Raw genomic sequence first — 54241 nt, 5'->3', positions numbered from 1 at the left:
TAAAGATACGTTTTCTTGCAGATATAAACAAACTTTATAACTTCTAAATAACTATTAATCAGTTGTTTAAATAGTTTTTAATGGCTGACTATTTATTATATTTGAATCATCGAACCACTTCGTTAGGTTTGAGTGGAATTCCTTTTTTTTCTAAAAAAAAGAATGAGAACGGAAGGCATAAACGAAATTGAAGCGAAGCCTTAATTGAAGTTTACGAACGAAGTTCATGGCGCCCTAAAAAATCACTATATAAATTTAAAAAGACGCCTAAGAAATTTTATGTAGATCTTATTTGAATCATTTTTGCCACAGTTGCCGTCCAACCTTGATGTGATGCTCCCATGCCACGTCCATTGTCGCCATGAAAATATTCGTTGAACATGATGTAATTTTTGAAGTAAGGATCTTCGTTAAATTTTTTCACGCCACCATTGAAGGGTCTGTTTCCGTTTTTGTCTTCCAGGAAAATGCTCTCTAAACGCATACTTAAATTTTCTGCAACTTCATTTAATGAAAAATAATTGTTGCTTCCTGTTGGCAATTCTACCTTCAGACTTTCGCCATAATAGAAATAGAAGCGTTGCAAGCTTTCTACAATTAGAAAATTAATAGGGAACCAAATCGGTCCGCGCCAATTGCTGTTTCCGCCAAACATACTGCTATCACTCTCTCCAGGAACGTAATGCACCACATATTGGTTTTCATTGGTTGTAAAAACGAAGGGAGTTTTTTCGTAAACTTTGGACATTCCACGGATTCCAAAATCGCTTAGAAATTCTTTTTCATCCAACATTCTGTTCAAAACTTTGGTCAATCTTGTTCTACGAAGGATGCTCATCAAATGTTTTTTGCCTTCGCCTTCTTTGTCCCAATGTGAAACCAGATTGGCGAGTTCCTTTTTGTTTCGCAGAATCCATTCCATTCTTTCTTTAAATTTTGGGAGCTTTTCCAGCATTTCATGGTCGATTATTTCTACAGCAAAAAGAGGAATTAAACCTACAATACTGCGCAATCTTAGGGATACGCTTTTGCCATCGGATAGTTGCAATACATCGTAGAAAAAGCCGTCTTCTTCGTTCCAAAGGCTTTCTTGGTCGTCTCCCAAATTTTCCATAGCTTCTGCAATGTAGAGATAATGCTCGAAGAATTTGATTGCCATATCTTCGTAAACTACGTTGTATTGTGCCAATTCCATCGCAATTCTCATCATATTCAAAGCATACATCGCCATCCAACTAGTTCCATCTGCTTGTTCTAAATGTTCGCCTTCGCCAAATTCCATATTTCTATCGAATGCGCCTATATTATCTAGCCCAAGAAAACCACCACCGAAAATATTTTTCCCAGTTTTATCTTTTCTATTTACCCACCAAGTGAAATTTAAGAGTAATTTTTGGTATACTTTTTCCAGAAAGACAACGTCTGGTTTTCCATTATTTTTTTCATCAATTTTAAAAACTCGGAAACAGCTCCAAGCGTGAACTGGTGGATTCACATCGCTCAAATTCCATTCATAAGCAGGCATTTGTCCGTTTGGATGCATGTACCACTCTTTGGTTAGAAGTAAAAGCTGGTTTTTAGCGAAATCGCTGTCTATCAATGCGAAAGGAACACAATGAAAAGCGAGATCCCAAGTTGCATACCATGGATATTCCCATTTATCTGGCATAGAAATAACGTCTTTATTGTGCAAATGACTCCATTCTGTATTGCGAACATAATGGTCGAAATTTCTTGGTGCCTCATGATTGGGATCGCCCTTCAACCATTTATTTAGATTGTAGTGGTAGAATTGCTTATTCCAAAGAAGTCCAGCAAATGCTTGTCTTTGCACATTTCTTTCGTCTTTCGAAGATATATCTTTTTGAATTTCTTGGTAGAATTCTTCCGCTTCATTTTTCCGGGTTTCAAATAATTCATCAAAACCCCAAAAAGCATCATGTAAATCTTGATTTGCTAGTCTGAAATCAAAAGTTTTGGAAGACTTTGCTTCTATTGTATCTTTAATCAAAAACGAGGCTTTTGTCCCTTTTTTTTCAGGATTGATGGTGCTTTTTCCATGAATTATATAATCATTTATGCCATCTTTATAGTATTGATCTTCAATTTTAGGAGTTCCATATAATTTAGAATAATTGGTTTCATTCTCGCAAAATAAAGCTTCAGCGTTTTCTCTTCGAGAATACATTTTTTTGATACCAATTTCGTTGTGATAGATGTCTATTTCGGAATTTTTGATAGAAGAGAGCTTTCCTTTATAATCATTGTAACCCCATTTCCAGTTGTTTCTAAACCAAACGGTTGGTAAAATTGTAATAGGTGCGTTTTCTAAACTTCTATTTTCAATGGTAATTCTTACGAGAATATCATCAGAATCTGCTTTGCAATATTCAATAAAAATATCAAAATATTCATCTTTATCAAAAATTCCTGTATCTATTAATTCAAACTCCTGCTCACTTTTGTTTCTGCTGCCATTTTCATTAATTAAATCGTCATACGGAAAAGATTTTGTGGGATATTTGTACACCATTTTCATATAAGAATGCGTTGGTGTATTATCTAAATAATAAAATATTTCTTTGATGTCTTCACCATGATTTCCTTGATAATTGCTTAATCCAAAAAATCTTTCCTTTATTCTGACATCCTTTTCGTTCCAAAATCCGAGAGCAAAACACATGAGCTGTTTGCTGTCTGAAATACCTGCAATTCCCTCTTCTGCCCATCTATAGGTATAACTTTCTGCGCGATCATGGCTCGTGAATTCCCATGCGTTGCCGTCTGTGCTATAATCTTCTCGCACATTCCCCCATTGTCTGTTGCTTACATAAGGACCCCAAGTTTTCCAATTTTCCGCAAGCATTCTTTCACTTTCTGCAATTCTCATTTCCATTTAATTTAAAAGCGAAATTAAGGAAAAAAAATTTCCTGATTTACAAACAAGTTTTTGGATTCTTAAAATTTATAGTTTACCTTTGATTTTCAACTACGTTCATACACATATTGAAAATGTTATTAAGAAAGGTGGAGAGAATAGACTCTGTGAAACCTTGGCAACCTTCGCTTTTGCGAAAAGGTGCTACATTCTACTCGCCTTTGGCGAGTGAGATAACAAATACAAATATTTACCATTCTTGGTAGCATTTTCAATTATTTTATTATTAATAATTAATTGAAATGCAAAAACAACATCCTATATATTCCGAACTTCAAAAACGCATTCTCGTATTAGACGGTGCAATGGGAACCATGCTGCAACGCTATAATTTCACCGAAGAAAATTACCGTGGCGAAAGATTTAAAGACTATCAATATTCTGTAAAAGGAAACAATGATTTACTTTCTCTCACGCAACCAAAAGCAATTGCAGAAGTTCATGCAAAATATTTAGAAGCCGGTGCAGATATTATAGAAACCAATACTTTTTCTGGTACTACCATTGCAATGGCAGATTACCACATGGAAGATTTGGTGTACGAACTCAACTATGAATCTGCAAAAATTGCCCGACAAGTTTGTGATGAATTCACTGCAAAAAACCCAGAAAAACCAAGATTTGTAGCAGGTTCCATCGGTCCTACAAACAGAACTGCGAGTTTAAGTCCGGATGTGAATGATGCAGGATTTCGTGCCGTTACGTTCGATGAATTGAGAACTGCTTACAAACAACAAGCAGAAGCACTTTTAGATGGTGGTTCAGATTTACTTTTGGTAGAAACTATTTTCGATACTTTAAATGCTAAAGCTGCACTCTTCGCTATTGATGAAATTCAAGAAGAGAGAAATATAGAAATCCCAATTATGGTTTCCGGTACCATTACCGATGCTTCTGGACGCACATTGAGCGGACAAACAGCAGAAGCATTTTTGATTTCAGTTTCTCATCTCAATTTGTTGAGCGTAGGTTTCAATTGCGCTTTGGGAGCAGAACAACTAACGCCGTATTTAGAAACTTTGGCCAAAAATTCAGATTTTAATATTTCCGCCTATCCCAATGCTGGTTTGCCCAATGCGTTTGGTCAATACGATGAATCTCCAGAATTTATGGCAGAACAAATCCGCGAGTATGCAGAAAAAGGTTTAATTAATATTATTGGTGGATGCTGCGGAACAACGCCACCTCACATCAAAGCCATTGCAGATTTAGTGAAGGATTATGAACCGAGGAAAATTAAGGTATTAAAATAAAACTCATTCACATTTATTTTTAATTACGAGAGCCACGAAGTGGCTTAATCAAAAGCATTGTGTAAGCAAAGCGCCGCCCAATGAATTAAACGAGAAAGATAAATGGTGTCTGAAAGACCGCAATCAAAAGCATTGGTTAAGCAAAGCGCCGCCCAATCAAATATGACGAGAAAAATAAATAAGGTCTGAAAGACCGCAATGAAAAGCATTGGTTAAGCAAAGCGCCGCCCAATCAAATAAAACGAGAAAAATAAATAAGGTCTGAAAGACCGCAATCAAAAGCATTGGGTAAGCAAAGCGCCGCCCAATGAAAAAAGACGAGGATAAATGAGGTCTGAAAGACCGCAATCAAAAGCATTGGGTAAGCAAAGCGCCGCCCAATTGAATTAAACGAGAAAGATAAATGAGGTCTGAAAGACCGCAATCAAAAGCATTGGGTAAGCAAAGCGCCGCCCAATGATATAAAAAACGATGTAATTATAAATCATTTAAGAATGGGACAATCATTAAATAAGATATATGTTCATTTGGTTTTCAGTACAAAACATAGAAAACCAATGATTACAGATTCTATTAAAGAAGAATTATTTAGTTATTTAGGCGGTGTTTGCAAAAATTTAGAATGTAATCCTATTCAAGTTGGTGGATACAAAGACCATGTTCATATCTTATGTTTGTTATCAAAGAAAATCGCATTAATGAAATTATTGGAAGAGGTAAAGTCCCATTCCTCAAAATGGATAAAAACAAAAGGAAAAGAATTTGAAGATTTTTATTGGCAAAATGGTTATGGCGCATTTTCAGTAAATCCTACAGAAATAGAAATTGTAAAAAAATATATTATTAATCAAGAAGAACATCATAATAAGAAAGCATTTCAGGAAGAATTTTTGGCATTTGTAAAGAAATATAATGTTGAATATGATGAAAGGTATGTTTGGGATTAATTGTGTGAAACATCGGGCTTTGCCCAATGTTGATGATAACGCCACTTCGTGGCTTTGATTCGACGTGTTTATTTTTCATCAGGCTAAACCCAATGTTAGTGATAATGCCACTTTGTGGCTTTAAAACAGAATAAAAAGTAATGAAATATTTAAAATTATCAGGTCTCGAACCTTTAATTATAACCCCAGAATCCAATTTTATTAATGTTGGAGAAAGAACCAATGTTGCAGGTTCTAAAAAATTTCTTCGTTTAATTAAAGAAGGAAATTACAATGAAGCGCTCGATATTGCTCGAAATCAAGTTGATGGTGGAGCGCAAATTCTGGATGTTAATTTTGATGATGGTTTGCTCGATGGAAAATTTGCCATGGTAAAATTCCTGAATTTAATTGCTTCAGAACCGGATATTTCTCGAATTCCCATCATGATTGATTCTTCAAAATGGGAAATTCTAGAAGCTGGTTTGCAAGTGGTACAAGGAAAATGTGTGGTAAATTCTATCAGTTTAAAAGAAGGTGAAGCAGAATTTATCAATCACGCCAAAAAAATTAAAAGATACGGAGCCGCCGTAATTGTGATGGCTTTTGATGAAAACGGACAAGCCGATAATTACGAGAGAAGAATAGAAATTTCCAAAAGATCTTATGATATTTTAGTTAATAAAGTTGGTTTTCCTTCCGAAGATATTATTTTCGATTTAAATATTTTCCCAGTCGCAACAGGAATGGACGAACATCGCAGAAATGCTATAGATTTCATAGATGCTACGAAATGGGTGCGAGAAAATTTACCCAATGTTTCTGTGAGTGGTGGAGTTTCCAATGTTTCTTTCTCTTTTCGCGGGAACGATAATGTGCGAGAAGCGATGCATTCCGTGTTCCTCTATCACGCCATAAAAGCAGGAATGAATATGGGAATTGTAAACCCAACCATGCTGGAAGTCTATGATGAAATTCCGAAAGAATTGCTAGAATTGGTGGAAGATGTGATGCTCGACAAAAGAGAAGACGCTACAGAACGACTTTTAGATTATTCTGAGCGCGTAAAATCTACCAAAAAAGAATTTGTAGAAGAATTAGAATGGCGAAAAGATGCGTTGCAAGATAGAATCACGCATGCTTTGGTGAAAGGTTTAGACCGTTTTATCATTGAAGATGTAGAAGAAGCCAGAGCAAATTCAACCAGACCTTTGGATGTAATCGAAATTAATTTGATGACCGGAATGGGCGTTGTTGGAGATTTATTTGGTAGCGGAAAAATGTTTTTGCCGCAAGTCGTAAAATCGGCCAGAGTAATGAAAAAAGCAGTGGCCTATTTGCAACCTTTTATTGAGGCAGAAAAAGATGAAAAGCAAAAACCAAACGGAAAAATCTTAATGGCAACCGTAAAAGGTGATGTTCACGATATTGGCAAAAACATAGTGAGCGTAGTGTTGGGTTGTAATAATTATGAAATCATCGATTTGGGAGTGATGGTTCCGGCAGATAAAATAATTGCTGCTGCGATAGAACATCAAGTAGATGTAATCGGTTTAAGCGGATTAATCACCCCAAGTTTAGACGAAATGGTGCATGTTGCCGACGAATTGCAAAGAAAAAATCTGAATTTTCCTTTGTTAATTGGTGGTGCTACAACTTCAAAAGCGCATACCGCGGTGAAAATTTGCCCGAAATATAATAATACCGTGGTTCATGTGAACGATGCTTCTAGAGCAGTTGGTGTTGTGAGTAAATTGTTGGATAGAAATGCAGCACAATATGAAACTGAATTGCGAGAAGATTACGATGATTTTAGAATTAAATTTCTGGAGCGTCAAATTGAGAAAGTATACGTTCCCATTGAAGAAGCTAGGAAGCAAAAATTTAAAGTAGATTGGGAAAATGAAGAAATTTTCAAGCCTAATTTTTTAGGAATTAAAATTATAGAAAACCAAGATTTAAGGGAATTGTTGCCATTTATAGATTGGAGTCCATTTTTTAGAAGTTGGGAATTGCATGGTAAATTTCCCGATATTTTAATTGATGAGGTTGTTGGCGAACAGGCGAGTATTTTATTTAAAGAATCTAAAGTTTTACTAGAAAAAATTCTAGACGAAAAACTATTCACAGCGAAAGGTATTTTCGGAATTTTTCCTGCCAATTCTAATGGTGAAGATGATATTTTAGTTTCTGATGAAAGTGGAAATGAATTAGCGAAATTTAGAACTTTAAGACAACAATTAAAAAAATCTGCCGGAAAAGAATACCATGCTTTAAGTGATTTTATTGCACCAAAAACTTCGGGAACGCAAGATTACATCGGAGCATTTGCCGTAACTACAGGTTTTGGAACAGAAGAACTGGCGCAAGAATATTATGATGAAGGCGATGATTACAACGCTATTATTGTAAAAGCTTTGGCAGATCGTTTAGCAGAAGCATTTGCAGAATTTCTACATCATAAAGTTCGCACAGAATTTTGGGCTTATGATGAAAATGAAAACCTAGAAAACGAAGATTTAATTGCCGAAAAATACAAAGGAATTCGTCCTGCACCAGGTTATCCCGCTTGTCCGGATCATTTGGAAAAACAAACAATTTGGGACTTATTAAAAGTGAAAGAAAATATTGGTTTAGAACTCACAGAAAGTTTGGCAATGTTTCCAACTGCAGCAGTTTCTGGCTATTATTTTGGAAATTCGAAAGCCAAATATTTTGGGGTAGGAAAAATAAAAGAAGATCAATTGAAAGATTTTGCCGAAAGAAAAGGAGTAGAATTGGATTTTGCCAGAAAATGGTTGAGCCCGAATTTGGCGGATTAATTTAGAAATCCTTCAAGGTTTTTGAAACCTTGAAGGATTGAAATGTGAAATTAGAGAGCCACGAAGTGGCGACATCAAATAGCAAAGGGTAAAGCCCTTTGAAAAGAAATCAAATAGCAAAGGGTAAAGCCCTTTGAAAAGAAATCAAATAGCAAAGGGTGAAACCCATTGAAAAGAAATCAAATAGCATTGGGTGAAACCTATTGAAAAAAATAAAAATCCATTGCGAAGCCCTGAAAGGGCGAAATCAATTATCAATGATGAATTAATAAAATTGGAAACTTTTTAAACTGGCGAAAATTTTATTAAACAAACGAAATTGCAGCCCGACTTGAGTGGAAATCCTTTTTTGTGACTAGGAAACGAGGAGCGAAAAAGACCTGTCTACCGACAGGCAGGTTGGGAACGGAAGGCGGAAATGTCTGCCCAAAAAAATAAAAGATAGACATTCAACAAAGCCAAATGTCTGCAAAAATAAAATTATTAAATAATAAATGCGAGATTGCTTCATTCCTCGCAAAGACAAATATAAAATGAAAATCACAGACCACATAAAAAACGCCAACGGAAAAACCCTTTTTTCCCTAGAAGTGATACCGCCAGAAAAAGGGAGCGGAATAGAAGATCTCTACAAAAATATAGATCCTTTGATGGAATTTAAACCCCCATTTATAGACGTTACCACTTCTAGAGAAGAATATATTTACATCAACAAAGGCAACGGTTTGATGGAAAGAAAAATCACCAGAATGAGACCCGGAACTTTGGGTATTTGTTCCGCTATACAGCATAAATACAATGTAGATACTGTTCCACACGTTTTGTGTGGCGGCTTTTCCAAAGAAGAAACTGAATATCTGTTGGTAGATTGTCTCTATTTGGGCATAGATAATGTGATGGCTTTGCGTGGAGATGCCATGAAAGGCGAAAAATATTTTACACCTTCCGAAGGTGGACATGAAAATGCGCTCGGTTTGGTGCATCAAATGAATGATCTTGGTCGTGGAAAATATCTGCATGATGAAAATTTACCGTCAGATTTCAACAAATTTTGCATCGGCGTTGCCGGTTATCCAGAGAAACATTTGGAAGCGCCATCTATGAATTACGATCTCAAATGGCTGAAAGAAAAAGTAGATGCAGGAGCAGATTACGTAGTAACGCAAATGTTTTTTGATAACCAAAAGTTTTTCAAATTTGTAGAAATTGCACGAGAAGCAGGCATCACTGTTCCCATAATTCCCGGTATAAAGCCAATTGCAACCAAAAAACACCTCAAACTTTTGCCCCAAGTTTTCAATATAGATATGCCAGAAGATCTAATTTCTGCAATAGATGGCGCAAAAAATAATGCCGCCGTAAAGGAAATCGGTATAGAATGGGCCATTTCTCAATGCAAAGAATTGTTGGATTATGGCGTAGATGTTTTGCACTTCTATTCCATGGGAAAAAGTGATAATATTAAAAAAATTGCAAGCGAACTTTTTTAAATCGCCAATTTAATGTCATCCAATGTATTTTTAAAATTTTGTTATGGCGCACATTTCCGGCTTCCGTTCCCAATCTTTTTGTTCCGCTACGCTACACAAAAAGGATTTCCACTCAAGTCGGGGCGCAGATTTTTGCTTTGATATGAAGATTTTAACAATATAAGAATGAGCCAAACTTGTGAATTGATCTGTCAAATTCCGTAAAATCCCTGGGATAATTTCTGAAAGTTCAAAATTATTAAGAAATAATTCTCAACAAAAATCCTTATTTTTGCATAATACAAGCAAGAAAATGAACGATTTCATAGACAACGACGACGATATTTTCACGGGAAAAGAGCACACGCCAATTCGCGAAGATGCTTTCGTACTTTCCCCCGAAGAAAAAATAGAAAAAATCCAGCATCATTTTGGAGAAATCATGCACACTTTGGGTTTGGATATGACGGATGATTCTTTGAAAGATTCCCCAAAACGTGTCGCAAAAATGTTTGTAAACGAAATTTTTGGCGGACTTTTACCAGAAAATAAACCCGGTATTTCTACTTTTTCCAACAAATACAAATACCGACAAATGTTGGTAGAAAAAGACATCACCGTTTATTCTTTTTGCGAACATCATTTTTTGCCAATCATCGGGAGAGCTCATGTTGCCTATATCTCTAATGGTGAAGTTATTGGTCTTTCAAAAATTAATAGAATCGTAGATTATTACGCAAAACGTCCGCAAGTACAAGAAAGATTGACGATGCAAATTGTAGATGCGCTGAAAGAAGCTCTAGGAACCAAAGATGTTGCCTGCATTATTGATGCAAAACATCTCTGCGTAAATTGCCGCGGTATAAAAGATACTGCAAGTTCTACCATCACCGCAGAATTAAGCGGAATTTTCCGTACCAACCCAATTACAAGACAAGAGTTTCTGCATTATGTGGGAAATCATAGTAGAATTGATTAATTTGAAATTTAATGGATAGAAAAGATTTTTTAATTCTTTTTTGGAATAAATATTTGCAAATATTTTTACTTTTGGCGGTTTTTGGGTTAACAATTTTAAATTTTAAAAACATAATAGAAATTAGTAAGAATTTCGGACTTATTATATTTTTAGTAATTACATTATTTACAATTGCAGGTGTTTTTAAATTTATATTAGATGAAATAACACTTGCAATACCAATAAAAATTAGATCTTTTTTTAATTTGATTTTTAATTATCTTGAAAAAATAAGTTTTTTTTTACCTCTAGCATTAATCATATTTCTTATCTTAAATTGGCAAAATGAAACTATTGTAAATAATATTTTTTCAACTGCACTTATTTTGTTTTACATCAATAATTCCTATTTAAAAAAAATATTTCATAAAATTGAGAAAGTATAATAAATATTTTTAGATTAGATAGATTACTATAAAGCATCAACTACATACTAAAATAACCTTCTCAAAATTTCAGTCCTGACAAGATTAAATAAAAATTAAACAAATTATGCAACTAAAAATATACAACACCCTTACTTCCGAAAAAGAAATCTTCAAACCAATCCACGAAAATAAAGTGGGAATGTACGTTTGTGGACCAACCGTTTACAGCAATGTGCACCTCGGAAATGTACGGACATTCATGTCTTTTGATTTTATTTACAGAACGCTATTATATTTCGGTTTTGATGTAAGATACGTTCGAAATATCACCGACGCCGGACATTTAACAGATGATGGAGATGTAGATAACGATCGTTTTGTGAAGCAATCTCGCTTGGAGAAATTGGAACCAATGGAGATTGTGCAAAAATATACCATAGATTTTCACAAAGTTTTGGAGCATTTCAATCTTTTGCCACCTAATATAGAACCAACTGCAACTGGCCACATTTTGGAGCAAATTGAATTGACAGAAAAATTAATTAAAACCGGTTTTGCTTATGAAATAAACGGTTCTGTTTACTTTGATGTTTTAGCTTACAACGAGAAAGGATTAAACTATGGCGAACTTTCTCACCGAAATATCGAAGATCTTTTAGCAAATACCAGAACGCTCGACGGGCAATCTGAAAAGAAAAACCCACAAGATTTTGCACTTTGGAAAGCGGCCTCACCTGCACACATCATGCGTTGGAATTCACCTTGGGGAGAAGGTTTTCCTGGTTGGCATTTAGAATGTACAGCAATGAGTACCAAATATTTAGGAGAAAAGTTTGATATTCACGGAGGAGGAATGGATCTTAAATTTCCCCACCACGAATGCGAAATTGCCCAAGGAAAAGCGAGCAATGGATTTTCACCCGTTAATTATTGGATGCATACCAATATGTTGACAATGAATGGACAAAGAATGAGCAAATCTACCGGAAATTATATTCTTCCGGCAGAACTAATGTCTGGTGAAAACGAATTTTTTGAAAAAGCATTTCATCCAAGTATTGTGAGATTTAATTTTCTGCAGGCAAACTATAGAAGCGTTTTAGATATTTCTAACGAAGCCATGGTTGCAAGTGAAAAAGGCTATCAAAAACTGATGGAGGCGATTAAAATTTTAGAAAATAATGATATTTCAAAATCTGAAACGTCTAGTTTTGATGTGGAAAATTGGAAAATAAAATGTGCGGAAGCTTTGGCGGACGATTTCAATTCACCAATATTGATAGCACATTTATTTGAAATAGTTTCTTTTATTTTTAAATTAAAAGATGGCAAAGAAACCATTGGTAAAATAGATTTAGAAAATTTACATAAATATTTGAATACATTTATTTTTGATGTTCTCGGTTTGCAAAAAATTGAGGAAAGCAACAATCAGAAGTTAGATCAAACCTTGCAAGTTTTAATACAATTGAGAAATCAAGCTAGAAAATCTAAAAATTTCGAACTTTCGGATCAAATTCGCGACAAACTTCTTGCCGAAGGTATTGAGTTGAAAGATGGTAGAGATGGCACTAGTTATTCGATTTTGTAGATAAAGAAATATTTACATTTACAAAGAAATGAAGCTTTCCTATCTTCACCAAATTCAAAATACACTTATGAAATTTATTTATAAACTTTGCCTATTTTTAATTCCATTATTTTTCCTCACAAGTTGTTTTGATATTCTTGAAAAAACAAGCGTAAAAGCCGATGGTTCTGGAGAATATACGCTAATTTTAAACGGAAGTAAGAGCAAGACAAGAATTGCTTCCATCTCGAAAATGGAAACCATCAATGGAAAAAAAGTGCCGAAAAAAGCGGAAGTGGAAAGTAAAATAGCTGAAGCAGGTAAAATTTTTAAAGCTACGTCGGGAATCTCTAACGTGAAAACTTCCATGGATTTTGATAACTATATTTTAAAATTAAGTTGCAATTTCAAAAATATTGAAAATATCAACGCTGGTTTAGAACATTTGAAAGGCAAAAAGATAATTGGCAAAACTATTCCTACACAGATTTACAGCCAAAATTCAGCTAAAAAAATCTTTTCTAGAAACAAAATTAATAGCTTTAAATCAGATTATCAAAAGATGAGTACAGCAGACAAAGAGATATTTTCTAATGCAAAATATACTTCCGTTTTACAATTTGAAAATACTGTAAAATCTCAATCAAACAGTTCTTATCTTCTTTCTCCCAACAAAAAAGCGCTTAAGTTGGAAGGCAATATTTTGGATTTTATTTTAGAGAAAAAGCTGATTCAAAATAATATTATACTTCAATAATTTTTACATTTAAATATGAAATCAAATTTACTTAAAATACCAAAAATTATACTTCTCTTTTTTGGTGTTGTTTTTATTTCTGCCCAGCAAAAAATGAAAATTCCCTCGGATGCTGTATTCTATATGGAAATAAACGGAAAACAACTTGATAAAAAGTTGAACTGGGAGAAATTAACGCCGTTCATGAAAGAATTGACGGAAAATAAAAATGGAAAAGCTTCTTGGAATGATTTTGCAAAAACCGGAATTAAATATGATGCGACCCAGTTTCATTATGCAACCATCAATGATTCTGTGAAATCTTATACCACCTATTTCGTAATAGACAATAAGGCTAAATTTCAAGAATTTATCAATTCTAGCAAAAAAGAAGGTTTGGAAATTTCTAAAAAAAGCAAGTACTCTTACGTAAATTTTAGTGATGAAATGTCTGTCGCTTGGAATGGAAATCGTGCTGCTCTTAGTATTATAAGCTACTCCAAACCAAACAAAGATAACATCTTTGGCGATGATGATTATGCCGTAGATAGCACATCTGTAATGGAAGACGAAGCGTACGCAATGGTTGATTCCGCCTATGTTGATGCGCCTTTTAATTACAAATATGAGATTGATCAATTAAAAGAGAATATCAAATATTTAAAAGATAATATTAAGGATAATAAGAAAAGCATTGCACAAACAAAAAAAGATATCCGATATTTAAAAAAGCACAAACAATATCCTGGTGATAGAGAAGCAATTGATGATAAAGAATACGGAGCAAGTGAAGAAGCTTACACAGAAGAAGAAGAAAATTACTCCGAGGAAGATATTGCGTATGAAAAAGAATACCAAAAAGAACTAGACTCCATACAAAGAGAAAATTTTAAAATGGTGAAGATTCTTTCTGTGAAAAAGTTTGATGAATTTTTTAATTCCAACCTAGAAATTGAGGTTCCAAAAGAAATGATTGCATTTAGAGATGCCAAATCAGATGTTTTTGTATATACAGATTATGGAAAAATTTTGAATGAAGGAATTTATGGCAAGCTTATGAATATGAATGACTTTGGTGGGCTTTTCATGAAGATGTACAATTCTAACAGTTCTTACAACCTTTATTTTGATAATGATAAAGTGAGATTGGTAAACAACTATCAACATAAAGATGCGAAGATTCAAAAAGGGATATCTGATATTTATAACGGTAAAGTAAATGAAAAATTAGCTGCACTTATTAATGATGAAAACATTGGATACTATTCTATGAACCTTAATGGTAGCAAATATTTTGATTTGATGTATGGTTTTGTACAAGATGCAGGAGATATGGAATATCAGAAAGAAATGCAACTCATCATGGAAACAATGAAAATTATTTTAGATGAAGAGGCTATTTCCAAAATTGCACCCGGAAATGGGATTTTCGTTTTGAACGAACTGAAAAATAAAACCGTAAAATATACAGAATACATCTATGATGAAGATAGTTATGATGAAAAAGAAGTAGAAAAAACCAAAGAAATTGCCGTTCCTAATTTTACATTTGCCTTCGCAACAGAAAATGAAGGATATTGGAACCGTGTTTTCAATCTTTTGATAACGAACAAAAATTTGAAGAAAAAATTTACGAAAAATGGAGATGTTTATGCATTCAAAAATGAAAAAAGCAACGATGTTATTGATAATATGTACTTCACTGTAAAAGACGGAATCGTGTACATGACTACATCTATAGAAAATTTGACACCCAAAAATCAAACGATAGCATCTAAAAACTGGGCAAAAGAATCTTCGCAATATGCAATGTCTGGAAGATTGGATATGCAAAAATTAATTACAGGTTTGGATAATGAACTCAAAACTGGATCGGATGTAAAAACAATCAACGCCATCAAAAAGAATATTGGCGAATTGCATTTTAAAACAGAGGCAAAAGGAGAAAGCATACAAACAGAAATGAATTATAAAATTAAAAATTCCTCGGAAAATAGCTTGATGTACTTCTTTGATCTTTTTGAAGAAATTTACAAAATTAACGAGGCAGAAAAAAAACCTGTAATCATGTAGATGAAAAGAAATAAACTTATTTTTCTGTTTTTATTGATTGCTATTGCAGCCATTTATTTTCTGCTGTTTCAAAAGGATAAAACTTTGCAGTATATTCCTGCGAATGCAGATGCAATCGTTGTAATAGATGTGAAAAACCTATCTCGACAGTACATTTATGCTTTTGCAAACCACCCATCGCAGTGGTTTAAAGATAAAAAAGAAGGTGAAAGTAAATTTTCTTTCAAAAGTTCTGGCTTAAAAATACCAGATTTCATTCAAGTTTTCCATCTGAAAAATACTGGATTTTCACAATGGTATTCCGTTTTGGAAATAAAAGATCAAGTAAAATTTGTAGCTTTTTTAGATAATAAAAAGTTTACAAAAAAAGCTGAAAATGAATTTCAAAAAGACAATATTTTTCTAAAGATAGAAGGCGAATACTGCATTTTTGGAACCGCAGACAAAGCTTTTGGTGATATTAACAATCATCTAAAGGAGAAAGAAATACAGCGTTACTTCAATGCAGACCAATTTATGGGTGATGGAATAGGAAGTTTCTCGTTAGTTTCCGAAAAGGGTTTCAGCAATTTTTCTATAGAATTAAATGATGATGCTATCGAGATTAAAAAAGGCAAAAATATAGAAGTTTTAGCGGCTCTTATTTCCAAAATTCAAGTTGATCATCCATTTTTAGAAATAGAATTAGATAAAAAAAACATGGAAAATGCTGCTTCTTTTTTTAATATAAAAAGTGTAGATTCTTCTAAAATACATTATTTAAAAGCATCTGCAACTTTAAAAGAAGTGAATGATAGCATCGTAACCTACGATTATGACGATGATTTTAATGAGATAGAAAAAGTGGCTATTCAGAAAATTATTCAACCCAATTACGCGATATCACTTCAAAGCGATAATCTTGAAGAAACCTGGAAATATCTTTATAATAAAAAATGGATCAACGATAAAAGTCAATTTACATTAATTCCTTTTCAACCAAATCTTATCAATAAACAAAGAGAGAATATCCTCATAAAATCGACGAAAAATCCAGTTGAATTATCAAATAGATATGAAGAAAATTTTATATTTATTAAAAATGATCCGTTGGTATTAAAATCCTTCAATTCTTTTACCAAAAATGAAAAAGATCTTCTTTCAAATTTAGATTATATATTCTTCGGCAATAAATCTGATATTTATTATCTAAAGTTAAAAATGAAGAAGGGAGATTTACCGCTAATTCTGCGGTAATTTCACAAAAAAAATTTTAAAAATCTATCTTCTTTTCGCAATATATTTTTAAAATTTAAAATAATAATTTAATAAATTGTGAAATAAATTAAATATTATGTAACTTAGGGCATCTAAAATAATTTTTAAACGCTTAAGAAATATACTATGAAAAAATTTTTATTCCCTGCAATTTTGGCTTTTTTAGGAATCCAAACAAATGCTCAAGAGATTTTCGCAATCACAGGAAAGCAAGTTCCACAAATTGTTTTTAATGATTTGCGCGCTCTAGACCTTACAAAAGGAACTTCTGGAGAAATATTTTTCACAGAACAATCTACGCCAAAAGTATTTTCGCAAAATTTGCAAAGCAATTTTACAGAATCCAAAGCTTCTATTCACAATTCCCAAACTGCTTCCATGGCTTCTTTAGCTTTGGATGTGAAAACTAATTCTTTGGTCTTTGTGCCGATGTTTTCTTCCAATATTTATGTGATGAACAATCGTACAAAAGAAATTACTTTGGTAGAAAATCAAGCCATAAAAAGTGTTGCGTGCAATATTGGTTCGCATATTACAAGAATGGCGGCTACAAATGATGGTAATATTTATGCAATGAGCAATTCTGGCTCTCAACTAGTCAAAGTTTCTTCTGAAAATGGCAGATATTCCGTTCAAGATCTAGGTAGTATCAAAGATATTTCTGCAAACCCAGAAATTAGTTTATCAGTAATGATGACGGGTTTTGGTGGAGATATGGTCGCAGATGCAGCAAATAATTTATACGTAATTTCTGCAACCAACAATATTTTTAAAATTAATTTGGGCAGTTTGTCCTCGGAATTTGTAGGAAAAATTTCTGGTTTACCTGCAAATTATACCACAAATGGAGCGGCAATAAATGCTGCAGGCAACATTATCGTAGGGAATGCTAAAGGTGAAGGTTTGTATGAAGTTAATTTTAAATCTTTAGAAGCAAAAGCAGTTTCTGGTGATTTCAAAATGCCAATTTATGATTTGGCAAGCGCTTATTTCTTAAATGATGCACCAGTTTCTGCTACAAATAATACTATCTCTGGTATAGAAATTTATCCTACAAAAGTAAATCAGCAATTTTTCAATATTAAAATTGATAATGAAAATGTGAAAGGCAATCTAAAAGTAGAATTAGCAGATTATATGGGGAATAAATTGATGAAACAAAACATCAATGTGATTAGAAATAATTCTGAATTCAAAATTAATTTAAGCAATTACAACGCAGGAGTATATATCGTAAACATAAGCGATACTCGTGGAAATACAATTTTCAATACTAAAATTATTATTGAAAAATAATACTGAATATTTTTTTTAATAAATAAACCTTCTTAGTTTTAATTGAGAAGGTTTTTTACGGCTCAATTTTGACCTATTTAAGTATGTCTGAGTCTTTTAAAGTCGACGTTTTATTTTAAAATAAGTAAATTGCACTCTACAAAAACTACGATTATGAAATTATGTTTTAGCCTAAATTTCCGAACAAAACTGGGAGAAAAAGTACAAATAGTTATAAAGGAAGATGGCTATGAAGATAAAATTTTCCCGTTGGAATATGCAGAAAATGGCGAATGGAAAGTAGAAGCAGATTATTATTCTAAATCTATTAAATATATTTATCAAATTATCAATCAAGATGGAATTGTTTTAGACGAAGAATTCTCTGCGCATCAACTTGTTTTTCCACACAATATAAAAGAATATCATATCTATGATGTTTGGAATCTGAAGAATTTCCCTGAAAATTATCTAAATAATAAGGTGTTGCAGAATCAGTTTCAAAATTTCAAACCACAAAAAGTTTCTCTTCTTAAAAAACATACGCATCTTTTTCGCATAGAAGTCCCGATTTATAATCCCGACTGGAAAATTGCAATCATAGGAAATTCCAAAACTCTGGGTAATTGGCTTTATGAAAATGCAATTTGCATGAAACAAACCACTTTAGGCGTTTGGGAAATCCCTTTAAATATAGAAGATCAGCATAATATACAGTATAAGTATGGAATTTTAGATTCTAAATCTGGGAAAATCTTAGAGTTAGAAACAGGTAATAATAGATTTGCCCCATCAAATTTGGCGGAAGAAGTCTTATTGATAAAAGCTGATCATCAATTTCATTTCAAATCTTACCAATTGTATCATGCTGCTGGAGTTGCGGTTCCTGTATTTTCTTTAAGAAATAGTGAAGGTTTTGGTGTCGGCGAATTTCGAGATTTGAAAAGCTTGGCAGATTGGTCTGCAAAAACCAAGTTAAAAATAATACAGATTTTACCAATTAATGATACTTCTGCGCACAATAATTGGACGGATTCCTACCCATATTCCGCAATTTCTATCTTTGCTTTGCATCCACAATATTTGGCAATTGATGCCTTAGATTTTCCAATCCCGAAGAAACTAATGCAACAATTTGAAGCAGAGAGAGAAATTTTAAACGAAAATTCTGCGGTAGATTTCGAACAAATGATAGCCGGAAAGTGGAAATATATTTCTACAATTTTTGAAGAAAATGAAACAAAAATTTTGGCAGATAAGAATTTTAAAAAATTTATTAAAGAAAACGAATCTTGGCTTTTGCCCTATTCTGCTTTTTGTGTACAAAGAGATTTGTATAAAACTGCAGATTTTACAAAATGGAAAACGCATAAAAAATATATAGCAGGAAAAATTTCGCCATTTTTCAGCCCGAAAAATAAAAATTTTAAGAATGCAATGCTTCATTCTTGGGTGCAATTTCAATTGCATTTGCAATTAAAGGAAGCCGTAGATTATTTGCATGATTTAGGAATATCTTTAAAGGGAGATTTACCTATCGGTATCTACAGACATTCCGTAGAAGCTTGGACGGAGCCAAATCTTTTCGAAATGGAATTTCAAGCAGGAGCACCACCAGATCAGTTTTCAGATCTTGGCCAAAATTGGGGATTTCCCACCTACAATTGGGAAGCCATGAAAGAAGATGGTTTTCTTTGGTGGAAAAATAGATTCCAAGCTTTAGAACAATATTTTGATGCCATGAGAATAGATCATATTCTTGGGTTTTTCAGAATCTGGAGAATGCCAATCTCTTCGGTTCAAGGTGTTTTAGGGTATTTTAATCCTGCAATTCCTGTAACTACAAAAGAATTTATAGCGCATGGAATTCAATTTAATAAAGATCGCTTTTGCAATCCTTTTATTAATGATGAAATTTTATGGGATATATTTGGAGAAGAATGCGACACTGTGAAAACAAAATTTTTACAAATCTCTGAGCATGGACATTATTCTTTTAATGAAGAAGTAAATACCCAAAGGAAAATATCAGATTATTTTACAGATAATCCTAACGAAGATTTAGAACAAAAGATGTTGTCTCTTTGTGCTAATGTTTTATTTTTAATTGAAGAAAAAGAGGGTGTAGAAGTTTTTCACCCAAGATTTAATCTTAATAAAACAAATTCTTATAAATATTTAACCAACGGAGAAAAACAACAATTAGATAGAATTTACCATGATTATTTCTTTGTAAGACAAGATAAACTATGGTCTCGTAATGCCTTAGAAAAATTGCCAATCATTCTAAATGCTACAAAAATGCTTATTTGTGGTGAAGATCTTGGTTTGGTACCAGCTTGCATGCCAGAAGTGATGAATACTTTGGGAATCACTGCTTTGAAAGTACAAAGAATGCCCGCCGAAAATATCCCTTTTTCCAACCCAGAAAACACTACATATCTTAATGTTGTTACACCTTCAACGCATGATAGCTCCACGCTTCGCCAATGGTGGAATGAAGATAGGAATATAACGCAAAATTACTTTTCTACACAATTAAAACAATGGGGAACTGCACCTTCTGATTTGGAACCACAGATTGCAGAAATGATTTTGAAACAGCATTTGTACAACAATGCCATGCTTGCAATTTTCCCGATTCAAGAATTTTTTGCCACAGATTTTCAATTAAGAAATCCTAATTTGAATGATGAGAGAATTAATAATCCCGCAATTTTTCCACATAATTGGAAATATAGGATGCACTTAAATGTAACAGATTTACTTACTTCTGAAAAATTTAATAATAAAATTGCAGCTTGGGTTGTAGATTCTGGAAGGTTTTAACTATTTGATTATCATTACTTTAAATAGCAAAGCGAGAAAAGTTAGATCATAAGATTTAACTTTTTTCGTTTTATACAATCAAAGTATTAGAAGTTGTGCAAAACTCTTATTGACAATGCTTTACATATATTTTCAGATTTAATTTGGCACACTTTTCTTATTGTTAAAAGTATTAACAATTAAAATAGAATTATAATGAAAAATTTACTACTTGGATTGTCTGTTTGCTTTGCTACTGTACTTTCCGCCCAAAACTACCCAAATAACGATTGGGGAAATGAAAATAACAACAATTATAGTAACAATGGTTATAATAATAATGGTGAAGGATATTTTCCAGATGATTATTATTACGAATATCCAGAAGACTATTACTCAAACGAATATTACAGAGATTTCTACAATGATTATCGCCAAAGTTTGCAAATGATCAACTGGAGTCGTTTTTTCCGCGAGTACAATCTATCCAGAAGACAAATAAGCTTAATTTTGGATCTTAATAATCAATTTAATTCCTATAATGTTTGGAATTCTTATTATAGAACAAATCCACAAAGATGGTACTATGATAGATATTTCGCGATGGAGAGAATTTTGGGACCAAGCGTTTATGTAGTATTTCAAAATAGATATTATGATGGTTTCAATCCTGTGATATATTATAATAATAGACGTAATACATTTTACAGAAATAATTTCCGCGTGAGACCTGCCTATGTAAACATCAACATTAATTTATATAGAGTAAATCGCCAACAATACCATCAGTCTGTAGGAAACAATTACGGATGGAAACAAAGCAGAAATGTAAGCAATGGCTTTGTAGAAAATGGCAAAAGAAATGCAAATTATACAAATGATAATTCTGGAAGTAATAATGGTTTTAGAAATTCAAATTCTGGAAATACAGTAGCTCAAAATAGTGTTAGAAATAATAGTACAAGAAGAAACAATGGATTACAAACTGCAACACAGCAGCCAAGAACCAGAGATTATTCTACTCAAGCAACTACAATTTCAGCTGTACAACAGCAACCTAGAATTAGAAATAGTAGCAGTGTAGAACCAAGAAGAAGTACCACAATTTCTAGCAGTAATACTAATTCTGTACGATCAGAAGGAAGTTCATCAACAAGAAGTTCTGGAAATGCAGAAAGAAGTTCATCAAATTCTCAATCAAGTTCTTCCGCAGGAACAAGATCTTCTTCAGGAAGAAGATAATTTGTAATGACAAAAACAATAATCGTTTTCAGAAATGGAAACGATTTTTTTTTGAATTTTTATTTTAACAAAACTTTAATAATTACCTTTTTAACTATCGTCTTTTTTACGCATCCAAAAGACTGATAACAATATTAATATATAAATTTTACTAAAATGAAAAAATTAATTTTTACACTTGCTTTAGCAAGTTTCGGAACTTTCGCAATGGCACAACAAACTCCAAAAACGCCAGAGCAAAAAGCAAAAATGGAAGCTAAAAGAGCCGAAATGAAAGAGAAAAGAGCGGAAAACCAAGAGGTTCATTTCGCGAAAATGAAAACAGATCTAAATCTGAGTGATGCTCAAGTTGCAAAAATCAAAGCGATGCATGCAGATATGAGAGCTGATAGAGATAAGGACATGGAGAAGAACAAAGAGATGAGAAAGGCTTCTAAGGAAAAAATGAAAGCCAAAAAAGACAAGATGAATGCCGGAATGAAAGCAGTCCTTACTCCAGACCAGTACAAAAAATGGGAATCGGAAAAAATGGCAAACCAAGAAAAAAGAAAAGAGAATAGAAAAGATGGGAAAGGGAAAATGAGAAAAAATAAAATGGAAGCAGGAAATTCTTAATTTCTAAATAATTAAACCTAAAAGAGCGAAAAATTTTTCGCTCTTTTTTTTATCTTTAAATGTAAACCACTTCTTTTCCAAGCACAACTTTACCCAATTTTTCTAGCACTTTTCCATAAGTTTCTACCTGTTGAATATCCTTCTCTTTTTCTTCCCCAGTTTTGAAATCCACAATCGTGTAGCCTTTTTCTGTTTTTATCAATCTGTCTGGTCTGTAAATTTTTTGAAATCCGTTTTCCGTAATCATAATGTCTTTTTCATTGATGATTTCTAAATTGGCACCAAAGTAATTAGGATATTTCTTGATGATTTCTTGCACGTTTCCCTCAATAATATTTTTTTGATTGATATCAATTATTCCTTCCAATAAATATTTTTCTAGCACAAAATTCACATCTTTTTCATCATTTATTTTTGCCAAAATTTCATGCACGAAAATTCCTAATCTCACTTTTTCATTTCTTGTCTGGTAATTTTTAGAGGGAGTAGCAATTTTAATAGACGCGCTTTTTTCATGAGATTTATTAAAATGTTCTATTTTTTTTGTGGCAAATTTTTGATCTTCCTTTTTAATTTTCTTGTCTAAATTAGCATCTTTTTCCAATTCAAAATAATCAAAAGATTCTACATTTCCTGCGTTTTTATTTTGAAGAAACTGGTAAATTTCAATCTTACTCTCGTTTTCACCTTTTTGCGTTACCGATGGTTTTTCAATATAAAAAAACATCTGATCTACTGCTCTTGTAGTGGCTACATATTGTATACACAATCGATCGATGAGGTTTTCGTAGGTATTTTTTGCATTAAAATAGGCAACTTTTTCATCATAAACATCCACAGAATCTTTAAATGCTTTTAGATTTACAGATTTTAATGTGTCGCTCATTTCCGTCTCAAACCATTCGTTGAAATCTCCATCTTTGTTGGAGTTTTCCATTGGCAAAAGTACAATCGGAAATTCCAAACCTTTTGCCTTATGGATAGTCATCAATTGTATAGCATTCAAGTTTTCAGAGGCTTGTATGGTTTTTGTCCTACCATCTTCTTCCCAAAATTTTAGAAAATCTTTCAATGTTGCCCCTGTATTTTGAGTAAAACCGTAAACCATTTCTAGAAAATTTAGAATGAAATCTGTCTCTTTTTCTTCCATAGAAAATTCGTGGACATAAAATTCTATAAAATTGTACAAATTAAATTGCGGGAAACCATCTTGAAACAATTTGATTTTATATTTTTCATCAATGAATTTTCCGATGGTTTTTTTGCTTTTTAATTTTAAAAGTTCTGCCATATCTTTAGTGAAATCTTCTGCTTCAATTTTGCCAATATCTTTCAAATAATACATCATCATCACCAAAAACTGTAAGTTTTTCGGACTGTTTTCCCATTGCAAGTAAGAAATTACGGCTTTTATGGTGCTAGAAAGTTCGAGCGTTAATCCACTATCAGAGATGGTTTTAATTAATTTTTCTTCTCCTTTTTCTACAATTTTTAAATTTCCTAACAATTTAGAATAATTGAAAATATCATTTTTCCCACGGCATAAAATAGTAATATCAGAAAATTGATAGCCAAAATCGATAACAGTTTGAATGTCGTTTTGCATTTTCTCTGCTACAGAAGCATAAAATTCTTCCTTCACACCATTTTCTATAAAATTAATACGAACGCGACCAGCATTTTTTGAAATAGCATTTTGAAAAGATTTTTCGCCAAAAATATGCGCATGTTCTGGTTTTAAATTTTTAGAAATGTACTCATACAATTCATTATTAAAGGCAACAATATTTTTTGCACTTCTATAATTTTCTTCTAATACGATGGTTTCCGCTTGTTTTAGCACGTTCTTTTCTCCGTTGATAATGTCTAGCAAAATTTTACTTTCACCACCACGAAACCTGTAGATACTTTGTTTCGGATCGCCAACCAAAGTAAAAGAGGTATTGTTGGAAGAAATGGTATGATCTCTCAATGGCAAAAAATTTCGCCACTGCATGATGGATGTATCTTGAAATTCATCAAAAAAATAATGGTGAAATTGTGTTCCTACTTTTTCATAAATAAATTCTGAAGGTTCTTCGCTTAGATTTTCGTTGATGAGTGTATTTACTTTAGATAGAAGCACAATATCTTTTTCCTCCTCCAAAAGTTGCAATTCTCGCTGTATATCTTGCTGCACTTTCATTGGCAAAAGTGCCTGCAATATTTTCTCTTTTTTTATGGAAGAGATGTGGTTAGAAATTATTTGTAATCTGTTGGTTTTTAATTCTTCTAAAATTCCAAAAATTAAATGTTCTTTGTTTTTAGATTTTGCCGGTGCTCCTTTATCAAAATTAATATTTGCCTTTTCCTCATCTCCCGGAATTGGAAAAGTTTTAGAATTTCCGTCGTAAAATTTCAATACTTTATTGAAAAAACCACCAATTCCATTAACTCCACCGGAAAAATCGCTAATTTCTAATCCATTATTTTCAATTATTTCTAATGATTTTTTTGCAATTTCTACAGATTCTGGTGTATAATTTTTTATTTCTTTTATTAAATTATTTCTTAAAAGATCGTATTCGCGGCCATCAAAATTTTTATTTTTTTTGAGTTCTTCGTAATGGATATCGCTCAAAAATTTTTCCGCAGATTTGTAGAAGGTTTTATTCAAATTTGTACGCTCGTTTTGATCCATTTGGTATTGAATATAATCCAATAATGTTGTGGTCAATTCAGGATTGTCTCCACCCACTTTATCCAGCATTTTGTCTACAGCTTCCATCAAATAAGGCTTTGCGTTAATTTCTAAATTGAAATTTTTTGCCAAACCCAATTCATTGGAAAAGCTTCTCACCAATCTTGCATTAAATTTATCAATCGTTCCTATCTGCAAAATGGAGTAGTTGTGCAGCACATAATCTAGCAGGTTTTGAGATCGTTGATGTAAATCTTCTAGCGTGATATGGATGTTTTCTTCTTTTATCAAAGCTTTTTGCAGAGAAATTAATTCATCACAATCTTTGTAATTATCTGCAGTAAAAAGCGTCAACCAATTTAAAATTCTTTCCTTCATTTCGTTCGCTGCTTTATTGGTGAAAGTTAGCGCCAAAATATGTTGAATGTTTTTGTGCGAATTTGGATATCGCAAGCAAATTCTCAAAATTCTTTGCACCAAATTGTAGGTTTTTCCAGAACCTGCAGAAGCGTGAATAACCGAATAAGAATTTTCCATAGATATAATTTTACCTTGCAATTTAATTATTTTTGAATTGAATTTTGTCTTTTGTTTTCTATTAATTTGTATAGATTTCTTAATTATTATTAAATCACGTTAATTCTGGTTAAATAAAATTTTTGATATCTATTTTAAATTTACTTTTGATAAAATTACACGCTTGAAAACAACTTTATTTTTTGTATTTCTATTTTTAATTCAAACAAAAACTGCTGCGCAAGAGTATGTTTTTGGCAAAGTTTTGTCGGAAGATCAACGAGAATTAAAAGGTGTTTACATCATTAATATTTCTAATCAACAAACCGCAATTTCAGACGATGATGGAAATTTCATGATTTCTGCAAAAATTGGAGACGAGATTCGCTTCACCAAAGAAAGATACAATAGAAATTCTGTAAAAATAAATTCCAGCAATATTTCCAAAAGTTTTTTAATCCGATTAGAAATTATTCCTTACGATATTGAGGAAGTGGAAATTAAATATAAAATAACAGGAGATGTAAATAAAGATGGAAGCAATCTCGGGAAAACTAAAAAGGTGCTAAAATTACAGACGGATATGGGAAAATATTTGAGGCAAAAATCTGATGCTGCAACAATGGCACCAAAAGCTGGTGAATTTGTACAGCCAATAGGTGAAGGTTTTTCTATTGGTGGATCTAAACCAGCCTGGGACGATTTAGATTTTATAACTACTTAATAACGATGATTCCCGAAGATTTTTTTACAGTAGATTTAGAATTGAAAAAATATCAAATAATGAGTTTTGTATTATTTGTATTCGAAGATTTTGAGCGTTCTTTAATTGTAAAATATGGTATTTGCGATAATAAGGATTTAATACGTTTTCAAATGCAATCTCTCAAAGTTATATCTGATTTTAAGGTTAAAAACAATCAAAAAATTTAAATAGAAATTCACAAAAATTATTAAATCAAGTTAATTCTGGTTAAATAAAATTTTTGATATCTATTTTAAATTTACTTTTGATAAAATTACACGCTTGAAAACAACTTTATTTTTTGTATTTCTATTTTTAATTCAAACAAAAACTGCTGCGCAAGAGTATGTTTTTGGCAAAGTTTTGTCGGAAGATCAACGAGAATTAAAAGGTGTTTCCATCATTAATATTTCTAATCAACAAACCGCAATTTCAGACGATGATGGAAATTTCATGATTTTTGCAAAAGTTGGAGACGAGATTCGATTCACCAAAGAAAGATACAATAGAAATTCTGTAAAAATAAATGCGACCAATATTTCCAAAAGTTTTTTAATTCGATTAGAAATTATTCCTTATGATATTGAGGAAGTAGAAATTAAGTACAAAATAACGGGAGATGTAAATAAAGATGCCAATCATTTTGGCAAATCAGAAAAGATTTTGAAATTTGATGATGATATGGCGAAATATATTCGAAAGAAATCTTCGCCAGAAGTAATGGCACCACAGAAGGGAGATTTTGTACAAACAGTTGGTCCAGGTTTTTCGGTTGGAAAAATAAGTTCTCAATGGGATGATATTGATTTAAGCAGAGATTTCCGAGAATTTTTCACGGATGAATTTTTTGTAAATGAGCTAAAATTAAAAGTTGCAGAAATCCCGACCTTTATCTTCTACGTTCTGAGAAATTTTGAACGTAAAAATATTACTAAATACGGCGTTTGCAGCGGTTCAGATTATGCTAGATTTCGGGAAGAGGCATTTCGTAAAATTGTGGATTACAAAAAAAATATTCCAAACGATTCTAAAAAGAATGGGAATAAGCTTCAATTAAAAGATAAGAATACTCAAAATGGTTTGTGGTGGAATTAATTTTAGACAATAATCTAATGAACTCAAAATAAAATTGTAATTTTATTAGATTATAATTTAAATCATGAATAAAAATATCATCGCTATTGCAGTTGCTTCTGCAGGTTTTATAATAGGTTTGGCATTTTTGGGAAATGCTATTAAAAATAGGAATAAAGCTGATAATACCATTTCGGTTACAGGTTTGGGAAGCAAAAAATTTACTTCTGATCTAATTTCTTGGACGGGAAATTTTTCTAGAAATAGTTTTGAATTAAAATCTGCTTACGATCAGTTGGCAGAAGACAGAAAAGTGATTGAAAAGTACATGGTTTCCCAAGGAATTCCAAAGAAAGATATTGTATTTTCTGCGGTAGATATTCAAAAGCAATTTAATTATAACAATAATGCAGATGGCGGAAGTTCGCAAACTTTTGCAGGATATCAACTTTCTCAAAGTATTGCATTGCAAAGTAAAGATGTTGCAAAAATTGAAAATCTTTCTAGAAATATAACAGAAATCATCAACCTTGGAATAGAATTTACATCTGCTGCTCCCAATTATTTCTACACAAAACTGGCAGATGTGAAACAAGAAATGATTGCGGATGCTACAAAAGATGCAAAAGAGCGTGCAGAAAAAATTGCCGAAAATGCTGGTGCAGATTTGGGAGATTTGAAGAAAGCAACGATGGGAGTAATCCAGATAACGGCGCCAAATTCTAACGAAGATTATTCTTACGGCGGAACGTACAACACAACTTCTAAAGAAAAAGAAGCTAGTATTACCATCAAATTGGAGTATGTAGTAGATTAATTATTGTCTATCTATAAACTACATCATAAATATTTTCCTTCACAAATTCTAGTTTTTGAGGATGGTAATTTGCCATCAACCAGAGTGTTATAGGTTTTTTGTCTTCAGAATATGGAGGTTGTATATAATCTTCTTGCAAGATGAAAAAGCCATTTCTTTCATAAAATTTTATGCGTTTTTGCGCATCTTCATTCAAATCTTTTGGTTCGGTTTCTAAGATGAGGTGAGGATGTTTTTCTGTTATGTTTTTCAAGAAAGTACTTCCAAAATTTTGATTTTGATGCTCTGAGAAAATTTCAAAATGCTCCATAAAACTGAAATCGGATAAGGTCCAAATTATAGAGTAACCAACAAATTTATTGGTGAAAAAAATGCCGAATATTTCAACATTTTTATTTTCAAAAAGCTGTGAGAATTGTTTTAAATCTCGCCTTTCATCTTCGGGGAATGTTTGGCTATAATGTGAGTAAATTCTTTCAGCTCTTTCACTAGTAGCATCTTGTATTTGGATGAATTCCATAATTTGTAGAAGAATATTTAATAATTATAGATCAAAAACGCTTGGTCTTCTCGTGATGAAAATATCTTTCACCCAAAGCATAAAAGCCATTGTGAGATAGATGATAAAGAAAATACCGGCAGTTGCGTAGGTAGAATAGATGAAAAAAACGCGCAATTTAGAAACAGGAATTCCCAATTTTGTTCCCATTCTTGTAAGCACACCAAACCATTCTTTTTCTACTTCATGCCGAAGTTTATTAATGATTTTTGGTTCTCTCATTTTAATTTATTTGTAATAATTTAAATCCTATACTGCAATTTAAGCAATCTTTTTTTAAACAGAAATTTTTGTAATGGTAAAGATAAGCTTGAGTTTCTAAACTGGAACTCATCTTCACGCCTAAATTTTTCCAAGAAGAGATGATTGTATTTTTTTCGGCAGAAATATTGGAATAAAATTTTAAGATATCTTCAGCAATATTTTCTTCAAAATTTTTGTGATAGGTATATTTTAAAGGTAATATGGTATTAATGATAATCAAATCTATAAAATCCTGAGTCATTATTTTTTCATTTTCAACGCTAGAAATTTTACCAAAGTTAAAATGATTGTCCCAATATTCTGAAGCTTTTACCTTAGAAAATATTGCATACAATTCTTCAGTATTTTTTGCGTCTATAATTTTCGAAAATAAAGAAGCATTTTTATGGTACAAATCTACCAATTGCGACCATCTGATTGTAGGAAAACTTGGCGGTCGCAATCTTGAAAATTTTGGATGAAATGCGTGTAAATTTAATTGATATTTGGTTTTCAAAAAATCAAATTCTCTTTTCCATATTTTCATTTCTTCATCTTCCGGATTTTCTAGCCAAGATGAAACTCCATACAAAAGTGCTTCTAATTGAGTTTTGTTGTTTTTAATTTTATTAATAATTTTGAAATCTAAACTTTCCGCTATTTGCTGAAAAATTTCTGCATTCACTTTTAAACCAAATGCATACGCCAGATTTTGAAATAAAACAGCTTCATAATCATTGTTGTTTTTGCTTAATTGAGATTCTATTTCAAGAGATTTTTCGTCTAATTTTCTTAGTAGGTTTTCCTCTTCAAATTGAAATGGAATCGCAGATTTCGTGAAAATTTTTTCGCACGGGATAAATTGATTTTCTGTGCATAACGAGGCATATTTGCCGATTAAACTTTCATCAATATAATCTTTGAGCTCTAATGTTGGAATATTTTTTTGTTTGAATTCTGCAATTTCTATATCATCTTGATAAACTACGTGTAGAATTAAATTTTCAAACTCAGGATTTCCCTCGTGTTGATGGAAAATCCAATCGCTGGATTTTACGTGTAATTCTATATTTCCTGCAAGAGTTACATCATTTATTTTAATCTTTGCGAAGAGAAAATCTGGACCAGAATTTTTGTTCCATTTCCCGAAATCTAAAATCTCTACAAGATTTCCATCTGTATCGTAGAAAGGAAAGTTGGTGAAAACTTTGTAATTCCAGAGGTATTGTAGAAGATGTTCGTTCATATTAGTTTGTTTTCTCGCAAAGGCGCAATGTTTCTCGCAAAATGCGCAAAGATTCTGAGAAAGCAAAGCCGCAAAGTTTAACGTTCAATTTTCTTTTATAATCCATTTGCAACTCTTTGTATTCCATGTTTTAGGTATTTTTCATTAAAATTTAGAAGTAAGCCGAGTTTTAAATTAGATAATTTTAAATAGGTTAAAGTTTGCGCAAAATGAGTTGGTGTCAAATTTTCTACGGCTTTTAACTCTATAATAACTTTACTTTCTACAAGAATATCAATTCTATAACCAATTTCTAAATTTATTTCTTTGTATTTGAATGGCATTGCAACTTGCCTTTTAACCTCCAATCCCATTTGTTGCAAATCATAAAAGAGAGCCATTTTATAGGCAGATTCTAATAATCCTGGACCCAAAGTTTTATGAATTTCTATTGAAGCACCAATAATTTTATTCGATAGTTCATTTTCGGTCATTTCTTTTTTAAATAAATTTAGAGAATTATGTTGAGAAAGACTTTAATTTTTATCATTTAATTTTCTTTTACAAAACATATCGACTTTTATTTTTCTTAATCACCGTAGTTTTTGCGAAAAAAACCATTCGCGACTTTGCGAGAAAAAATTTTCACTTTTTACAACTATAAGTTTGCGCCTTTTCATTTTCAGAATCTTTGCGCATTTTGCGAAAAATATTTGCGACTTTGCGAGAAACAAAATTAATTTTTAAACCTTTCTAAAGTTTCCTCATACATCTTTATATAAATTGGAAGAATATTTTGTAGATCAAATTTTTCTGCTTGTACTTTTGCGTTTTTCTTCATTTCGGCAAGTAGATTTTCATCACTTAAAAGTTTGTACGTGTAATTGCTCATTGCTTCTACATTTCCTATTTCTGCTAAAAACCCTGTAACTCCTTGTATATTTACCTCTGGAATTCCACCTGCATTGGAACTGATAACAGGAGTTGATGCTGCCATTGCTTCCAAAGCTGCAAGACCAAAACTTTCTTGCTCGGAAGGCAAAATGAAAACATCTGCAAGCTCCAAAATTTTATAGAGATCATTCACCTTTCCCATTAGTCGGATTTTATCCATCAAGTTTGGATTTTCTTCCAAAAATGCATTAATGATTTCCATATCTGGACCTTCACCAATGATGATTAATTTAGATTTGATTTTTTTCTCTACATTTTTGAAAATTTCTAAAACCTCGGAAACCCTTTTTACAGGGCGAAGATTGGAAACGTGCATCAATATTTTCTCGTCGTCATTTGCCAATTGCTTTCTGGCGCACAACGTTAATTCTTCAAATTCAGAATTATCGATAAAATTATGAATAACCTGAATTTCCTTTTTTATTTGAAATTTCTGCAAAGTATCTTTTTTCAAACTTTCTGAAACCGACGTAATCGTATCAGATTGATTGATAGAGAATTCTACCGCATGTTTGTAACTTGGATGTTGCCCAACCAAGGTAATATCTGTTCCGTGAAGCGTTGTTACCAAAGGAATATCTTTGCCTTCTTCTTTCAACATTTGCTTCGCCGTGAAGGCTGCATAAGCGTAAGGAATTGCATAATGCGCATGCAAAATATCCAATTTGTATAAATTTACCACTCGATATATCATCGATGATAGTGCAATATCATACGGTTGATATTGAAAAAGCGGATACGTTTGTACATTTACTTTGTGAAAAAAAATATTGGGATTCGCAACATCCAATCTTGCTGGTAGCGCAGAACTTATAAAGTGTACTTCGTAGCCTTTTTCTGCGAGTGCCATTCCTAATTCTGTGGCTACTATTCCGCTTCCGCCGTAGGTTGGATAGCAGAGAATTCCTATTTTCATTTTATTTTATTTAAAAGCTAATTAACGTTTGAAATTTATTTTGTCTTGAAAAAACTTTTTGAAGTGGCATTCAAATCCATTCCCATTCCTTCTTTCAATTTTTCATTTACCAAAACTGGCAACTTTCCAGAAATTTTTGTTTTCCCAACTAAAGCTTTTGCAGACGCAGAAAAAGAATCATCATTGTTTTCATAAGCCACCAAAACCGTAGAAATATTGTTGAGGTTTACATCTTTCAAAGCATAAGGCGAACCGAAAACTTCTAATATTACATTATTTTTTTTGGCAATATTTGCGAGGATTATCTTAGATTCGTTTGATACTTTGTAAGGTTTGTAAGCAGTAGAATTATCTTTGTGAAAACCAACAATCACCGTAGCAATTGCTGGAATTGTAGAAATTTCTGAAGGCTTTTTTATAATTATAGTCGTGCTTAGATTCAATTGATCTACAAAATTTTGGAAAGGTCCTTCTTCCAACGGAACATAGTAATAGGTTTGCTTGCAATCTAAAGGCAAGAGTTTTTTCTCATCTTTTATTAATGTTAAGGCATTTGCATACAATTTTTCGTTTAAAATTTGGTGTGCTTCTGTGTTCAGATCATTATTAATATTTGCAGGATTTCGATTTTCATATGTATTCAAACCGAGATAGTATTTTGTCAAAAGTATTTTTTTTACGCTTTCTTCTACACGATTTTGAGAAATCTCATTGTTATCAATCGCTTTTTGTATTAATCTTTTACCTTCCTTCACGCCATCAGAAAAAAGCATAATATCGTTTCCAGCTTTAAATGCCAATGCATCTACTTCTCCTGGTTTGTATTTTTTCGCAACTGCTCCCATATTTAAAGCATCAGTTATGATTAAACCTTTGTAGCCATATTTTTCTTTTAATAAATCTGTCACAATTTTTTTAGACAAAGACGCTGGAATTCCTTTTTCAGATTCTAATGCGGGTACGAAAAGGTGTGCAATCATTACTCCGCCTACATTCTTATCCATCAGAGCTTTGAAAGGCGCAAGTTCTACTTTATTTAATCTATCTAAATTGTGAGAAACTACCGGCAAATCTAAATGAGAGTCCGTAGAAGTATCTCCATGTCCAGGAAAATGTTTGATGGCCGCCAAAATATTATTGTCTTGCAAACCATTGCTGTATGCTTCGGCAGATTTCACCACATTATCCACTTCAGAACCGAAACTTCTATTGCCAATAATCGGATTATTTGGGTTAGTATTTACATCTACAACGGGTGCAAAATCCCAATTAATGCCCATTCTTTTGGAATCTTCGGCAATTTTTGCTGCCATTTTGTAGATTAATTTTTTATCTTGTATTGCTCCCAAAGTCATGGCGAAAGGCAATTTTCTGGCAGTAGGAATTCTTTGAAACAAACCCCATTCTGCATCCATCCCAATCAGCATGGGAACTTTTGAGGCCTTTTGAAATTCATTTAATAGATTTATTTCTCTTTCTGCATCATCCTGCATCAAGATTAAACCTCCTAATTGTTCGTTTTGCACCAAGCTTCTCACATTTTTTATATAATCTTCGCCTTTGTTGGTATACAAAGCCACAATAAAAAGTTGTCCCAATTTCTCTTCCTGAGATAGTGAATTGTAGGTTTTATCAACCCAATTATTCGCTTCTTTTTTTTGTTCAGAAGTCCAATTTTTAGGCTGATATTGCGCAGAAATAGGTTGAAAATTATAAATTGAAAATAATATAACAGTAAGAAAAAATTTATTCATTTTAAAAATTTGAATGCAAACAAAAATACGATATTTAAAATAATAATTCCTACGAATAATTTATGGTATATGTTTTGAATAGTAGAAAATAACTAACCAATTAAAAATTAAAAAAATGAAAAAATTCTTTCCCTTTTTAATGATTGCCTTCATCGGATTATTCGTGATGAGTTGTGACAATCGAGATGAAGTACTTGTAAATCCACAAGATAATGATACCTTTTCTGTAGTGATTGATGTAAAAAATGCCAACTTTCAATTGATAAATGGCCAATATACAATCGAGAGAACATTTTTAAATCCTCTTTTTGATAGCGATGTAGTTTTAATTTACAGACAAGACGGAACGGAAGCTGGAAATCCTGTTTGGCAATTGATTCCTAGAACATTATTTTTACCTGGGAATCAGGAATTAGATTATGATTTTGATTTCACTAAAAATAAAGTATATATCTATGCTGGTGGAACTTATGATTTGGCTACAACACCGCAGTTTATCAATAATCAAAATTTTAGAGTAGTTATAATTCCTGCAACATTCAAAAATTCTACTATTGATTATAATGATTACAATGCAGTGATAAAAGCTTTTAATATTGATGATTCTAAGCCTACGAAATTGTAAAATAAACCTTATTTAAACCGAACAAATCTCGCCTTTTTTTAAAAGCGGGATTTTTTTTATCTTAAAATTTTACTATTAGGACTTTTGTAGAGCGTAATATCTTTGTAAATCACCATATCTTTTTCACTGAAAAATTTGATTTCGGATACAAAAGCCGGATTTTTTTCTGCGCGTTCTGCTATTATTTCGTAGCCAATTTCTTTTATTTTATCTTGCAGATCAGCATGTTTTTTATATTCAACTTTAAGTACTTTTAGAAAAACTTCTTTCCTTTCGTGGTTGCAGACTTTGTAGAAATGAGTAATTTCTTTTTCGAGAAGTTTTGGATCAGCAATATTTTGAAAGTAATTGTTCAGGCAATTATACGCATCATAATTTTTTTCCCAACCAGATTTCAACATATTTTGTGCAGCTTCTGCTTGTTCCATTTTGTATCGATGTACCAGTGAAGCCTTCACAAATTGATTTTTTTTGAAGTAATCATCAATTACTATTTGATAAAAATGTCTTGCTTTTGGAATGTTATTTTGAATTTTGTATAAATCTCCAACTTTTTCAAAATTTTCTAATTCTGTGTGAAGTTGTATCGCCTTTCCGTATTCCAAGCCTTTTTCGTAGCATTCTGCAGCGCTTTTTTTATCGTCTAATTTTTTTAAATAAATAACTGCAGCTTCAGAGTAAAATTTTCCATCCTTCAATGTTAGTGCTGCTTGATGAGGATCCTGCAATAATCTTAAATAGATATTTGCAGCTTTTTTGTATTCACCTTCGGCTGCATATTTTTTTGCTGCTTCTGTATATTTTTGATAAATTTTATTGAATAAATCATTACCAACGTAAGCGGAACCACCTCTACTAGAACCTAAACCAAAAAATCCTCCAAATCCAGATCGAGATCCAGAAGAAAACTTGCCGCTTTTCAAGCCAATACTTGACAATAGAATTACAAATCCGATGATTAAAAATAATAATAAATCTAGAAAGACTTCGCTTGCTGGCAAATAAAAAAAGGAAATGAGGATGCTTATCAATTTTATAATTAATAAAATAAAACTAAACATGAACAATTTGTCCCAAAAATTCTGCTTATTGAGTATCTTCATCGTCGTCTGATTTTAAAATTGTTTTATTTTTATTTAAAAGTTTCAACAACAAAATAAAAATGATGATGGTAACTATCCAAAAGAACAAACCATAGCCAGAGTCTTCTATCAATGGTTTTAAGACATAGGAAATAGATGCAATAATGATGATTATAGCAAAAAATTTAGCTAAATAATTTTGTCTATCTTCAGAAATACTGATGTCTTCCCAAAACGTTTGTCCGTATTTTCTTTTGCCAAATAAATACATCACAAACATTGCTAAAATAATAAATGCCAATGCTCGCAATGCAGAATCCCACCAAGATAATTGCAGCTTGTCTTCTGCATTTTGATCTTCTAAATTTTTTGGCGCTTCGGAATTTGTTACACTTCTCGCATAGCCATATTCATATTCCAAAGAATCGCGTATGGTTTTCTTAAGAGAATTTTCATCTCCAATATTTTTTTTTCTCTCGCCATATATTATTTGAGATTCAATAATAATCTTTTTACCATAAACATTTCTTAAGGAATCTTGTACAGATTTTTTCCTATCCAAGATTTTATTTGTATACAATTCACGGCTTAGATTGAGTGCGGAAATTTGCTTTTCATAAACCGAAATGATAGAATCTTCTTTAAAAGGAATTTCCTGTAAAATGGGTTTCGTGGTCAATAAATCTTCAAAACCAATCTTTTTTTTCAAAGAATCTTTTATAGATTTTGTTTTATTTATGGTAATTATTTCATTTAATTCTGCTAAATCATTTGGCTTCAAGTTTTCACTTATATTAATTTTGCTGAGGTATTTTCCCTTATTTTTTTCGAATATTTGCTTCGCTTCCAAGGCATATTTCTTTTCGAAATAGATTTGCAAAGAATCATTTAAGCTAATTTCTTTTTCATGCAAAAGAGTAGAAATTTCTGTATGGGAGTGCTTTATTTTATTTAATTTTTGATGATAATCAGCAAGTAAAGAATCTTTTAGCAAAGATATTTTTGTGGGTTTAGAAATAAATGCAGCTTCTCTATTGTAGGTTGAATTTGTTTGGATTTCGCTATATACTGGCTGTTTTGAATCTTCATTGGAAAAAGTTGCAAATAAAAATCGAATAAAAATAATACCAATTACCATAATGCTTACGCGAAAAATTAAATTTTTCGAGGTAGAATAATCATTTGTACCACTAAATTTAAAAATTCCGCCACTTTTTTCTCTGGAAGAATTGAGAATATCTAGAGGAATGGCATATTGCAATGCTTTTTCAGGGTTTTTATCCAAAAATCTTAAATATTTTTCTAATTCTCGCTTATTGCCTTTTAGCAATTTTTCCATATCAAAAGGTGACTTTTCGTTGGGATCTGGCTTTTCGTTTTTTTCCAGATCTTTCAGCACATCTTCTTCATCCAAATCCAAAAGCAAAGATTTCATTTCCTTCGGAATTCTGGCGCTTTTTAAAGGTTTTACAATGTTTTTTGTTTCTTCTTTATTAAATTTTAAAAATTCTGTCCAAATAATTTCGTGAGAAAGTTCTTGAAATCCTATTTCTGGATGAAGAAAGAACTTTTTATAATTAAAAATATCTGTCCATTCACTTTCTGCAATTTCTGGGAATATCGCAGAAAACTCTGGAATAAAAACAGCATTTCCAGCCAATTGAAAAATAGAATGTTGAAAGGTTTCAAATTTAATTATATCGGTGAGTACAACTAAACAACCTTGAAGCGCATTTTCTTTATCAAAAATCTCAAAGCATTTTGAAGCATTAAGATGTATATTCATTTTTTGCAGTTCCGAAATCCAATATTCCGCGGTATTTCCTTTAATGAAAACCGCTCGTTTTGCATGCAGATTATATGGAAAAGGTTTAATCTTCAGTTCCATAATCTATAATATTTTGGATGAAAGGCAAAAAGTATTTTATAATAAATTCTGAATTATCAATAACTTCCAATGTATTTTCTTTCGGATAGTAATATGGATTTCCAGCAATTTCTGTTTCCGAAGCTACGCCTAAATATCCATTAACAATAGAAGTTATATAAAATTTTGGGATTTCTGGATTGTGGCTTTCAAAAATTAAAATTCCTCTTTTATCCAAAACAATGTTACTTTCTTCTGAAAAAGTAAAAGTGTTTCCTTCTCGAACAGAATTTTTTAAGGAATTGGAATCATTTATTTTGTCAAGATAAAAATAATTTTGTAGAGATAATTCATGTTTACCTATTAATAAATTTTTTGAAATATTAACCGAAATTGAATTAATATTACTCAAAATATTTTGATAATTAGTGATAATGTAGTCGGAATTATTTATATAATCGAAAATTTCATTTACATCTTTATTATTAGTTTCTACAGAAATTATTTGTGCCTTATCTTCTAATATAAAAATTTCTAATCCCTCATTTTTCGGACTGTAATAAATGTAAAATTTATTTTCATAAAAAACGGGGGTTAAAGTAGATCCTGCATCAAAATCTTTGGGAATATTTGTTTCATAAAACTGGTTTAAAGTCAGATTTAAGATATAAATTTTTCTTTGCTCATAAAGATATTGAATTAAATAATGATCGCCATTGGTATGAATTCCAAACCCAAAGTTGCCTCTATTTTTTATACTTATTTTTTCAAACAAAACTTCTGCACCTTTAATGTCACGATCATAATCGTAATTATACATTTCATTTATAAATCTTCTGATCAAAGATTTAGATTTTGTTAAAATATATTGATAATCATCAATTAAAAATTCAGCAATAAAATCACTTTTTACTGGAAACAACAATGGATAAATAAGCGGTAAACCAGTTTTATTTTCTTTGTTGGCTTTCTTCTCGCGTTTTTGTTTCCACAATTCTTCCAAAGGAAGCATTACTTTTTGAATGTGCTTTCTTGTGCCTTTCGTGTATTTGTGAAAATTAATGATGCCTTCAGAATTACTCGAAATTACAAAGCTCAAAATATTTCTATGTTCTTGTATCAATCTTTGCATTTCGGCAGATTTCAAAGCATCTTCGGACAACAAAAGAAAAACTTCTGCACCTTTTTTTATTGCTAAATTTTCTAAAAAATCATTTAAAACATTTGTAGAATGCAACTGCGCCGAAATTTTGGTAGCACCTTCTATCACATCTTCCACAGTATTTAGCGAAACTTCCTTCATTTCATTTGCTGCTACAAATATTTTGTAATCTGTATTTGCTTTTGGGTGTTTTGCGATAGCGATAGCGGTAGAAAAAGCCAGTGTTTTCGGTGTTCCCCAATTTTTGATAGAAGCATCTATAATTAATATTCGTTCATAGATATTTTCTTCTGGCGGTATTTCTCTTTCAATAAAAAGTACTTCATTGTTTGCAACACGAGAAACGAATACATCATCATCATTGGCAAATTCTGAGAGCAACATTCTATCAAAACTGCCTTTATTGGTAATATCTGCAATACCACCAAGAGGATGATTGCCTGGAGAATATTGATGCATTGGGATTTTCATGCCGCTCCAAAGTCTTTTTATTAAGCTGCCAATATGAAAAGTTTCTGGTTCTTTTATTAAGTTTTCTAGCAGATCTTCATCAATTTCATTATCAGTAGAATTTTCTTCTTCTACAATTTCTTCTTCAATTTCCTCTATTTCTGTATAGCCAAACATTGCGTTGCTAATGGCTTTTTCTGTCGGGAATTTCTCGTGCAGTAGATTTAAAACTTTTAAATCTCTGGAAAATACATCTTTGCTAAAGTTATTTTTGAAAGATAAATCGAACGCTGAAAAATTTGCATGTATATTTTCTATAATATTTTTAGAATCTGAAGAAGATAATTTATAATGCGCATCTTTAAATATCGTATTAAATAGCAGGATTTTATTTTGTCCCTTTTTTAAATTTTTACCTAGATTGTTGATGTTCTCTAAAAACAGAATTGCATTTTCATGCTCAATCGGGAAATTTCCTATTTTATTAAATTTTTCACACTTACTTTTTATAAAATAAATTAACCCATCAATTTTGCGAAAATCTTCTCTAGAAGCTGCATAGAGCACGAGCAAAAAACTACCAAAAGGTGGTAAGCCATTATCAGAAAGCGTTTTTAGAATTTCTAAAGCGTAAGCAATGTAGGAAATTGGACCAACATTAGGAATGTTAATCATGTTGAAAGTTGTGAAAAACTGATCTTCGATAGAATCATCATTTTCCCATTCCCAAAAATTATTTTGATATTGCTGAAAGTATGTACGGAAATTCATTACAAAATCAATTTAGTTTTACGAAACGAACTGATGCTTAATGGCATGAATTTTTGTTTTTCAATAAGAAAATAACGACCATCCTTTTTCCAAAAAATATAAAATTGATTTTCAGAATTCAACTTATAATTAATCTCTTGAGATAAGATAGAAAATTGAAAATCATAACCAGAAGGCAAGAAATGATTGCCATTTTGCCAATAGGTTTTTCCGGGCAAAGAAATCATCGGAGCACCGAGTAAAATTACTTTTTCATCTGCGATTACCCAATGCAATTTTGCTTGTCTAAATTCTGGAATAGAAGAAATATGCGTGTCCAAATCTTCTAAACTGATGATCAATACATTGCTTTCTTTTTCAATTTCTGATGGAATTATTTTGATGGTAAAACTTTCAGCTACATTATTTTGAAGCAAATTTTTCGCGGGCAATTCAATATTAATGCTCATTTGCAAAGAATTCCAGAGCAAGCCAGATGATAGTTTTCTGCTGGGTACGCTTTTTCCAATTTCGAAAAGCAAACCTTCGCGCAATTCATATATTTTTACATCGGGAATGATTTTTAAAATAGGAGAAAAGGCTTGATCTTGGGAGAAATTTTTCAACCAAATTTCTTCGCCATCGGAAGAAACTTGAACATTCTCCCAATGTCTTATATTTCCCAAAATTTTCAGTTTTTCTCTGGGAAGTACGGCAAAATATTCTTTTAAAGAGTTTTCAGTATTTTTTGCCATAGTGAATCTATTTCTGCCTGAATGTACTGTTTTTGCGCGGCATCTTTCAGCCATTCACTTCTGGTTTGTAGATAGCGAAGTTTATCTTTTACCACATTTTGCTCTTCAAAATTAAGGCTTTGGTTTTGCCATTTTTCTTTTAAATTTTCTACATCTTTCATCAACTCTTCTGGATTTGGAGTTTTATTAAAAGAGGCTTGTGGATGAGCATTTGGCTCTTCATCTTTCTCAATAATATGATTGATGATGCCTTCCAAAATTTCTATCTGTTCCTCATTATCCCAAATATGCTTCAAAACCCACAGATCTGAAAGTATTGCATAATTTCTACCGCATAAGATGGCACTTGCGGAAATTAAATTTTGCAATTTAACTGCTCTTCTATCGGAAATAGAAATTCCAGTATTTCTTAAATTAAAGATACAATTGATATAACTCTCATAAATTGGCTTTAAATCTACGTTTTTGCATTCATTCTGAATTATTTTTATTTCTGATGAAGTTATTTCTGGTGCATCAAGAGACTCACCTCTTTCTAATTTTCTACCTGAGATAAGAACTTGAGAAAGCAAATCTGGGTTTACATTATCTACTAAAACACGGACTAAAAAACGATCAAAAAGTGCATTCAGTGCGTCGTCTTCGGGCAAAACATTGCTTGCTCCCACAAACATCAATGCTGGGAGTTTTTTAATTTCTTTTCCTCTGCGAAATATTTTCTCGTTCAATGCTGTTAATAAACTATTGAGAATGGCAGAATTAGCATTAAATATTTCATCCAAAAAAACCATAGAAGCTTCTGGCATCATACCACTTGTATTGGTGATAAGATCTCCTTCTTTTAATTTTCGAATATCGAATGGCCCAAATATTTCGATTGGTTCTGTAAATCTTGTAAATAAATATTCGAAATTTTTGCCATCCGTTACGCAATTTGATAGGGTTCTGATGATGGCGCTTTTTGCAGTTCCCGGTGGACCGTAGAGAAAAGCATTTTCTCTTGCCACAAGGCAAATGCCCAATAAATCTACAACGTCATTTTTACCCACAAAAGTGGATTTTACAAAGTCTAAAACTTTTTTAAGCCTATCTGTTTCCGTCATTTAAATTTGATTTTCTATTTTAATTCTCGCCAAAAAACATTTTTGTAGTCTCCCAAATTTGCTAGAATTTCTTTCTTCCAAAAAGGATTTTCTGCAAGTTCGTAATTTTTATATTCAAAAATTTTGTTTAAATATAGCATTTTAAAACATGATGACATTATTGTATTTTCCCAATTTATTTCTGGAAAATCAATATTTAAACCGACCGCTGAATAATGAAATTTTTGAAAAATATTTATCAAAATTTCTAGCAATGGATCATGATCATCTATGCTTTTTAATTGTTGAAAAACAATAGGTAAAAACCGAAGGCACAGATCTGCAGAAAGCATCGCAGATTCGTCTGCGATGCCTTCAAAAATAGGGAAATTTTTTTTGAAATCTTTTTCGGTATTTTCTCTAATTGCTACAAATTGTGCAGCGTGATAAAGAATTTCTGCGCCAAATAATGCAGCTTTAGCGTTAAATTTTGGACTTTGAAAAGGATAATTTATTTTTTCGTTGTCAAATTCATTCATTAAAAATTCTACAACATTATCTTTTTCTTTTTGCGAAATATCTAAAATTTTACTATAAATTATTAAACATTCTTCTGTTCGAATTTGATAAATAGAATCTAAAAATGGGGAATTTGTAGACGGCATAAATTTGCGGGTGCACTATTATTAACCTTCAAAATCTTCTTCTAGCATGTGACCAAAGTAATCTTTTTTCACAGAAAGATAATCTTCATTATCTTTTGTAGATGCTATTTGAAGAGGAATTCTCTGTACTAATTTAACAGAACTATTTTCTACCGCTTCCATTTTCAGCGGATTATTCGTCAATAAATTTATTTCCGAAATACCCAATTGCTTTAATATTTCTACAGCAACTGTAAAATCTCTTGCATCTACAGGCAATCCTAAATCTAGATTTGCTTCTACCGTATCTCTGCCTTTTTCTTGCAATTCGTAGGCACGAAGTTTATTGATGATGCCAATATTTCTACCTTCTTGACGAAGATAAACTACAGCGCCGCCATTTTTTTGCATATATTCTAATGCATAATCTAGTTGAGGTCCGCATTCGCATTTTTTGGAATGAAAAACTTCTCCAGTGATGCATTCTGAATGAAATCTAATGTTTACTACCTTGGAAAGATCTGTATTTTCTGCAATTAATGCAAAATGTGGCATCCAGTCTTTTTCTCTTTCAGAGAATGCAATCATACGGAACATACCATAATCCGTAGGAAAGTTAGCCTCTGCTTGTCTTTTTATCATTGATGATTGTGGGGGTGTATTTTACTTTTTAATATCACTATTTGAAATCGTTTCAATTTCAGATATATTTGTTTTTATTCTTACCAGGTATCTGTTCAAGATTTCGTTGTGGTCTGCATCTAGAAATTTTCTCAACTTCTGGAGTTTTTTATAGCAAACTTCTATATCTTCAATCGATCGTTCTTTTCCTCTTGTGTTGTAAGCTTTTGTAGCTTGGAGATAATTTGTAAGATGTACTTTTAATTTAGAGATTTCAGAATCTACGGCATCATTTCGAAAATCTGGAAATGTAGAAATTAATTGTGAAATTTCTGAAGCATTGATATTTTTATCAAGAGAAAATTCAGCATTTTCAACTTTTGTGTTGCTGTTGGAGGGTGATAATCCATTACTCATGGGAGATAGGTTATATCCTTCTGCAGCGCAAGAGGTGAAAGTTATTAAAATAATAAAAGCTGAATGTTTAAAATATTTTTTCATTTTTAATCCTTTTTGTAAAGGATTGGGTTCAGAGAAGCATCGTTATACATTTTCATTTGTTTGTACACTTTCATCTTCACTGCTCCGTTTTCAATATTTACAAGCAATTGATCTATAGAATTAGTAAGATCTTTCTGCTGCTCTAGAAGTACTTGCAATTTTTGATTGCATTTTATTTGATGCTCTACGGTTGCAGATTTTCTTTCAGCTTCAATTTTCATGTGAAAAATTTTGAGCGTTAAAATAGATAGTCTGTCTATTGCCCAAGCTATAGTTTCTGTATTGAGTGTAGCATTTTCCTTTGGCGAAATGTCTGCATACTTATCAAAAAAATATTGATCTATATGCTCCACTAAATCCGTTCTTTTCTGGTTAGAAGCGTCTATTCTTCTTTTTAAAACCAAAGCGTCTGCAGGATTTATTTTTTCGTCTCGTATGATGTCTTCTAGATGCCATTGCACGGTATCAATCCAATTCTTGGAATACAAAAGATGTTCCAAAGAGTCTTCTTTGTAAGGATTATGATAAATAGCATCCACATCATCTCCAATATGGTAATGATTTACAGCTTCATTAAAAACATCCCAAGCTTTATTTGAGAAAGACATATGTGATTTTTATAAAGTATTTCCTGTGCTATCTTTTGTCTGTTCCCTGTTGGAATTTGAAGCATTTGTTGGCTTTTCATCTTCTTTCACGGCATCTTTAAATTCTTTGATTCCAGAACCAAGACCTTTCATCATTTCGGGAATTTTTTTTCCGCCAAAAAGTATCAAAAGTATTACAGCAAGTATCAAAAGGTGTTGCCAAGAAAGCGCTAATATTGATAATGTTTCCATTCTATTTTTTTGTAAAGTTATGCTATTATTTTTAATTTACCCAACCTAATGGGTCTACTGGTGTTGTACCATTCCAGATTTGGAAATCTAGTGTTGTGGTGCCATCAAAATCTTCTGCTACTGTTCCAAGAATAGTACCAGCAGAAACTTGTTGGTTTTTTGTAACCGTAGTATTTTTCATATTATTGTATACAGTACGGTAATTTCCATGAACTACAAATATTGCTCTAGTGCCATCTCCATTATCTGAAATGATGGAAACTACACCTGGAAATATGCATTTAGCTTGTGTTCCTTTACTTACAGCAATTTTTACTCCTAGATTTTCTTCAAAAATTCCTTTGAAAACTGGATGTTCTTTTCTACCAAAACTATGGGTAATTGTTCCATAAACTGGCATACTCATTTTTCCTTTACTGCTTGCAAAGTTAGTTGCAGATGTAGAAGTTACACCATAACTAGTCATCGCTTTAGTTTCTGCGGCTTTTTTTGCAATATCACTTTTATTTTCTAGTTCTGCTTCCGCTTTTTTTGCAGCGGCTACTTTCGCATCTGCAATTCTAGATTTTTCTGCTGCATCTGCGGCTTCTTTTGCAGCAGATACTCGCCTTGCTTCATCCCTTTCATTGGAGGCAACTTTTGCAGCTTCTTCTGTTCTCTTTTTTTCGTCTGCAGCTTTTCTTAGTGCTAATTCTGAGGCTTTTCTAGCTTCTGCTTCTGCAGCCAGCCTATCCTTTTCTAGCGCATCTGCTCTTGCTTTGTTGTCCGCATCTATTTTTGCTTTTTCTCTATCTGCAGCTACTTTTGCTAAACGTACCTTTTCTGCCTCGGCTTTTTTTATGGCAACTTCGTTTACTTTTGCTAGTCGAACTTCTTCTGCAATGATGGCTCTTATCTGATCTTGGATTCTTTTATTTTGAATCTGTTTTTCCTTTAATTCTGCTACTAATTTTGTTTCATTTTTCTTGAAATCTTGTAGGAGTCTTTCTTTCTGCAGTTTTTCTGCGCTTATGGTAGAGAGTTCCGTTTGCTGATTTACCAAAAGAATATCTTTCTGTTTGATAGATTTTTGCCTTTCTGTGAGAGAACTTTTTAACAATTTAGCTGCTTTTCCTATTTCTGCCGCTTTTTTATCTTGATATTCTGAATATAGTTTTAAATATTGAACTCTTCTCATGGCTTGCCCAATATTTTTTGCAGAAAGAATGAAGGTTACCTTATTCTGCATCCCTTTATTCTTATATGCAGATACCAAAACCTCCGCATAGTTTTTTCTTAAAACACCGAGCTCTTTATTTTGACGATTTATTTCTAGCTGACGCAAGTAAATATCATCCTCTATAAAACGTTTTTCTTTTTGGGTATTCCCGTAAACCTTCTCGCGCAGAACTATTTTTTTATTAACATTTTCTAGATAGGCGAGAGATAAACGAGACTCACTTCTCGTCTTAGAAAGATTTTCGTTAATTGCAGATATCTGCTTTTTCAATTCTGCATTTTGTTTTTGTAGCTTGTCTTTATCTTGTGAAAATCCCAAGATAAACAACAATAGTGCTGCAAAAAAACTTATTTTTTTAATCATTAATTTCTATTTGCTGATAACTATTAGGTACAGTGTACGGAGTTTTAATTTTCGAAAAGTCAAATTTCGTGTTTTCTATTAAAATTTTGCTCGTTTTCTCACCTTTTATTATTATTTTAACGTTTTGTGGTAATCTAAGATTCTCAAAAGTATCCCAGTTATCATAGGATATTTCTAATTCATCATTAGATAGTACATCTTGCAACAACACATTTGTAAGGTCATATTCTTTATTATACAACAATGTAATTGCATATTCTCTTGCTTTTTCAACCTCATCATTTGCAATTTTTTGATTATAAGCTGATACTACTTTAAATCCTTGAGTATTTTGAGATAGGATAAATTTGCTGTCATTAATAGAGATGAATGTTCGTCCCATCAAAATTTTCTGCAAAGAATTATAATCTATAAAATTGACGTTTAAAAGTTTATTTAAATATTCATAATCAGAATCAATATAATTTTTATTAATTCTATCCATCGCTTTAAAACCTTCTTGTGTAGCTTGTGCTCTCGCTACACTAAAAAATAAGGCTGTTAAATTTGACCATATTTTTTCATTATTTTCTATATAAATAGTTGCATCTAAAGTAGGTACACTGCTACCACTTTCCACATCTACCTTACTAGAAATCTTTATCTGATCAAATTTTAATGGCGGTATCGTCTTCGTGAAAAACATTATTTTGTCAGCGATTGCATAGTTGGCTTCTTTTGGTTTTCTATCTTCTTTTTTAGTTTCTACTACATTGCCTTCTTCATCCAGCAATGGTTTTTTCGTTTTACAAGATTGTAAAATTAAAAGGAAAGATAATACAAAAAGCCACTTTTTCATCAATAATATTTACAAACTAATAGCAATTGAAACGCCAAAAATTAAATTTTAGTTAAAATTATTTATAATCTCTGGTAAATAAAATCATTATCCTTTTGAAATAAAATCCAAAACAGAATAATCTCCTAAAGAGATTTCCCCAGAAACTCCATAGTAATGCGCATAATTTCCAATCATGGAGTTTTGTAAATTGCCACAAGATATAGTACTTTGCTCCTGTATAAGTGAATTTACGATATTTGAATCCAAAATTTTGGTACCATTTCCGACAGAAACATTGGGTCCAATTTTAGAATTGATGATTTCTGCATTTTCACCAATAAAACATGGTGGGATAATCAAACTATTTTCAATTTTTGCAGATGCAGGAAATTTTGCAAATTCATCTTTTTCGTAGTTTAGAATTTTGCTGTTCGTTTCTACTGTAGCATTTTTGTTTCCACAATCCATCCAATCATCTACCTTTCCGAGAGAAAATTTTGCACCTTTTTGTCTTAAATTTTCTAAACAAGTCGTCAATTGAAATTCTCCACCCTCACGGATGTCATTATCCATTATATAATTGATTTCAGACATTAGTTTCTCGGCACTTTTAAAATAATAAATACCAATTATTGCCAAATCTGAAACAAATTCTTTCGGTTTTTCTACAAAATCCGTGATATATCCAGCATCATCTAACTTCACAACTCCAAATGCAGATGGATCTTCTACTGCTTTTACCCAAATCACACCGTCTGATTCTGTATCTAATTGAAAATCTGCACGAAACAAAGTGTCTGCAAAAGCAACTACAACATCACCTTGCATAGAGTCTGCTGCACATTTTATTGCGTGAGCTGTTCCCAATGGTTTGTCTTGAACATAAATACTACCTTTCGCGCCAAGTTTTTCTGCAATTTTTATCAAAGATTCTTCAACTTCACTACCAAAATCTCCAACAATAAAGGCGATTTCTTCAATTTTTTGTCCAGCAACTTTAGCAATATCTTCTACCAAACGTTGTACAATAGGCTTTCCACCAATTGGGATTAACGGTTTAGGAACGGTGAGTGTATGTGGGCGTAATCTGGAACCTCTTCCAGCCATTGGAACTATGATTTTCATATTATTTTGTGTTTATTAGATTTTTAGGATGAATATTATAACAGTTGCAAAATTAATTTTTTTTTTCAAATTAGCGAATCAATCTTTTAATAATGTCTTTTTCTGTAATTGCAACCACGGTTATATAAATAATTAATAAGGCATTTCCTACATAAAAATTCCCATTAAATATATAGTAAGAAAGTATGGATAAAAGCATACTTCCTAATAAATACGCTATTATTTTTTTAATATTGTAGGGTACAGGGTAAAATTTTTGCCCTAAAAAGTAAGAAACTGCCATCATTGCAAAATAAGAGAAAAATGTAGCCCAACTAGAGGCCCAAAATCCATATTTTGGAATGAAATAAACATTTATTCCAATTGTAACAATCGCTCCAAGCAAAGAAAGGTAAGCTCCGTAGATAGTTTTATCAGATAATTTGTACCAAACCGACATATTTAAATAAATTCCTAAGAAAACTGCTGCCATTAAAACTATTGGAACTATTGGCAGACCAATATTATAGGCCGGATTTCTTAAATACATCGGTCCTAGCCAACCTAAATTGGCACATAAAGCTAAAAGAATAATACAGTTAACGATAACAAACATATCCATCAGTTTTGCATAAGAATTCCCAGAGTTTTCATTTTTTGCATGAGAAAAAAAGAAAGGTTCTATACCTAATAAATAAGCTTGACGAAAAAGGGTAAGAAAGGTAACGATTTTGCAAACTGCTCCATATATAGCCATTTGTTCGGTGTTTGTTCCATCAGGTAAAAGATATTTTAAAAATTGACGGTCCATTGTTTCGTTGATGACGCCAGCTAAACCTGCAATAGTTATTGGCCAAGAATAAGCCATCATCTTTTTCCAAAGAGACCAATCGAATTCTTTGAAACTTACACTTTTTAATTCTTGTATAAGCAAAATAAAAGTAATTGCACTTGCTACCAAATTGGCTACAAATACATAACCGATTCCAAAATCCGCATTATATTGTAATCCTAAAAAGCCTTCTTTTCCTAATTTTGGTAAAAGGACGATAAAAAATAAAACCAATAAAAAATTAACAATTCCATTAATTATTTTTATAATAGCAAATTTTTTCGGTCGTCCCGTTTTTCTTAAAATGACAAAAGGCATCGTACTCAATCCATCTAAACCAAGAACTACAACTATTAAAGTTAAAAGATTGACTTGATCGGGAGTTTTAAAAGCGATTGCCAATTCTGTTCGAAAAATATAGGAGAATGCTACAAATAGTAATGACGCGAAAATTACGCTTAAAGTAGAAGTGGAAATTAGTTTTTTAGAATCTTCTATTTTTTCTGCAAATCGAAAAAAAGTAGTTTCCATTCCGTGAGAAAGTAGCACGATTATTATTCCTGCTACTGAATAAAAATCTATAAACGGTGCCAAAGCTGTAGGACCAAATTTTTCTGTTACGAAAGGCGCAATAATGAACGGAAATAAACGAATGACAACTGTGCTTAAGCCGTAAATTGCTGTTTGCCCTAATAATTTTTTATACAAAATTTATAAATTTTTACAAATGTAAATAAATACAATCAAGAATTTATAATCAAGAACTAATAATCAACATATTTAAGTTTATAAATATTAAATTTGTGGAAATAGATTGATCTAAATTAAATATTCATGAAAACCCTCATTAAAAACGCAACTCTAATCAATGAAAATCAAATTTTTGAAGCTGATTTGCTCATTGAAAATGATTTAATTAAAAAAATAGGAAAAAATATTTCCGAAAATGATATTGATAAAATTATAGATGCTACCGGAAAATATCTACTTCCGGGAATTATAGACGATCAAGTGCATTTTCGCGAACCTGGCCTAACTTGGAAAGGAGATATAGAAAGTGAAAGTAGAGCTGCAATTGCAGGTGGAATCACCAGTTTTATGGAGCAGCCAAACACCGTTCCCAATGCCGTAACTCAAGAATTATTAGAAGAAAAATATAAAATTGCAGCAGAAAAATCTTACTCCAATTATTCTTTTTTAATGGGTGGAACCAACGATAATTTGGAAGAACTTTTGAAAACAAATCCACGTAATGTTGCGGGAATAAAACTGTTTCTCGGTTCTTCTACAGGAAATATGTTGGTAGATAATCCCGAAACTTTAGAAAATATTTTTTCTAAGGTGAAGATGCTTATTTGTGTGCATTGCGAAGATGAAGCTACCATTCAACAAAATTTAGCAGAAGCAAAAAAAGAATACGGCGACGAGATTCCGGTGGAAATGCACCCAAAGATAAGAAGTGCAGAAGCTTGCTATATTTCTTCGTCTAAAGCTATAGAATTGGCAAAGAAAACTGGTGCGAGATTGCATGTATTTCACTTGTCAACAGCAAAAGAAATGGAATTATTTAATAACGATATTTCCTTAGAAAATAAAAAAATAACCGCAGAGGTTTGTGTACATCATCTCAGTTTTAATGACAGGGATTATGCAGAAAAAGGAAATTTCATCAAATGGAATCCTGCTGTAAAATCTGAAAACGATCAAGATGAATTGTGGAAAGCACTTCTTGATGATAGAATAGACGTGATTGCAACAGATCATGCGCCGCATACTTTGGAAGAGAAATCTAAAAAATATTTGGATGCACCATCTGGCGGACCATTGGTTCAGCATGCTTTAAATATAATGCTAGAACATTATAAAAATGGAAAAATATCTTTAGAGAAAATTGTAGAGAAAATGTGCCATAATCCTGCGATTTTATTTGAAATAGAAAAGCGTGGATATATAAAAGTAGGCTATAAAGCAGATTTGGTTTTGGTAGATTTAAATAAAAAATACGCGGTTTCCAAAGAAAATATTTTGGCAAAATGCGGATGGAGCCCTTTTGAAGGAACTGAATTTCACTCAAAAATTACGCACACTTTCGTTAATGGCAATTTAGTTTTCGAAAATGGAGAAATTAATCCTGAAAAATTTGGCGAAAGGTTGCTTTTTGATAGATAATTTCTCGCATATTTATCAATTATTTTGCGATATATTTTTGAAAATCTCATTTATCAGTAAAATTCCGCGAATATAAAATTGCAGAAGAAATTATTATATTAAATTAACTAAAATATTACTTAAATTTACTTATTAAAAAATATTAGAACTATGAAAAACAAAACCCTTTATTTATTGCTGCTTTTCTTGGCAGTAAATGTTTTCGGGCAAGACAAATTTGAATGGAAAGAAGTCACGGAAAATGGCTATACCTACAAAACAGTGTCCAACGACCCGATGAAAGCTAGATTTTACACGTTGAAAAATGGACTAACCGTTATTTTGAGTCCAACACCAAAAGATCCTAGGATTCAAGCGTATGTTGCCATAAAAGCCGGAAGCAAAACAGATCCTGCAACCAATACAGGTTTGGCTCATTATCTAGAGCACATGCTTTTTAAAGGTACAGATAAATATGGTTCCCTAGATTGGGCAAAAGAAAAACCAGAATTAGACAAAATCGATGCTCTATATGAAAAGTACAACAAAACTACAGATGAGGCAAAACGCAAAGCAATTTACCATCAAATAGATTCCGTTTCTGGCGTTGCAAGTAGGTATGCAATTGCCAATGAATACGATAAATTGATGTCTTCTATGGGAGCACAAGGTACGAATGCATTCACAAGTTTTGAACAAACCGTTTATACAGACGATGTACCAAGTTCTTCTATTGATAAATATTTGACTGTACAATCCGAACGTTTTCGCAACCCTATTTTAAGAATTTTCCACACAGAATTAGAAGCGGTTTACGAAGAAAAAAACCGTGGATTGGATAGTGATGATAGTCAAGTTTTTGAAACTTTGTTTGCCAATTTATTTCAAAAGCACAACTATGGTTTGCAAACAACTATCGGAACTGTAAAAGATTTGAAAAATCCTTCTTTGGTGAAAATTAGAGAATATTTCAACACCTATTATGTTCCTAATAATATGGGAATCATTATGTCTGGAGATTTTGATCCGAATGCAATCATCAAAAAAATAGATGACAATTTTGGGAAAATGAAAGGTAAACCAGTCCCAAAATATACTTTTCAGCAAGAAACGCCACTTTCTGCTCCAATTGTGAAAGAAATAGTAGGTCCAGATGCGGAAAGCTTGACAATGGGTTTCCGTTTGCCAGGTAATAAAGATAAAGATGTGTTGATTGCAGATTTGGTTGGGCAAGTTTTGACCAATGGTAAAGCAGGTTTATTAGATTTAAATTTAGTAAAACAACAGAAATTATTGAGCGCATCCGCATTCACCTATACTTTGATAGATCATGGTGTGCTTTACTTAGATGCAAAACCAACAACTGGGCAATCTTTAGAAAGCGTAAAAACTTTGCTTTTAGATCAAATTGATTTATTGAAAAAAGGAAATTTTGATGAATCTTTGCTAACTTCAATTGTAAATAATATCAAAAAAGGTAAAATCTACGAATCTGAAACCTACGGAAGTAGAGCTAGTTCTTTGATGGATTCTTTCACGTCCGAATTAAACTGGAGAGATCAAGTTGCTTACGTGAACGATCTTTCTAAAATTACCAAAGCAGATGTTGTCAATTTTGCTAATAAATATTTAGGAAATAATTACGTTGCCGTTTTCAAAAGAAAAGGCGAACCAGAAAATCGCGAGAAGGTAGAAAAACCAACTATTACGGCAGTAGAAACGAACCCAGACAAGCAATCTGCCTTCGTGAAAATGGTAGATGAAATGCCAAATACACCTTCTTCTCCAGTATTTTTAGATTACAGTAAAGATCTTCAAAAATCTAAATTGGGCGCAGCAGAAGTTTTGTACGTGCCGAATAAAGATAATTCCATCTTCCGTTTAAGCTACCGCTACAAAGTAGGAACCTTAAATGATTTGAAAGAATCTCTAGCTGCAGGTTACATCCAATTTTTAGGAACAGATAAAATGTCTGCAGAGCAAATCTCGAAAGAATTTTATAAAATAGCATGCAGTTTCAATATTTCTAGTGGAGAAGAATATACCACCGTTTCCATAGAAGGTTTGCAAGATAATTTTGATAAAGCCGTTGGTTTGTACGAAACCATCATCAATAATGTGAAACCAGACGATGCTGCTTTAGCAAGTCTGAAAGCTAGAATTGCGAAAGGCAGAAAAGATAGAAAAGCCAACAAAGGCGCTATAATGCAAGGTCTTACAAGCTATGCAATCTACGGAAAAGACAATAAATTTAACTATACGCTTTCTGAAAAAGATCTAAACGCAACCACTGCAAATGAGCTAGTAGATCGTTTGAAAAACTTAAACAACTACGAGCAGACAATCATATATTACGGACCAAAACCGCTAAATGAATTGGTTTCTTCCCTAAACACGATGCACAAAGTTCCTGCAAAATTTATGGCAGCATCAAACAAAAAAGATTTCAAACAAGTGAAATTGGACAAGCCGCAAGTACTTTTCGCCAATTATGATATGGTGCAAGCAGAAACACGTTGGATTAGAAATACAGACCTATACAATGCAGACAAAACGACATTGATAGACGTGTACAATAATTATTTCGGAGGTGGAATGGGATCTATCGTTTTCCAAACCATACGAGAAAGTAAAGCATTGGCATACAGTACATACGGATATTATATGGCGCCACAAAAGAAAAATGAAGACTACACCATTTTAAGTTATGTAGGAAGTCAGGCAGATAAATTTAATGAATCTACGGCTGCGATGAATGAACTAATGACTACGCTTCCAAACTTGGATGGCAATTTATCTTTAGCAAAAAACCAGGTGAAAAAGGATATTCAAACGGAAAGAATAACGCAAGATGGCATTATTTATAATTATTTAAGATCTAAAGATTTAGGATTAAATGATGATATCCGCAAGAAAATCTATACCCAAGTAGATAATGTGAAAATGGCAGATTTAAATACCTTCCACGATCAATATTTCAAAGCAAAACCATATACTTACGCAATTGTTGCTTCCGACAAAAACGTAAAGATGGAGCAAATGAAAAAGTTGGGCGACGTGAAAGTCTTGAGTTTAGAAGAGATTTTCGGGTATTAAGATTTTCTAAATATTATCAATCAAAACTGCAAGATTTGTGTCTTGCAGTTTTTTTTGGCTCTGTCATTGCGAACGAAGTGAAGCAATCTCAACCAGTCGAATTATTTGGGCGCCAATTTCCGCCTTCCGTTCCCAATCTTTTTTGTTCCGCTTCGCTGCACAAAAAGAGCTCCGTTCAAGCCGGGGCGCAGAATTTCGCTTTTTTCAAACATTTTTCTAATTTTAGAAGAAAGTATATTTTTTAAAAAAGAAACAAATATTCATTACGTCATTGTGAGGAGCAGCTTTGTCTCGTATTGACGGGAAAGCAATCTTTACAACCATTGGTGACCATGTAGGCTCCCCCAAAAACAGTACAATTTAGAAGTATAAAAATACTAACTTTAAATTGTAAAAAATATTATGAAAAGAAGCAGATTTAGTCCGGA

The 54241-nt window shown here is 32.1% G+C and carries 41 protein-coding genes and 1 riboswitch; of the genes, 19 read left to right on the top strand and 22 right to left on the bottom strand.

The features are described from left to right. Positions 1–277 precede the first annotated feature (277 nt). Complete coding sequence (locus HNQ03_RS13535; protein ID WP_173780230.1) at positions 278–2890, bottom strand: MGH1-like glycoside hydrolase domain-containing protein; 2613 nt, start codon at positions 2888–2890, stop codon at positions 278–280. Positions 2891–3012: 122 nt separating this feature from the next. After that, positions 3013–3118, top strand: a riboswitch (SAM riboswitch). A 62-nt stretch (positions 3119–3180) separates the two neighbouring features. Here HNQ03_RS13535 and HNQ03_RS13530 point away from each other — a divergent pair. From HNQ03_RS13530 to HNQ03_RS13470, 13 genes are all read left to right on the top strand, one after another. Beyond that, complete coding sequence (locus tag HNQ03_RS13530; protein ID WP_173780229.1) at positions 3181–4191, top strand: homocysteine S-methyltransferase family protein; 1011 nt, start codon at positions 3181–3183, stop codon at positions 4189–4191. Positions 4192–4685: 494 nt separating this feature from the next. Continuing rightward, a complete protein-coding gene (tnpA, locus tag HNQ03_RS13525; protein WP_173780228.1) occupies positions 4686–5138 on the top strand; it encodes an IS200/IS605 family transposase in 453 nt (150 codons plus the stop codon). A gap of 140 nt (positions 5139–5278) precedes the next feature. Next, a complete protein-coding gene (gene metH, locus HNQ03_RS13520) occupies positions 5279–7939 on the top strand; it encodes a methionine synthase (protein ID WP_173780227.1) in 2661 nt (886 codons plus the stop codon). Positions 7940–8472: 533 nt separating this feature from the next. Beyond that, a complete protein-coding gene (gene metF / locus HNQ03_RS13515; RefSeq protein WP_173780226.1) occupies positions 8473–9429 on the top strand; it encodes a methylenetetrahydrofolate reductase [NAD(P)H] in 957 nt (318 codons plus the stop codon). 292 nt (positions 9430–9721) lie between these two features. Next, the gene (folE, locus tag HNQ03_RS13510; RefSeq protein ID WP_173780225.1) at positions 9722–10387 is read left to right on the top strand and encodes a GTP cyclohydrolase I FolE; all 666 of its coding nucleotides are present in this window, start codon (positions 9722–9724) and stop codon (positions 10385–10387) included. 531 nt (positions 10388–10918) lie between these two features. After that, complete coding sequence (cysS, locus tag HNQ03_RS13505) at positions 10919–12385, top strand: cysteine--tRNA ligase (RefSeq protein ID WP_173780224.1); 1467 nt, start codon at positions 10919–10921, stop codon at positions 12383–12385. A 67-nt stretch (positions 12386–12452) separates the two neighbouring features. Beyond that, complete coding sequence (locus tag HNQ03_RS13500; RefSeq protein ID WP_173780223.1) at positions 12453–13121, top strand: hypothetical protein; 669 nt, start codon at positions 12453–12455, stop codon at positions 13119–13121. 15 nt (positions 13122–13136) lie between these two features. Continuing rightward, positions 13137–15173 (top strand): hypothetical protein, encoded by a 2037-nt coding sequence (locus HNQ03_RS13495; RefSeq protein WP_173780222.1) that lies wholly within the window; start codon positions 13137–13139, stop codon positions 15171–15173. Next, positions 15174–16409, top strand: a complete 1236-nt coding sequence (locus HNQ03_RS13490; protein WP_173780221.1) for a hypothetical protein — start codon at positions 15174–15176, stop codon at positions 16407–16409. Between the two features lie 147 nt (positions 16410–16556). Continuing rightward, complete coding sequence (locus HNQ03_RS13485) at positions 16557–17726, top strand: T9SS type A sorting domain-containing protein (protein ID WP_173780220.1); 1170 nt, start codon at positions 16557–16559, stop codon at positions 17724–17726. A gap of 153 nt (positions 17727–17879) precedes the next feature. Next, the gene (locus HNQ03_RS13480; protein WP_173780219.1) at positions 17880–20534 is read left to right on the top strand and encodes a 4-alpha-glucanotransferase; all 2655 of its coding nucleotides are present in this window, start codon (positions 17880–17882) and stop codon (positions 20532–20534) included. A gap of 195 nt (positions 20535–20729) precedes the next feature. Beyond that, positions 20730–21755, top strand: a complete 1026-nt coding sequence (locus HNQ03_RS13475) for a hypothetical protein (protein ID WP_173780218.1) — start codon at positions 20730–20732, stop codon at positions 21753–21755. A 156-nt stretch (positions 21756–21911) separates the two neighbouring features. After that, the gene (locus HNQ03_RS13470) at positions 21912–22370 is read left to right on the top strand and encodes a Spy/CpxP family protein refolding chaperone (RefSeq protein WP_173780217.1); all 459 of its coding nucleotides are present in this window, start codon (positions 21912–21914) and stop codon (positions 22368–22370) included. Positions 22371–22425: 55 nt separating this feature from the next. Here HNQ03_RS13470 and HNQ03_RS13465 read toward each other — a convergent pair whose 3' ends face one another. Beyond that, positions 22426–25608: a UvrD-helicase domain-containing protein gene (locus HNQ03_RS13465; protein WP_226927520.1), complete on the bottom strand. Its 3183-nt coding sequence runs from the start codon at positions 25606–25608 to the stop codon at positions 22426–22428. A 142-nt stretch (positions 25609–25750) separates the two neighbouring features. On the opposite strand from HNQ03_RS13465, the gene HNQ03_RS13460 reads away from it, so the two are divergent. The 3 genes from HNQ03_RS13460 (at position 25751) to HNQ03_RS13450 (ending at position 28202) form a co-directional block, all read left to right on the top strand. Then, positions 25751–26290, top strand: a complete 540-nt coding sequence (locus HNQ03_RS13460; protein ID WP_173780215.1) for a hypothetical protein — start codon at positions 25751–25753, stop codon at positions 26288–26290. A gap of 303 nt (positions 26291–26593) precedes the next feature. Next, a complete protein-coding gene (locus tag HNQ03_RS13455; RefSeq protein ID WP_173780214.1) occupies positions 26594–27406 on the top strand; it encodes a hypothetical protein in 813 nt (270 codons plus the stop codon). A 64-nt stretch (positions 27407–27470) separates the two neighbouring features. Continuing rightward, positions 27471–28202, top strand: coding sequence for an SIMPL domain-containing protein (locus tag HNQ03_RS13450; protein WP_173780213.1), 732 nt, complete (start codon positions 27471–27473; stop codon positions 28200–28202). A gap of 7 nt (positions 28203–28209) precedes the next feature. Here HNQ03_RS13450 and HNQ03_RS13445 read toward each other — a convergent pair whose 3' ends face one another. The 6 genes from HNQ03_RS13445 to HNQ03_RS13420 all read right to left on the bottom strand — a co-directional run bounded on the left by HNQ03_RS13445 (position 28210) and on the right by HNQ03_RS13420 (position 33853). Beyond that, positions 28210–28722, bottom strand: a complete 513-nt coding sequence (locus tag HNQ03_RS13445; RefSeq protein ID WP_173780212.1) for a GNAT family N-acetyltransferase — start codon at positions 28720–28722, stop codon at positions 28210–28212. 24 nt (positions 28723–28746) lie between these two features. Beyond that, on the bottom strand, positions 28747–28983 hold the full coding sequence (locus tag HNQ03_RS13440) for a PspC family transcriptional regulator (RefSeq protein ID WP_194305194.1): 237 nt from the start codon (positions 28981–28983) through the stop codon (positions 28747–28749). 1 nt (position 28984) lies between these two features. After that, positions 28985–30250 (bottom strand): DUF2851 family protein, encoded by a 1266-nt coding sequence (locus tag HNQ03_RS13435; protein ID WP_173780211.1) that lies wholly within the window; start codon positions 30248–30250, stop codon positions 28985–28987. A 95-nt stretch (positions 30251–30345) separates the two neighbouring features. Continuing rightward, positions 30346–30723, bottom strand: coding sequence for a GxxExxY protein (locus tag HNQ03_RS13430; protein ID WP_173780210.1), 378 nt, complete (start codon positions 30721–30723; stop codon positions 30346–30348). A 242-nt stretch (positions 30724–30965) separates the two neighbouring features. After that, positions 30966–32099 (bottom strand): N-acetyl-alpha-D-glucosaminyl L-malate synthase BshA, encoded by a 1134-nt coding sequence (gene bshA / locus HNQ03_RS13425; RefSeq protein ID WP_173780209.1) that lies wholly within the window; start codon positions 32097–32099, stop codon positions 30966–30968. A 35-nt stretch (positions 32100–32134) separates the two neighbouring features. Continuing rightward, complete coding sequence (locus HNQ03_RS13420; protein ID WP_173780208.1) at positions 32135–33853, bottom strand: glycoside hydrolase family 3 protein; 1719 nt, start codon at positions 33851–33853, stop codon at positions 32135–32137. Between the two features lie 115 nt (positions 33854–33968). On the opposite strand from HNQ03_RS13420, the gene HNQ03_RS13415 reads away from it, so the two are divergent. Beyond that, the gene (locus HNQ03_RS13415) at positions 33969–34478 is read left to right on the top strand and encodes a hypothetical protein (protein WP_173780207.1); all 510 of its coding nucleotides are present in this window, start codon (positions 33969–33971) and stop codon (positions 34476–34478) included. 56 nt (positions 34479–34534) lie between these two features. On the opposite strand, the gene HNQ03_RS13410 is transcribed toward HNQ03_RS13415, so the two are convergent. The 14 genes from HNQ03_RS13410 to HNQ03_RS13345 all read right to left on the bottom strand — a co-directional run bounded on the left by HNQ03_RS13410 (position 34535) and on the right by HNQ03_RS13345 (position 49277). Continuing rightward, a complete protein-coding gene (locus HNQ03_RS13410) occupies positions 34535–35581 on the bottom strand; it encodes a soluble NSF attachment family protein (protein WP_173780206.1) in 1047 nt (348 codons plus the stop codon). Then, on the bottom strand, positions 35565–37448 hold the full coding sequence (locus HNQ03_RS13405; protein ID WP_173780205.1) for a hypothetical protein: 1884 nt from the start codon (positions 37446–37448) through the stop codon (positions 35565–35567). The genes HNQ03_RS13410 and HNQ03_RS13405 overlap by 17 nt, the downstream gene beginning before the upstream one ends. Further along, a complete protein-coding gene (locus HNQ03_RS13400; protein ID WP_173780204.1) occupies positions 37432–39810 on the bottom strand; it encodes a hypothetical protein in 2379 nt (792 codons plus the stop codon). Before HNQ03_RS13400 ends, HNQ03_RS13405 begins: the two co-directional genes overlap by 17 nt. Beyond that, the gene (locus HNQ03_RS13395; protein ID WP_173780203.1) at positions 39810–40544 is read right to left on the bottom strand and encodes a hypothetical protein; all 735 of its coding nucleotides are present in this window, start codon (positions 40542–40544) and stop codon (positions 39810–39812) included. The genes HNQ03_RS13400 and HNQ03_RS13395 overlap by 1 nt, the downstream gene beginning before the upstream one ends. After that, complete coding sequence (locus HNQ03_RS13390) at positions 40517–41647, bottom strand: AAA family ATPase (RefSeq protein ID WP_173780202.1); 1131 nt, start codon at positions 41645–41647, stop codon at positions 40517–40519. Before HNQ03_RS13390 ends, HNQ03_RS13395 begins: the two co-directional genes overlap by 28 nt. A gap of 14 nt (positions 41648–41661) precedes the next feature. Then, positions 41662–42291 (bottom strand): hypothetical protein, encoded by a 630-nt coding sequence (locus HNQ03_RS13385; protein WP_173780201.1) that lies wholly within the window; start codon positions 42289–42291, stop codon positions 41662–41664. Positions 42292–42312: 21 nt separating this feature from the next. Beyond that, complete coding sequence (ribA, locus tag HNQ03_RS13380) at positions 42313–42912, bottom strand: GTP cyclohydrolase II (RefSeq protein ID WP_173780200.1); 600 nt, start codon at positions 42910–42912, stop codon at positions 42313–42315. A gap of 21 nt (positions 42913–42933) precedes the next feature. Next, positions 42934–43392: a hypothetical protein gene (locus HNQ03_RS13375; RefSeq protein ID WP_173780199.1), complete on the bottom strand. Its 459-nt coding sequence runs from the start codon at positions 43390–43392 to the stop codon at positions 42934–42936. 2 nt (positions 43393–43394) lie between these two features. Continuing rightward, positions 43395–44000: a DUF4254 domain-containing protein gene (locus HNQ03_RS13370; RefSeq protein ID WP_173780198.1), complete on the bottom strand. Its 606-nt coding sequence runs from the start codon at positions 43998–44000 to the stop codon at positions 43395–43397. Between the two features lie 9 nt (positions 44001–44009). After that, positions 44010–44231 carry a twin-arginine translocase TatA/TatE family subunit gene (locus tag HNQ03_RS13365; RefSeq protein ID WP_173780197.1) on the bottom strand — a complete coding sequence of 74 codons (222 nt, stop codon included), beginning with the start codon at positions 44229–44231 and terminating at the stop codon, positions 44010–44012. A 31-nt stretch (positions 44232–44262) separates the two neighbouring features. After that, positions 44263–45813 (bottom strand): murein hydrolase activator EnvC family protein, encoded by a 1551-nt coding sequence (locus HNQ03_RS13360; RefSeq protein ID WP_173780196.1) that lies wholly within the window; start codon positions 45811–45813, stop codon positions 44263–44265. Further along, a complete protein-coding gene (locus HNQ03_RS13355; protein WP_173780195.1) occupies positions 45806–46651 on the bottom strand; it encodes a DUF4292 domain-containing protein in 846 nt (281 codons plus the stop codon). The genes HNQ03_RS13360 and HNQ03_RS13355 overlap by 8 nt, the downstream gene beginning before the upstream one ends. 87 nt (positions 46652–46738) lie before the next feature. Then, complete coding sequence (locus HNQ03_RS13350; RefSeq protein WP_173780194.1) at positions 46739–47758, bottom strand: sugar nucleotidyltransferase; 1020 nt, start codon at positions 47756–47758, stop codon at positions 46739–46741. Positions 47759–47828: 70 nt separating this feature from the next. Further along, a complete protein-coding gene (locus tag HNQ03_RS13345) occupies positions 47829–49277 on the bottom strand; it encodes an oligosaccharide flippase family protein (RefSeq protein WP_173780193.1) in 1449 nt (482 codons plus the stop codon). 126 nt (positions 49278–49403) lie between these two features. Between HNQ03_RS13345 and HNQ03_RS13340 the strand changes: the two genes are divergently transcribed. Both HNQ03_RS13340 and HNQ03_RS13335 read left to right on the top strand, forming a co-directional pair. After that, entirely contained in the window at positions 49404–50738 is a 1335-nt protein-coding gene (locus tag HNQ03_RS13340; RefSeq protein WP_173780192.1) for a dihydroorotase, read from the top strand. 150 nt (positions 50739–50888) lie between these two features. Then, a complete protein-coding gene (locus HNQ03_RS13335) occupies positions 50889–53813 on the top strand; it encodes a M16 family metallopeptidase (RefSeq protein ID WP_173780191.1) in 2925 nt (974 codons plus the stop codon). Positions 53814–54241: the final 428 nt, after the last annotated feature.

Source organism: Frigoriflavimonas asaccharolytica, assembly GCF_013294015.1.
GTDB lineage: Bacteria > Bacteroidota > Bacteroidia > Flavobacteriales > Weeksellaceae > Frigoriflavimonas > Frigoriflavimonas asaccharolytica.
This window is presented reverse-complemented; position numbering and strand designations above follow the sequence as displayed.

Excerpts from the sequence above, each read along its gene's own strand:
- HNQ03_RS13535 (WP_173780230.1), bottom strand. The coding sequence starts at position 2,890 with ATGAGAATTGCAGAAAGTGAAAGAATGCTTGCGGAAAATTGGAAAACT.
- HNQ03_RS13530 (WP_173780229.1), top strand. The coding sequence starts at position 3,181 with ATGCAAAAACAACATCCTATATATTCCGAACTTCAAAAACGCATTCTC.
- tnpA (WP_173780228.1), top strand. The coding sequence starts at position 4,686 with ATGGGACAATCATTAAATAAGATATATGTTCATTTGGTTTTCAGTACA.
- metH (WP_173780227.1), top strand. The coding sequence starts at position 5,279 with ATGAAATATTTAAAATTATCAGGTCTCGAACCTTTAATTATAACCCCA.
- metF (WP_173780226.1), top strand. The coding sequence starts at position 8,473 with ATGAAAATCACAGACCACATAAAAAACGCCAACGGAAAAACCCTTTTT.
- folE (WP_173780225.1), top strand. The coding sequence starts at position 9,722 with ATGAACGATTTCATAGACAACGACGACGATATTTTCACGGGAAAAGAG.
- cysS (WP_173780224.1), top strand. The coding sequence starts at position 10,919 with ATGCAACTAAAAATATACAACACCCTTACTTCCGAAAAAGAAATCTTC.
- HNQ03_RS13500 (WP_173780223.1), top strand. The coding sequence starts at position 12,453 with ATGAAATTTATTTATAAACTTTGCCTATTTTTAATTCCATTATTTTTC.
- HNQ03_RS13495 (WP_173780222.1), top strand. The coding sequence starts at position 13,137 with ATGAAATCAAATTTACTTAAAATACCAAAAATTATACTTCTCTTTTTT.
- HNQ03_RS13490 (WP_173780221.1), top strand. The coding sequence starts at position 15,174 with ATGAAAAGAAATAAACTTATTTTTCTGTTTTTATTGATTGCTATTGCA.
- HNQ03_RS13485 (WP_173780220.1), top strand. The coding sequence starts at position 16,557 with ATGAAAAAATTTTTATTCCCTGCAATTTTGGCTTTTTTAGGAATCCAA.
- HNQ03_RS13480 (WP_173780219.1), top strand. The coding sequence starts at position 17,880 with ATGAAATTATGTTTTAGCCTAAATTTCCGAACAAAACTGGGAGAAAAA.
- HNQ03_RS13475 (WP_173780218.1), top strand. The coding sequence starts at position 20,730 with ATGAAAAATTTACTACTTGGATTGTCTGTTTGCTTTGCTACTGTACTT.
- HNQ03_RS13470 (WP_173780217.1), top strand. The coding sequence starts at position 21,912 with ATGAAAAAATTAATTTTTACACTTGCTTTAGCAAGTTTCGGAACTTTC.
- HNQ03_RS13450 (WP_173780213.1), top strand. The coding sequence starts at position 27,471 with ATGAATAAAAATATCATCGCTATTGCAGTTGCTTCTGCAGGTTTTATA.
- HNQ03_RS13445 (WP_173780212.1), bottom strand. The coding sequence starts at position 28,722 with ATGGAATTCATCCAAATACAAGATGCTACTAGTGAAAGAGCTGAAAGA.
- HNQ03_RS13440 (WP_194305194.1), bottom strand. The coding sequence starts at position 28,983 with ATGAGAGAACCAAAAATCATTAATAAACTTCGGCATGAAGTAGAAAAA.
- HNQ03_RS13435 (WP_173780211.1), bottom strand. The coding sequence starts at position 30,250 with ATGAACGAACATCTTCTACAATACCTCTGGAATTACAAAGTTTTCACC.
- HNQ03_RS13430 (WP_173780210.1), bottom strand. The coding sequence starts at position 30,723 with ATGACCGAAAATGAACTATCGAATAAAATTATTGGTGCTTCAATAGAA.
- bshA (WP_173780209.1), bottom strand. The coding sequence starts at position 32,099 with ATGAAAATAGGAATTCTCTGCTATCCAACCTACGGCGGAAGCGGAATA.
- HNQ03_RS13420 (WP_173780208.1), bottom strand. The coding sequence starts at position 33,853 with ATGAATAAATTTTTTCTTACTGTTATATTATTTTCAATTTATAATTTT.
- HNQ03_RS13415 (WP_173780207.1), top strand. The coding sequence starts at position 33,969 with ATGAAAAAATTCTTTCCCTTTTTAATGATTGCCTTCATCGGATTATTC.
- HNQ03_RS13410 (WP_173780206.1), bottom strand. The coding sequence starts at position 35,581 with ATGAAGATACTCAATAAGCAGAATTTTTGGGACAAATTGTTCATGTTT.
- HNQ03_RS13405 (WP_173780205.1), bottom strand. The coding sequence starts at position 37,448 with ATGGAACTGAAGATTAAACCTTTTCCATATAATCTGCATGCAAAACGA.
- HNQ03_RS13400 (WP_173780204.1), bottom strand. The coding sequence starts at position 39,810 with ATGAATTTCCGTACATACTTTCAGCAATATCAAAATAATTTTTGGGAA.
- HNQ03_RS13395 (WP_173780203.1), bottom strand. The coding sequence starts at position 40,544 with ATGGCAAAAAATACTGAAAACTCTTTAAAAGAATATTTTGCCGTACTT.
- HNQ03_RS13390 (WP_173780202.1), bottom strand. The coding sequence starts at position 41,647 with ATGACGGAAACAGATAGGCTTAAAAAAGTTTTAGACTTTGTAAAATCC.
- HNQ03_RS13385 (WP_173780201.1), bottom strand. The coding sequence starts at position 42,291 with ATGCCGTCTACAAATTCCCCATTTTTAGATTCTATTTATCAAATTCGA.
- ribA (WP_173780200.1), bottom strand. The coding sequence starts at position 42,912 with ATGATAAAAAGACAAGCAGAGGCTAACTTTCCTACGGATTATGGTATG.
- HNQ03_RS13375 (WP_173780199.1), bottom strand. The coding sequence starts at position 43,392 with ATGAAAAAATATTTTAAACATTCAGCTTTTATTATTTTAATAACTTTC.
- HNQ03_RS13370 (WP_173780198.1), bottom strand. The coding sequence starts at position 44,000 with ATGTCTTTCTCAAATAAAGCTTGGGATGTTTTTAATGAAGCTGTAAAT.
- HNQ03_RS13365 (WP_173780197.1), bottom strand. The coding sequence starts at position 44,231 with ATGGAAACATTATCAATATTAGCGCTTTCTTGGCAACACCTTTTGATA.
- HNQ03_RS13360 (WP_173780196.1), bottom strand. The coding sequence starts at position 45,813 with ATGATTAAAAAAATAAGTTTTTTTGCAGCACTATTGTTGTTTATCTTG.
- HNQ03_RS13355 (WP_173780195.1), bottom strand. The coding sequence starts at position 46,651 with ATGAAAAAGTGGCTTTTTGTATTATCTTTCCTTTTAATTTTACAATCT.
- HNQ03_RS13350 (WP_173780194.1), bottom strand. The coding sequence starts at position 47,758 with ATGAAAATCATAGTTCCAATGGCTGGAAGAGGTTCCAGATTACGCCCA.
- HNQ03_RS13340 (WP_173780192.1), top strand. The coding sequence starts at position 49,404 with ATGAAAACCCTCATTAAAAACGCAACTCTAATCAATGAAAATCAAATT.
- HNQ03_RS13335 (WP_173780191.1), top strand. The coding sequence starts at position 50,889 with ATGAAAAACAAAACCCTTTATTTATTGCTGCTTTTCTTGGCAGTAAAT.